The 57,671-nt window shown below is 64.4% G+C and carries 47 protein-coding genes (2 of these 47 only partly in view); 26 read left to right on the plus strand and 21 right to left on the minus strand.

The window, feature by feature from the left end:
- Positions 1-1,812, plus strand: partial view of a TonB-dependent receptor gene (locus GRI59_RS13435; protein WP_160761756.1) — the 3' portion only. Its footprint begins 1,665 nt before the window's first position; 1,812 of the gene's 3,477 nt are visible here — the last part of the coding sequence; the start codon falls outside the window, past its left edge; its stop codon occupies positions 1,810-1,812.
- 164 nt (positions 1,813-1,976) lie between these two features.
- Positions 1,977-3,971 (plus strand): alpha/beta hydrolase family protein, encoded by a 1,995-nt coding sequence (locus GRI59_RS13440; protein WP_160761757.1) that lies wholly within the window; start codon positions 1,977-1,979, stop codon positions 3,969-3,971.
- Between the two features lie 87 nt (positions 3,972-4,058).
- Here GRI59_RS13440 and GRI59_RS13445 read toward each other — a convergent pair whose 3' ends face one another.
- Entirely contained in the window at positions 4,059-4,631 is a 573-nt protein-coding gene (locus GRI59_RS13445) for a hypothetical protein (RefSeq protein ID WP_160761758.1), read from the minus strand.
- A 249-nt stretch (positions 4,632-4,880) separates the two neighbouring features.
- Between GRI59_RS13445 and GRI59_RS13450 the strand changes: the two genes are divergently transcribed.
- Positions 4,881-7,841, plus strand: coding sequence for a TonB-dependent receptor domain-containing protein (locus tag GRI59_RS13450; protein ID WP_160761759.1), 2,961 nt, complete (start codon positions 4,881-4,883; stop codon positions 7,839-7,841).
- Positions 7,842-7,920: 79 nt separating this feature from the next.
- On the opposite strand, the gene GRI59_RS13455 is transcribed toward GRI59_RS13450, so the two are convergent.
- The 6 genes from GRI59_RS13455 to GRI59_RS13480 form a co-directional block, all read right to left on the minus strand.
- Positions 7,921-9,582: a tetratricopeptide repeat protein gene (locus tag GRI59_RS13455; RefSeq protein ID WP_160761760.1), complete on the minus strand. Its 1,662-nt coding sequence runs from the start codon at positions 9,580-9,582 to the stop codon at positions 7,921-7,923.
- A 37-nt stretch (positions 9,583-9,619) separates the two neighbouring features.
- Positions 9,620-10,351, minus strand: a complete 732-nt coding sequence (locus tag GRI59_RS13460) for a 2OG-Fe(II) oxygenase (RefSeq protein WP_160761761.1) — start codon at positions 10,349-10,351, stop codon at positions 9,620-9,622.
- A gap of 30 nt (positions 10,352-10,381) precedes the next feature.
- The gene (locus tag GRI59_RS13465; protein WP_160761762.1) at positions 10,382-10,939 is read right to left on the minus strand and encodes a hypothetical protein; all 558 of its coding nucleotides are present in this window, start codon (positions 10,937-10,939) and stop codon (positions 10,382-10,384) included.
- Positions 10,940-11,020: 81 nt separating this feature from the next.
- Complete coding sequence (locus GRI59_RS13470) at positions 11,021-12,901, minus strand: tetratricopeptide repeat-containing sulfotransferase family protein (RefSeq protein ID WP_160761763.1); 1,881 nt, start codon at positions 12,899-12,901, stop codon at positions 11,021-11,023.
- Between the two features lie 6 nt (positions 12,902-12,907).
- Positions 12,908-14,434, minus strand: a complete 1,527-nt coding sequence (locus GRI59_RS13475; protein ID WP_160761764.1) for a putative 2OG-Fe(II) oxygenase — start codon at positions 14,432-14,434, stop codon at positions 12,908-12,910.
- A 71-nt stretch (positions 14,435-14,505) separates the two neighbouring features.
- Positions 14,506-17,649 carry a TonB-dependent receptor domain-containing protein gene (locus GRI59_RS13480; protein ID WP_160761765.1) on the minus strand — a complete coding sequence of 1,048 codons (3,144 nt, stop codon included), beginning with the start codon at positions 17,647-17,649 and terminating at the stop codon, positions 14,506-14,508.
- Positions 17,650-17,996: 347 nt separating this feature from the next.
- Between GRI59_RS13480 and GRI59_RS13485 the strand changes: the two genes are divergently transcribed.
- The 4 genes from GRI59_RS13485 to GRI59_RS13500 all read left to right on the plus strand — a co-directional run bounded on the left by GRI59_RS13485 (position 17,997) and on the right by GRI59_RS13500 (position 21,506).
- The gene (locus tag GRI59_RS13485; protein ID WP_160761766.1) at positions 17,997-19,166 is read left to right on the plus strand and encodes an acetyl-CoA C-acetyltransferase; all 1,170 of its coding nucleotides are present in this window, start codon (positions 17,997-17,999) and stop codon (positions 19,164-19,166) included.
- A 113-nt stretch (positions 19,167-19,279) separates the two neighbouring features.
- Entirely contained in the window at positions 19,280-20,065 is a 786-nt protein-coding gene (locus GRI59_RS13490) for an SDR family NAD(P)-dependent oxidoreductase (protein ID WP_160761767.1), read from the plus strand.
- A gap of 105 nt (positions 20,066-20,170) precedes the next feature.
- Complete coding sequence (locus tag GRI59_RS13495; RefSeq protein ID WP_160761768.1) at positions 20,171-21,043, plus strand: crotonase/enoyl-CoA hydratase family protein; 873 nt, start codon at positions 20,171-20,173, stop codon at positions 21,041-21,043.
- Complete coding sequence (locus GRI59_RS13500) at positions 21,036-21,506, plus strand: MarR family winged helix-turn-helix transcriptional regulator (protein ID WP_160761769.1); 471 nt, start codon at positions 21,036-21,038, stop codon at positions 21,504-21,506. The genes GRI59_RS13495 and GRI59_RS13500 overlap by 8 nt, the downstream gene beginning before the upstream one ends.
- A gap of 48 nt (positions 21,507-21,554) precedes the next feature.
- On the opposite strand, the gene GRI59_RS13505 is transcribed toward GRI59_RS13500, so the two are convergent.
- From GRI59_RS13505 to GRI59_RS13535, 7 genes are all read right to left on the minus strand, one after another.
- A complete protein-coding gene (locus tag GRI59_RS13505) occupies positions 21,555-22,550 on the minus strand; it encodes a type II secretion system F family protein (RefSeq protein ID WP_160761770.1) in 996 nt (331 codons plus the stop codon).
- A 19-nt stretch (positions 22,551-22,569) separates the two neighbouring features.
- Positions 22,570-23,541 (minus strand): type II secretion system F family protein, encoded by a 972-nt coding sequence (locus GRI59_RS13510; protein ID WP_160761771.1) that lies wholly within the window; start codon positions 23,539-23,541, stop codon positions 22,570-22,572.
- 107 nt (positions 23,542-23,648) lie between these two features.
- Complete coding sequence (locus GRI59_RS13515) at positions 23,649-24,929, minus strand: pilus assembly protein CpaE (protein ID WP_160761772.1); 1,281 nt, start codon at positions 24,927-24,929, stop codon at positions 23,649-23,651.
- Between the two features lie 3 nt (positions 24,930-24,932).
- Positions 24,933-25,613, minus strand: a complete 681-nt coding sequence (locus GRI59_RS13520; protein WP_160761773.1) for a CpaD family pilus assembly protein — start codon at positions 25,611-25,613, stop codon at positions 24,933-24,935.
- 19 nt (positions 25,614-25,632) lie between these two features.
- Entirely contained in the window at positions 25,633-27,219 is a 1,587-nt protein-coding gene (locus GRI59_RS13525; RefSeq protein WP_160761774.1) for a type II and III secretion system protein family protein, read from the minus strand.
- 86 nt (positions 27,220-27,305) lie between these two features.
- On the minus strand, positions 27,306-28,427 hold the full coding sequence (gene cpaB / locus GRI59_RS13530; RefSeq protein ID WP_160761775.1) for a Flp pilus assembly protein CpaB: 1,122 nt from the start codon (positions 28,425-28,427) through the stop codon (positions 27,306-27,308).
- 90 nt (positions 28,428-28,517) lie between these two features.
- A complete protein-coding gene (locus GRI59_RS13535; protein WP_160761776.1) occupies positions 28,518-29,003 on the minus strand; it encodes an A24 family peptidase in 486 nt (161 codons plus the stop codon).
- A 134-nt stretch (positions 29,004-29,137) separates the two neighbouring features.
- Here GRI59_RS13535 and GRI59_RS13540 point away from each other — a divergent pair, with 134 nt between their 5' ends.
- From GRI59_RS13540 to GRI59_RS13550, 3 genes are all read left to right on the plus strand, one after another.
- Complete coding sequence (locus tag GRI59_RS13540) at positions 29,138-30,076, plus strand: alpha/beta hydrolase (RefSeq protein WP_160761777.1); 939 nt, start codon at positions 29,138-29,140, stop codon at positions 30,074-30,076.
- A complete protein-coding gene (locus tag GRI59_RS13545; protein WP_160761778.1) occupies positions 30,073-31,188 on the plus strand; it encodes an NAD(P)/FAD-dependent oxidoreductase in 1,116 nt (371 codons plus the stop codon). Before GRI59_RS13540 ends, GRI59_RS13545 begins: the two co-directional genes overlap by 4 nt.
- 61 nt (positions 31,189-31,249) lie before the next feature.
- The gene (locus GRI59_RS13550) at positions 31,250-31,426 is read left to right on the plus strand and encodes a YegP family protein (protein WP_101791703.1); all 177 of its coding nucleotides are present in this window, start codon (positions 31,250-31,252) and stop codon (positions 31,424-31,426) included.
- 85 nt (positions 31,427-31,511) lie between these two features.
- On the opposite strand, the gene rnhA is transcribed toward GRI59_RS13550, so the two are convergent.
- From rnhA to ispH, 3 genes are read right to left on the minus strand one after another with little or no spacing between them, the layout of a single operon-like run.
- Positions 31,512-31,955, minus strand: coding sequence for a ribonuclease HI (gene rnhA / locus GRI59_RS13555; RefSeq protein ID WP_160761779.1), 444 nt, complete (start codon positions 31,953-31,955; stop codon positions 31,512-31,514).
- 28 nt (positions 31,956-31,983) lie between these two features.
- The gene (locus GRI59_RS13560; RefSeq protein ID WP_160761780.1) at positions 31,984-32,952 is read right to left on the minus strand and encodes a homoserine kinase; all 969 of its coding nucleotides are present in this window, start codon (positions 32,950-32,952) and stop codon (positions 31,984-31,986) included.
- A gap of 15 nt (positions 32,953-32,967) precedes the next feature.
- Entirely contained in the window at positions 32,968-33,957 is a 990-nt protein-coding gene (ispH, locus tag GRI59_RS13565; protein WP_160761781.1) for a 4-hydroxy-3-methylbut-2-enyl diphosphate reductase, read from the minus strand.
- 71 nt (positions 33,958-34,028) lie between these two features.
- On the opposite strand from ispH, the gene GRI59_RS13570 reads away from it, so the two are divergent.
- The 9 genes from GRI59_RS13570 to tatC all read left to right on the plus strand — a co-directional run bounded on the left by GRI59_RS13570 (position 34,029) and on the right by tatC (position 41,565).
- Positions 34,029-34,679: a hypothetical protein gene (locus GRI59_RS13570; RefSeq protein WP_160761782.1), complete on the plus strand. Its 651-nt coding sequence runs from the start codon at positions 34,029-34,031 to the stop codon at positions 34,677-34,679.
- Between the two features lie 202 nt (positions 34,680-34,881).
- Positions 34,882-36,630, plus strand: a complete 1,749-nt coding sequence (argS, locus tag GRI59_RS13575) for an arginine--tRNA ligase (RefSeq protein WP_160761783.1) — start codon at positions 34,882-34,884, stop codon at positions 36,628-36,630.
- 42 nt (positions 36,631-36,672) lie between these two features.
- On the plus strand, positions 36,673-37,353 hold the full coding sequence (locus GRI59_RS13580; protein ID WP_160761784.1) for an SPOR domain-containing protein: 681 nt from the start codon (positions 36,673-36,675) through the stop codon (positions 37,351-37,353).
- A 144-nt stretch (positions 37,354-37,497) separates the two neighbouring features.
- Entirely contained in the window at positions 37,498-38,520 is a 1,023-nt protein-coding gene (nagZ, locus tag GRI59_RS13585) for a beta-N-acetylhexosaminidase (RefSeq protein WP_160761785.1), read from the plus strand.
- On the plus strand, positions 38,517-39,305 hold the full coding sequence (locus tag GRI59_RS13590; RefSeq protein WP_160761786.1) for a segregation and condensation protein A: 789 nt from the start codon (positions 38,517-38,519) through the stop codon (positions 39,303-39,305). Before nagZ ends, GRI59_RS13590 begins: the two co-directional genes overlap by 4 nt.
- Positions 39,302-39,925, plus strand: coding sequence for an SMC-Scp complex subunit ScpB (gene scpB, locus GRI59_RS13595; protein WP_160761787.1), 624 nt, complete (start codon positions 39,302-39,304; stop codon positions 39,923-39,925). Before GRI59_RS13590 ends, scpB begins: the two co-directional genes overlap by 4 nt.
- A 107-nt stretch (positions 39,926-40,032) precedes the next feature.
- A complete protein-coding gene (locus tag GRI59_RS13600) occupies positions 40,033-40,281 on the plus strand; it encodes a twin-arginine translocase TatA/TatE family subunit (RefSeq protein ID WP_160761788.1) in 249 nt (82 codons plus the stop codon).
- 38 nt (positions 40,282-40,319) lie between these two features.
- Entirely contained in the window at positions 40,320-40,766 is a 447-nt protein-coding gene (gene tatB / locus GRI59_RS13605; protein WP_160761789.1) for a Sec-independent protein translocase protein TatB, read from the plus strand.
- Positions 40,759-41,565 carry a twin-arginine translocase subunit TatC gene (gene tatC / locus GRI59_RS13610; RefSeq protein ID WP_160761790.1) on the plus strand — a complete coding sequence of 269 codons (807 nt, stop codon included), beginning with the start codon at positions 40,759-40,761 and terminating at the stop codon, positions 41,563-41,565. The genes tatB and tatC overlap by 8 nt, the downstream gene beginning before the upstream one ends.
- A gap of 147 nt (positions 41,566-41,712) precedes the next feature.
- On the opposite strand, the gene GRI59_RS13615 is transcribed toward tatC, so the two are convergent.
- The gene (locus tag GRI59_RS13615) at positions 41,713-43,368 is read right to left on the minus strand and encodes an amidohydrolase (protein ID WP_160761791.1); all 1,656 of its coding nucleotides are present in this window, start codon (positions 43,366-43,368) and stop codon (positions 41,713-41,715) included.
- A gap of 154 nt (positions 43,369-43,522) precedes the next feature.
- Between GRI59_RS13615 and GRI59_RS13620 the strand changes: the two genes are divergently transcribed.
- The 5 genes from GRI59_RS13620 to GRI59_RS15870 all read left to right on the plus strand — a co-directional run bounded on the left by GRI59_RS13620 (position 43,523) and on the right by GRI59_RS15870 (position 52,357).
- A complete protein-coding gene (locus GRI59_RS13620; RefSeq protein WP_160761792.1) occupies positions 43,523-44,785 on the plus strand; it encodes a threonine ammonia-lyase in 1,263 nt (420 codons plus the stop codon).
- A 208-nt stretch (positions 44,786-44,993) separates the two neighbouring features.
- Positions 44,994-45,839, plus strand: a complete 846-nt coding sequence (locus GRI59_RS13625) for an arginyltransferase (RefSeq protein ID WP_160761793.1) — start codon at positions 44,994-44,996, stop codon at positions 45,837-45,839.
- Positions 45,808-48,189 (plus strand): BamA/TamA family outer membrane protein, encoded by a 2,382-nt coding sequence (locus GRI59_RS13630; RefSeq protein WP_160761794.1) that lies wholly within the window; start codon positions 45,808-45,810, stop codon positions 48,187-48,189. The genes GRI59_RS13625 and GRI59_RS13630 overlap by 32 nt, the downstream gene beginning before the upstream one ends.
- Positions 48,189-51,416, plus strand: a complete 3,228-nt coding sequence (locus GRI59_RS13635; RefSeq protein WP_237440849.1) for a translocation/assembly module TamB domain-containing protein — start codon at positions 48,189-48,191, stop codon at positions 51,414-51,416. Before GRI59_RS13630 ends, GRI59_RS13635 begins: the two co-directional genes overlap by 1 nt.
- Positions 51,413-52,357, plus strand: coding sequence for a translocation/assembly module TamB domain-containing protein (locus GRI59_RS15870; RefSeq protein ID WP_337190279.1), 945 nt, complete (start codon positions 51,413-51,415; stop codon positions 52,355-52,357). The genes GRI59_RS13635 and GRI59_RS15870 overlap by 4 nt, the downstream gene beginning before the upstream one ends.
- Here the strand turns inward: GRI59_RS15870 and GRI59_RS13640 are convergent.
- Entirely contained in the window at positions 52,351-52,992 is a 642-nt protein-coding gene (locus tag GRI59_RS13640) for a lysozyme (RefSeq protein ID WP_160761795.1), read from the minus strand. The genes GRI59_RS15870 and GRI59_RS13640 overlap by 7 nt on opposite strands.
- Before the next feature lie 225 nt (positions 52,993-53,217).
- Here GRI59_RS13640 and GRI59_RS13645 point away from each other — a divergent pair, with 225 nt between their 5' ends.
- Complete coding sequence (locus GRI59_RS13645; protein WP_160761796.1) at positions 53,218-53,424, plus strand: helix-turn-helix domain-containing protein; 207 nt, start codon at positions 53,218-53,220, stop codon at positions 53,422-53,424.
- On the plus strand, positions 53,424-54,077 hold the full coding sequence (locus GRI59_RS13650) for a hypothetical protein (protein ID WP_160761797.1): 654 nt from the start codon (positions 53,424-53,426) through the stop codon (positions 54,075-54,077). The genes GRI59_RS13645 and GRI59_RS13650 overlap by 1 nt, the downstream gene beginning before the upstream one ends.
- A gap of 31 nt (positions 54,078-54,108) precedes the next feature.
- Here GRI59_RS13650 and GRI59_RS13655 read toward each other — a convergent pair whose 3' ends face one another.
- A complete protein-coding gene (locus GRI59_RS13655; RefSeq protein WP_160761798.1) occupies positions 54,109-57,267 on the minus strand; it encodes an autotransporter domain-containing protein in 3,159 nt (1,052 codons plus the stop codon).
- A 124-nt stretch (positions 57,268-57,391) separates the two neighbouring features.
- On the minus strand, positions 57,392-57,671 hold the 3' end of the coding sequence (locus tag GRI59_RS13660; RefSeq protein WP_160761799.1) for a calcium/sodium antiporter. It continues 680 nt past the right edge of the window; 280 of the gene's 960 nt are visible here — the last part of the coding sequence; its start codon lies off the right edge, out of view; the stop codon is at positions 57,392-57,394.

Genomic DNA, 57,671 nt, shown 5'->3' on the forward strand with positions numbered 1-57,671 from the left:
GACAACAACCGTGACGGCATCGCTGACGATTACATCAGCCTCACCGTCAGCCCGATGCTGCTGGCCAGCACGGGCGTTGCGGCTGCCACTCCGTGTAACGCGGCTGGCCTGCGCAACCCGGGCTTCGTCGCTCCCGACCTTCTGCAAGGCTGCGTCCCTGTAAACATGTTCGCGAACTCGCTCTATCCGAGCGGCGGGAACCCGGTTGGCGACTTTGCCACCCAGGCCGAGCGTGATTACCTCTTCTCGGACCGGAGCTTCAACACCGTCTACGAACAGACGCTGATCTCCGGCTATGTCACCGGTGACCTGTTCGAGCTGCCCGCTGGTCCGGTCGGCGTGGTGTTCGGTGCCGAGTGGCGCGAAGATTCGATCACGTCGAACCCGAACTTCGTCGCGAACAACGGTTTGCTCTGGGGCTTCTTCGCTGATGGCGGTGCACTCGGGTCTAAGTGGATCCGCGAAGCCTACGGCGAAATCGATCTTCCGCTGATGGCCGCCAAGCCGCTGGTGGAAGAGCTGACCATCAACCTCTCCGGCCGTATCACGGACGAAGAGTTCTACGGCACCAACGGCACCTTCTCGGCCAAGGGTGGCTGGCGTCCGGTGGCTCCGCTGCTGTTCAAGTTCAGCTACGGCACCTCGTTCCGTGCGCCGAACCTGCGCGAGAACTTCCTGCTCAGCCAGTCGGGCTTCGGCAACATCGCCGACCCCTGCGCCATTCCGACCGCTGCGTTCAGCGCCGCGACCGGATACAACGCTGCGCTCGATCTGCGTGACCCGCGGATCCTTGAGAACTGCCGCCGTGAAGGCCGCGATCCGACCCGTGTCGGTATCGATCCGCTGGGCCTCAACGTCCAGCAGGTGACCAGCACCCAGGTGTTCAGCGGCGGTTCGCTCGACATCGAGCCGGAAACTTCGCGTTCGATCACGACCGGTTTCGCGTTCGAGGAAGATTGGGCGAGCGGTTTCGAATTCGCCTTCAACTTCAACTACTACGATATCAAGCTGAAGCAGTCGATCATCGAGCCGAGCGGCCAGTTCATCGTCGATGACTGCTACTCGCGCCTTGAAGGCGGCCGCAGCCCGTTCTGCGATCGTATTTCGGCGAGCGATCAGGCATCGGCGCGGTTCCTTGTTACCCAGGTCCAGTCAGGCTTCATCAACCTCGACTCTGAATCGGTCCGCGGTATCGATATCAACACCACTTTCCGGTATCCGGTCACGGTGGGTGGCGAGGAGTTCGACCTCCAGCTCAATCTCACCGCCAACCACCTGATCGAACGTTCGACCACGACACGTGATGCTTTGGGCAACCGCTTCACCGACAACTTCGCTGGTCTGTTCGGCTTCCCGAGCTGGATTGGTCGTGCCACCTTCAACGTTGGCTACGACGACTTCCTCTTCACGTGGCAAACCCGTTACATCGGCCGCGTCGAGCAAAGCGAAGCAGGCAGGGATCCGTTCTCGGACGCCTTCGGGTTTGGCCCCAATGGCCAGCCCACCGGCTTCATCGCGAACACTTGCCTCGGCGGCGGTTCGCGTACCAATGGCGTGCCGGATGGCATTGTTGCGGGTGACGGGATCTACTGCCGCAACGTCGGTTTCGCCGAAGAGTGGTTTGAGCACACTGCCTCGATGCGTTGGGACAATGGCAACTTCCGTATCATCGCGGGCGTTACCAACATCTTCAACAACGAGCCGCCGCTGGTCGACAGCGCCGAAGTGTTCGCAATCGCCAACGCCGCGATCGGCAACGGCTACAACCTCAACGGCCGCGAATTCTTCGCCCAGCTGCTGTATCGCTTCTAATCGACGAATGACTTGATTAGCCACGAAAATGCGGCCTCTCGGCACTTGTCGAGAGGCCGCATTTCTCGTTTAATGGCGGGCATTCATCTGGCGCTGCCCCTTGGCGTCCGAAACTTTGCCTAACCCGTTCGGTTCAACAATCTGTCCCCGAGAAAGAACTGATTATGAAACTCGCTAAAGCCACGCTTGCCGCCGCCCTTATCGGCGTTTCCGCTCTTGGTCTTGTCACCGCCATGCCTGCTCCCACGCAGGCGCAAGGCGCGATACCGATTGATGTCTGGGCGCTGCGCGATGTCGTCAATGCCGTACAGATTTCGCCCGATGGCAAGCACCTGCTTGTTCACAAGGTGGAGGGTCGCGAAACCGACTATATCCTCGAAATCTATAGTACAGATGATCTCTCGAAGCCGCTGCGCCGCCTAAACGCCGATCCGATGGAAATCATCGCGGCACAGTGGGTGAGTAATGATGTGATTTTCGGCACTGCGTGGCAGGTCAATCGCAAAACGGTGAAGGGGCCTGAAGAGGACGTCCGGGATTACAAGACCTATTCCTACAGTCTTGAATCCAATAAGTTCACCAGTGTCGATGGCAACTTCGGCATCGTCAGCCTGCTGCCCAAAGAACCGGACCACGTTCTGGTCAGCACCGGCACCACGGTTGGTGACGGCACCGGGGTCGATCCCTTTGCCGCATTCCGCCCACGTTCTTATTACAAGTTCAACCTAAAGACTGGCGCGCGCCAGTTGGTGCTGCGGGGAGGGGGCAAGTTCCCGGTGGTTGATCGCTGGGACAGCGACGGCAACCCTCGCTTCACGCAGGTGCAGGATCGCGATTCCGGAACGGTGGCATCTTACTATCGCTTGCCGGGTGACAGTGAATGGAAGAAATTTCAGGAATTCGATCTCAACGATCCCAAAAACCTCTACCGCATTCTTGGCGGGTTCCAGGGGATTGCTGGCTTTGACCCGGACAACCCGAACATCGGCTACTTGATCGATAATCAAGAGGGCGAAGACAAGGCGGCGCTTTACGAATTCGACTTCACCACCGGCAAGGTCGGCAAAAAGCTGTTCCAAGCTGAAGATGCCGACGTAATGGATATCCAGCTCCACTCGATCCCCGGTAACGACAAGCTGGTGGCCGCCCGCTATTCGGGCAGGACCTTGGAACGCCACTGGTTTGATGAAGAGGAAAAGGCTCTTTACGAGGCGTTGGAAAAGCAGATCCCCAACGCGTACCAGATCAACATTGCAAGTCGGTCGATTGACGGCAAATCGATGATTGTCACCAACCGAGGTCCTCATGATCCCGGTTCGTTCTGGATGGTGAAGGATGGCAAGCTAGCCAAGCTGGGGAGCCGTAATCCGCTCATAAATCCGGACCAATTGGCGGATGTTGAGTATATTCGCTACAAGGCGCGCGATGGCAGGGTGATCCCGGCTTATGTCACCAAACCCAAGGGGACCGGGCCTTTCCCGTTGATCGTTCTGCCGCACGGCGGACCGCAGGTGAACGAAATCATCACCTATGACGAGTGGGGTCAGCTGCTGGCCAATGCCGGTTACATGGTGCTTCAGCCGCAGTACCGGATGTCAGTTGGCTGGGGCCAGGACCACTTCGATGCTGCCTATGGCGAACATGGCGGCAAGATGCAGGACGATAAGGATGACGGGGCACTTTACCTTGTCGAACAGGGCATGGTCGATCCAAACCGGATGGCGATGTTCGGTTGGTCTTACGGCGGCTATGCTGCGCTCGTTGCGGCCAGTCGCGATCCGCAGATCTACCAGTGCGTGATTGCCGGGGCAGCTGTGGCCGACGCTGAAAAACAGTATTTCGGCCGCCGCGATCCCGATCTCAAGGCGCTGGATGAATGGTCAAGGCGGCGCGGCACGATCGGGATCAACCCGATCAACGAAGTCGACAAGGTCAATATTCCGGTGCTGATGGTTCATGGCGAGGATGACCGCCGCGTGCTCTATTATCACCTGGTGGACTACAAGAAGAAGTTCGAGGCGGCCGGAAAAACCGGCGAATTTATTACCCTCGAAGGTGCCGACCACTTCTACAATACGCTGATGTATAGCCACCAGCAGCAGTTTTATACCAAGATGCTCGATTACCTCGCTAACGATTGCGGTCCTGGCGGCTTGTAAGGCAAGCGCGGAATTTAAAACACAGGGGCCCGGGCAGCAATGTCCGGGCCCTTTGCTTTGGCGAGAGCGCGGGACGGATGTCCGCCATCAAATGACGCGCCGGCCCTTGACCCCGATCTGCCCGTTTATGCGGATGAAGTAATAGCCGAGCGAGGCCTGCTTGAAGACCACTTTGTCGCCCGGCATGATCGGGGCGATCTTGCGGGGCGGGCTGTTGATTTCCCACACCGCGCCCTCGGCGGTGGTGAAGCGCCAAGTGCGGGGGCCGGTCTGGCGACCGCTGGCGATCGTCGTCTCGAACAGGTCCGAAAGCTCGGCCTCGTCTTTGGGTTCGGCCTTCAACATGTCGATCTCGGGCAAGGTGAGACCAAAAAGTTGGCGCCGTGTCTTGCGCACTTCCTCACGATCAACGAGCCGGACTTCGCCCGCTTCCACCGCGCCGAGCAGCGCGCCAACCTTATCGTCATAGCAGGCCGCGCGCTCGGGCACGCCCGCGATGCTGCGGCAGCCGCGTAAGCCGTCGAGCATAGCAGCAGCCCCTTGCACAGCGGGAACTTGCGCGACCACAGCCGCACCGCCCGCCAACACAAGGGCGAGTGCTACGCCGCCGCGCACCATGCGGCGCTTCGCACCCGGACGTTTCTCTGACTTGCCGATCATGCGCGAATCTCCTTGGCGGTGAGGTGAAGTTCAAGACACAGCAATGACATGGTCAATCTGCAAACTATTGCAGATAAGACACACTGAGCATCCACAGTAATGTAACGAGACTGTAGCCGATCTGCCACAGTCTGCAAGCAACTGTGGCTCGCCCACAATCGGCCAATTGCAGGCAGGAACGCGATTGTCTTAAGCGCCTATCACTACAACGCGGGCACCTCGTTCGCGTGCAACTAGGGGACCTGCAAAATGCAACGCTTCCATAAGGCATCGCTGCTCGCCGGGACGATCATGGCTGGCGCCGTGTTCGCCACTCCGGCCTACGCCCAGACCGAGACTGTTTCGGGTTCGGCTGAAGAAACGACTGAAACAACCTCCATTCTCGTAACCGGTTCGCGCATTCAGCGCAGCGACCTGAACTCGACGAGCCCGGTTACCGTTGTCTCGTCCGAAGAATTCCGGCTGACGGGCGCGGTCAACGTTGAGCAGGTGCTCAACACCCTGCCGCAGGTCCTCCCTGGCGTTACCGGCTTCTCGAACAACCCGGGCAACGGCGCGGTTACGCTCAACATGCGCAACCTCGGCGCCACCCGCACCCTGGTGCTGGTCAACGGCCGCCGCTGGATGTTCTACGATACCAACCAGATCGTCGACCTCAACACCATCCCGCAGTTCCTGCTGGGCGGCGTGGAACTTTCGACCGGCGGCGGCTCGGCCGTTTACGGGTCGGACGCGATCGCCGGTGTCGTCAACTTCAACCTGCGCGACATCGAAGGGCTTGAAGTGGGCGGCAGCTACTCGCTGACCGGCCGCGGCGATGCGGCGCGCTACCAGTTCAACGCCGCGATCGGCTCGGCGTTTGACGATGGCCGCGGTGCGGTGACCATGTTCGCCAACTACACCCGTCGTGATCCCGTGTTCCAAGATGCGCGCGTCTTCTCCGAACGTGCGGCTGGCGACGGCTGCATCGTGCCCGGCAGTACCGGACGCGGTGACATCGGCACCCCGTTCCCAAGTGGTATCGCTGTGGGTACCTGTATCGCCCGTGGCGGTGAACTTGGCTTCGTGCCGCAGGGCTCGGCGACCACGCCGACCGGCACCTTCAACGCTGGCCCGACGGGTGCCCAGTCGACCTACATCTTCAATCCCACTGGCGGCGGTTCGCGTCTGTTCCAGGATCCGGGCGATCTCTTCAACTTCGCGCCCGACAACTACCTGCAGCTTCCGCAGGAACGTTACCTGATCGGCGCCTATGGCCACTACGAGTTCACCGACGGCATCGAAGCCTATTCGGAACTCTCGTTCGTGCGCAACGACGTCGCGACCGAACTGGCACCGACCCCGGCGGGCGTTTCGGCCCCGCTGTTCGTCAATAGCCCGTTCTTCAACGACCAGACCCGTGCGCTGCTTAACCAGAACCCGGCCGACGCGACCCGCGGTGCGCTCTACCGCAACACTCAGGTGAACTTCCGCTTCCAGGACATTGGTTCGCGTAACTCGGACTTCAACCGTGAAGCCTTCCGCGTGCTCGGCGGTGTTCGCGGCGGGATCACCGACAACATCAACTTCGATGCGTACTATTCGTACTCGCGCACGACCAACACCAATATCCAGCAGGGCAACATCGCGCGCAGCCGTTTCATCAACGCGCTGACAACCGAGTTCGTGCCGGGCAGCACCACCCAGTTGCGCTGCGCAGATGCGGCGGCCCGTGCCGCGGGCTGCGTTCCGCTGAACATCTTCGGGACTGGCCTCGCCGACCCGGCGGCGCTGCGTTACCTAGCGATCCAGGCGACCAACATCACAACCTCCGACATGAAAAATGCGGTGGCCTCGGTGAGCGGGACCCTGTTCAACCTCGGTACGGGTGCCGATGACATCGGTTTCGCGTTCGGCGGCGAATACCGCGCGGTGAGCTCGGAGTTCATCCCCGACACCTTCCTCTCTTCGGGCGACGTGCTCGGCTTCAACGCTGGTCTACCGACCTCGGGCGGCTACAACGTCAAGGAAGTCTTCGGCGAAGTTCGTGTTCCGGTGATCGAAGACGGCTTTGTTAATGCCCTCGAGTTCACGGGTGCCTTCCGTTACTCGGACTACTCGCTCCAGCGCGTCGGCGGGACTTGGACCTATAACGTCGGCGGCGAATTTTCCCCGGTCGAGGGCATCCGCTTCCGCGGCATGTACTCGCGTGCCGTCCGCGCGCCGAACGTGCAGGATCTGTTCGGCGGTGCTTCGACCGGCTTCCCCGGTGCGACCGATCCGTGTTCGGATCGTGGTCCGGTGGCCGAGCGTACAGCTGCTCTGCGGGCGTTCTGCATCCAGTCGGGTGTGCCGGATGCTGCCGTGTTCACCCGCGCTGTGCAGCCCAACGCGCAGATCCAGGCCGACTTCGGCGGCAACCCGGATGTGGGCGAGGAAACGTCGGATACCTACACTGCGGGTGTGGTGATTCAGCCGGGCTTCATCCCCCGTCTGAACATCGCCATCGACTACTTCAACATCAAAGTTGAAGACACGATCAACACCCGTCTGGGCGGTCTAGGCAGCGCGCTGTCGCTGTGCTTCAACACCGTGCGGAACTTGCAGGATCCGGCGTGCTCGGCCTTCGTCGGGAAGCGCAACACCGGCACGGGTGCTCTTGGCCTGAACTCAGGCGGGCTTAATCCGTCGCTCGTGCAGGACAACGTCGGTCGTCTCGCGACCGCGGGTATCGATCTTCAGATCGATTACTCGCTGCCGCTCTTCAACGGCGACCTGTCGGTGATGTTCCTCGCCACCTGGCTTGACGAGTTCCGTAACACCCCGGTGGCCCTGCTGCCGCTGCGCGAGAACATCGTCGAGGGCACCTACGGCCTGCCCGACTACCGTCACAACATGCGTGTGACTTACGAGCAAGGCCCGCTGACGGCTTCGGTGCGCTGGCGCTATGAAGGGGCTACGGAAGACTTCCGTGTGCAGAACACCTTCAGCGGCAATGACCGTATCCCGAACAACGCCCTGCCGCTGCGCTCGATCCCTGCTTGGAACTACTTCGATCTCGCTCTCGGGCTCGACGTGGACGAGCGCATGACGATCAACGCAGGCGTTAACAACCTGCTCGACAAGGCGCCCCCGGTTCTGGGTGCGCAGGCCGAACAGGGCAACACCCTGCCGAGCTTCTTTGATGTTCTCGGCCGCGACTTCTTCGTGGGTGTGAACTTCCGCTTCTGATCCCGGTCAGAACCGAAAAACAAGAAAGGGCGGCGGATCAAACGATCCGCCGCCCTTTTCTTTTTTCCCGTGGGGGTCGTCAGCTGGTGGCGCTGACGTCGAATGCCACGGTCATGCGCGTGCCTTGGGAGATCGGGCGGGTGCCGTGGTAGAGCGTGCTCGGAAACAGCACGAGCGTACCGGGCTGCGGGCGGACCGTGTGCAGGCTGCCCAGACCTTCGGCGAGGCCTGGCGGCGGATTGCCGAGTTCAAGCCAGCCGGGCTGGCCTTCGGCTTCCACTTCGTCCGGCACCAGCCAGTAACTTGCCGAGGATAATAGCCCGCGCGGGTGGATATGGGCCGCGTGGTGGCCTTGACCGTCGAGCAGGATCGACCAGCTACCGACAATCGTCCACGGATCGTCTCTGCGTGCAAGCAGAGGGTGGCGGGGATCGGGCGGCGGCATACCGGCGCGATATTCTGCCATCGCTTCGTGAAGAGCCGCTTCGAGCCGCGCGAGTTCTGGTTCGGCGCGTGCGAAAAGTGCCCCTTTGGTCTGGCTGCCTCGCTTGACCGACTGCCCGATCGGCATGGCCGAATGGCGGTGCAGCTGGGTCAGGAGCGCGGTCAGCGCTTCGCGCTCGCTTTCGTCCAGGGAGAGCGGCAGTTGCCGTACCAGCCCGCGCTGTCCGTGGAGCCATTCGTGCCGTGCGTCGCCGCTGAGCCGCCAGCACAGGTCAATGAGCGCCCACGCGACAACATCGCCGGGCCGGGCGGCGCATACCGTGGCCAGTTCAGCCTCCGCCCGCGCGATCTCACCAAGTCGCAGCCAGTTGCGCCCACGCGCGGTCGACCATTCTGGCGTCGCCATCCCTGCGAAAAGATCGAGCACGCCCTGCGCCTCGTCCGCGGCCCCGGCTTCGCCCAGTGCCACCGCCTGAGCCAGCGCAAGAACGGCGTTATCGGGCCAGATTGCGCGCGCGCGAGCGAGGATTGCGGCGCTCTCTGCTGGCCGGTCGACCCCTTCGAGCGTCTCGGACCATGCAAGCCACACGTCTGGCCCCGCGCCTTGCTGCGCCGCGACTTGCGCGAAGTGGTCAGCGAAGTTCGCTTGCTCTCCCGCCGCCCAACGCAGCTCGGCATGCAGCTTGAGCGCTGCGGTCCAGCCGGGCACATGCGTAATGAGCGTCGTCGTGCACTCCAACGCCTCGTCCAGCCTGCCGGCAACTGCGAGTGCCTGCGCGTAATCAAACAGCAGGCTGGGATCGCCGCGGTTGAGGGTCAAAGCCGTTTCTAGCAGGGTGATCGCACTGGGGTCACTGCGTTCGAGAGCAAGCCGAGCGCGGCTGCGGGCGGTCTTAACTCCGCTCGGGTCGAGCGCCACCGCGCGCGCAATGCTCGCTTCGGCCTCATGGTAACGCATGGCTTGCCGCTCGCTGTCGGCACGCACCCGCCAATAGCCCGGATTATGCGCCGCTGCCATTTCGAGCGGAGCGAGCAGCGCGGCGGCGCGGGCGGGCTGGTCCATTCGGCTGAGTGTGATCGCCGCATTGATCCCCGCCTCGACCAGATCGGGTTCCAGCGAAAGCGCCCGTTCGAACAGCGCCAAAGCACGATCCAGCCGCCCCGCTTTGAAATGAAAATTGCCCGCACTGTTGGCGAGCCGTGCATCGTGAGGAAAGTCCGCCAGTCCGCGTGCGTAAAGGGTCTCCGCCTCGGCGTCGCGGCCCTGCGCGGCGAGCTGGCTCGCTGCCAGTGCCACGCTTTGCGCGCTTCCCGTCATCGTGCGCCTCTCAAGGTCACAGGCTGCGCAGCCACCCCGTCACTGCCATCCGCCCGATCGGAGCGAACGGCGGGACGTAGCTGACAAGGTGCGATTGCGGCACGCGAAACAGGTTCAGCGCATTGAAGCGGGGACGGAAACCCTCGATCACGTCGCCCTCGTCATTCAGAAACAGCAGGTAGCCGCCCCAGTCCGGATGCCAGTCGTCGCGCGCAAGGTTCAGCACGTAGGCGACTTCCCAGCCTTCGGCGACATGACTGTCGTTGTGGCGGCCAAGATAGTGGCCGGGCGCGAACAGGGTTGCCTGACCGTCGGCCTTTACGAGGCCTTCGACGCCGGTGACCTTGCGAACCAGTTGGAGGAAGTCGGGGGTGTTGAGGTGTCCAAGCAAAATCTCGTGCGCGCCGCCCGGATCCCAGCCTTCGCGGATCGCCTCAAGGATCGGATAATGCGCGAAGCGGAAGCCATATTCGCCGCGGGCCGAATGCTGTTCGGCGTTCTCCATGGCGTGCCGGAGGGCCTGCTGGCCTTCGGGTGTGCGGCTGCGGGCGCCGCGCATGCTGGCGGGCTTTTCGGTCCCTGCGCCAATCGCGATGCCCCAATCCGTACCCCGTGCCAGCACCATCTGGAGTTCGCTGGCGCTTTCGGGCGTTAGCACATCGCGCAGCTGAACCCGTCCCGTCGCTGCGAAGCGAGCGGCGTAGGCTGGTATGTCGAGCGCCGGATTGAGTTCGAAAAGGGTCTTCATGTTTTCCTGACTAAATCGTCACGTCCGGGCTTACCGCACGCGCCGTCCCTTGACGCCCTTCTGGCCATCGATCCGCAGGAAATAGGCGCTGAACGCGCCGCTCTTGATCTCAAGCGACCTGCCGACTTTGGGCCGCATCAGGCTGGCGGGCATCTCATCGAGCTGCCATTCCGCGCCTTCCGCAGTCGTGATAACGAAGCGGCCGTTGACATTGCGAACCGCTGCAATGGTGGTGTTGAGCGTGGCGAATTCTTCGGCCTGCTCCGGGTCTTCTTTGTCGCTCTTGCCGCCGAAGATGCCGAGATCGGGCAGGGTGAAGCCAAACAGCTTGCGCCGCGCCTCACGCACTTCCTCACGGTCCACGACCCGGACTTCGCCGTCGCTGCTGGCGGCAACCATGGCTGACACTGCGGTGTCATAGCAGGCGAGGCGCTGGGCGGGGTCGGACTTGGACTGGCACTCGCGCAGCGCGGTGACATAGCTGCTCTCGTCCGGGGCGACCTTGTCTTCAGCGGCGAGCGGCGCGCTGGCACCTGCGGCAATCGCAAGCGCCGTGCAGGCAACGGCGGCAGCACGGATACGGGTCATGGTGGTCTCTCCCAGCAAGGGCCATTCAGGCCCTGTCACTCGCGGCCCTGATTACCCCTGCAAGCGGCCCAAAGCAAACCGTCAAACCTCGTAGCCCATCCGTTCCGCCCACGGAGCGAGGATCGGCATCACGGGCGCGAGTTGATCGGCATAGCGCAGCCAGCGCCCACTCGCGCGGGTGTAGAGCTTCTCGCCAATCTGGGCGTAGCTGGCGGTCTTCACTCGGCCGCGTTCCTTCGCGGTTTCCTCATGGGCCAGCAGGCGATCGTTCCAGTCGAGACCCAGCCAAGACACCAGCGGCTGCAACTCGCCGCGGGAATCTTCGACCAGCCGCTCGTAACGCACCGCGTGGGCGTTGATCGGGAACAGGTCGTTCGCGCGGTGCCAGGCGCGGAACACCGCGTCATATGTGCGCGCGGCTTCCTCAAGATCGGTGAAGCTGCGCATCGCGAAATTGAGCGTGAAATTGGCCATGAAGCAGCTCAGCACCACGTCAGCCGGGTGACGCTCGGCGAGGATGAAGCGGGCGTTCGGGAAAATCCGGTGGACCTGCACGGCGCGCGCCATATTGAGCGGGTGCTTGTCGACCAGCCAGCGCTGGCCATCCCATCCGTGGCTCACAGCACTGGCGAAATAAGCCTCGCGGAGCTGCCCGCATTGCTGGGGGTTGAGCGCGGCGAGATCGAAGTCTCCCAGCATCCGCAGGATTTCCGCCATCATCGGGCGTTCTTCCAGCACGTGCAGTTCAGGCAGGCCCATCAACATCGTGTCGAGCAGCGTCGTGCCCGAACGGGGGAAGCCGACCAGGATCACCGGATCGCGCCGCGCCGGATCACTCGCAAGCGGCGGAACCCAGCGCGCGGCCCACTCCGGTGTCCACCGGACCAGATCAGCCTCGACACTTTCCCGGTACGTCGGCCCATGGCGCGGCGGCGCTTCGGCAATGGCGGCGGCGTTCATAGTCTTGAAAGCGGCAAAAGCACGGGGGCCATCGCCGAGCCGCTCGGCGATATTGCCAATCAACGCCGCGCGCCGCATCGGGTGGATCGTTGTGGGGATCGCCTCTGCGTGCCTTGCCGCATCCTCGAACCGCCCCTCGCGCTGGGCGAGCCATGCGTGCAGGAACGCGATCTCAGGCGGGCAGCTTGCGGTGTCGAGGGAAGCGAGGAACGCTGCCAGCGCTTCTGTGCGGTTGGTCGCTTCGTAGAGCCGACCGAGTTCGAGCTGTGCTTCGCCAAAGTCGGGCCAGCGCTGGACTGCTGCTTCCAGCACGGTAATGGCATCGTCGAGCAGTTCGTTATGCGCCAGCGCCATGCCAAGCTCGGTCTGTGCGATACGACTGTCCGGCGCTACCTCTACCGCATCGCGCGCCACCTTGAGGCGCGGTTGGCCCAGATCGGCCTGCCGCAGCACATCGGCGAGGTTGAGATACATTCCCACCTCGTCCGGCTGATAGGTGATCGCGTGTTCGAAGGCGTTGATCGCCTGATCGAAATGGCCGGCAGCAGCGTGGATATTGCCGAGATTGTTCCAGCTGGCCGCATCCGAAGGTTCACCTTGAAGCACGCGGCCATAGGCCTGCACGGCCAGCGCCATCTCACCGCGCTGCTGATGCACCCAGGCTTCGATCCGGGCGAGGGCGGGCAGGTCTGAACCCTGCGCCAGCATCAGCGCCTCGTCCTCACGGCCCGCCGCCAGCAGTGCGCGTGCCAGATCGCCGCGGATCTCGATATCATCGGGACGCAGCCGTGCGAGGGCTTCGAGATGCGTCACCGCGCGCGGTGCATCACCCAATTCAAGCGCGGCGAGGCCAGCAATCGCGAGGAAGGGCGCACCCGCCTCGGTTGCCGCAGCATGGCCCTCTGCCAATGCCAGCGCGCCAGCGGCATCACCAGCTTGGCGCAGGCGGATCGCCTCGGTCAGAGCCGGGGGGAGCGCCGCGGTGGGGGTGGCCTGATACATGTCGCGTCAATCCTGTCGGGGTCGGGCAATATCGAAGGCGACCGTCAGCCGCTCGCCTTGGGGGAAGGGGCGCGTACCATGCCACATGGTGGATGGGAACAGCACCAGACGCCCCGGTTTGGGTTCAATCAATTGGAGCTGCGCGAGGCCCGGCACCAGATCGCGTGCCTCGCCGAGCGAGAGCCATCCCGCATGATCATCCGCCCCCCCATGCCGACCAGCGCCCATCGTTTCGGGCAGCGCGAGGTACAGGGCCGAACTGAACCATCCCTGCGGGTGGACGTGATCGGTGTGAAACCCGGCGTTCTCCAGTCTGACCGACCACGATCCGGCAACCCGGACCGGAGCGCGATTGGCGAGCAGGGTAGGGTGCCCGGCATTAGGTGGGGGAAGTTGGGCGATATGCTGCGCGACGATGGCAAGTAGCCGCGCCTTGAGATCACGGATTGGCGGCTCGGTACGCAGTAGCAGGTTGCCGTCGGTCTGCGTACCGCCGCGGACCGATTGGTCGAGCGGGGCGGCCTTGGCATGATGCAACCCGCGCAAATGGGCAGCCAGCGCGGCGAGTTCTTCGGGCGTAAGGCCGATGTCATAGACCCCGACCAGTCGCGGATCGCCTTCGAGCCAATGCGCACGGGGATCGTCTGTCATGCGCCATGCCAGCGACAGATAGGGCCACAGCGCCAAGGCTCCGGGTTGGCTGACGCGGGGTTCGAGCAACGCAGCAGCGCGCTCTGGTTGGTTCCGGCGGATCAGGTGGCGGGCATACATCCACGCCTCGTTCGGGTCAGCGGGCGGCCCAGCGGCTGCGAAATGCGGATCGGCCGCGTCCAGCTCGCCGCTTTCCGAAGCGATATGTCCGGTGATCAGGCTGAGCCAGCGTTGCGACCGCAGCACCGCCTTCGCCTGTGACGCTGCGGCGCTGGCGCGCGGAAGATCGCGGGCTTGCAAGGCGAGTGAAATGGCGAGGTGGTGCAGTTCGGCTGCGCGCGGATGGTGCGCTAGCGCCGCGCCAACGCTGGCAAGCGGGTCTTCGCCCATCTGTCCGCGCAAACCGGCAAGGCTGCGATGCCCGTCGAGCCAAAGTGGATTAGCGGACAGGATGCTGGTCAGGAGCGCGATGCCCTCCTCTGCACGGCCCTCGGCGAGCAGTGCGGCGGCCTGGCCCAGCAGGATTCCCCCGTCCCGCGGCGCGAGCGGAGCGGCGGCGGCGAACAGGTCATCGGCGGGCAGTCCGGCTTCTAGCGCGGTGCGCGCGCGGGAATGAGCGATCAAGCCATCGCGGGGGGCGAGGGCAGCGGCGGCGCGGAAGGCTTCGTAAGCGGTGAGGCTCTCTCCGCAGGCGCGAGCGGTGAGGCCGAGCAATTGCTGGGACTGCGCATTGTCCGGGTGGCGCGCGGCGAGCCTACGCGCGTGGGGCAGCAGCAATTCGGGAAAATCAGCGTTGATGAGGGCAAGGCCCGCACCCAGCGCGGCAGCAGGGTCAGCCAGCGGAAATTGCGCAATCCGGGCGAGGGCTTCGGCGTGCTGCAAGGTGACTGGTTCCCTGAAACGAAAATGGCGGGCCTTTCGGCCCGCCATCTCGTGTCTAACGGTTCGGACGCTTAGAAATCAAGCGTCACGCCCGCGAACAGGTAGCGACCAAGCGCATCGTAAGTCTGCGCGAAGACGTTGCCGTTACACGGACCCGCCGGGCAAGCCTGCGAACCGGTCGTCGGCGGCGCCTTGTCGAGCACGTTGTTGGCGCCGAGGACGAAGTTGAAGTTGTCCCCTGCGTCGAACGTGAAGGTCAGGTCGAAGTAGTTGACGGCATCAAAGCCGGCAGCACCCGGACGGGCAACACCGCCCGGCGACGGGCCGGTACCACCGGTGTTGCTCAGGTTAGTGTTGGTCGACACGGAGTCGAGACCGACGCCGTCGAAGTAACGCCAGCGCACCGAAGCCCCAATTCCGTTACGGAAGTTGAAGCCCACGCGAGCCTGGTGGCGCCATTCGGGGTTCGGCGAACCGCAAACGTTGCCGTACAAACCGACGCAATCGAAGGTCTGATCCAGACCCGGGATGGTAACTCCGGTGTCGGTAACCAGCTTATCAAGGTAGGTGCCGAGGAAGTTGAAGGTCAAGGTGCCGAGATCACCGATTTCGGTGTTGTAGTTCACCTGACCATCAATACCCGAGGTCTTGAAGCCACCGATGTTCTGCGTCACGTTGGTGGTGAAGCCACCAGCCGAACGCCACAGCGAACCGGTGGGGTCACGGTTGATGAGGCCGCAGAAGAACGGATCCGCCGTTGCGGTACAGGCCGCAAGGATGGTGTCCGAACCGATCCCGCCAATCGCCTGCGCAATGTCGATGTTGAAGTAATCGACGCTGGCGGTGAAGCCGGGCAGGAAGGTCGGGGTGATCACCACACCAGCGGTGTAGGTATCGGCGATTTCGGGCTGCAGGTTGGCATTGCCGCCGACAAAACCGTTATACTGGTCAGCCGGGTTCGGAGCGACGAACTGGCCGACGCTCAGGCCCTGGGCAAGACAGCCGGTGTTGGCAGCAGTCAGGACGAAGCCCGCACAGGGGTCCGACGAACCGTCAAGCGCGACGAGGTTCGGCGCGAACAGATCCTGCACCGTCGGTGCACGCACCGCACGGTTGAAACCACCGCGGATGCGGAAGTCACGGATCGGAGCGAACTCACCTTCGATCTTGAAGGTGTCGGTGTTCACGCCGGTGCTGTAGTCCGAATAACGGTAGCCGCCGGTGACGGTGAAGTCATAGACCCAGCTGTCCTGCGCGATCGGGATACGGACTTCGGTGAAGAATTCCTTCACGTTGAAGCTGCCGCTGACCGGAAGGGTCGCCGCGCCCTGACCAGCAAGGTCGCCGGTGCTGAAGGCGGAGTCCGAGTTGAACTCAAGGCTTTCCTTGCGGTATTCGACACCGAACACCACGTCGACGCCTTGGTCGGCCCAGGGGGTCTTGAGGCCATATTCACCGAGCGAACCCGACAGGAACGCGTTGGCGACCTGCTGGCTCACGACGCCGCGCGAGAAGCCCGGAGTTGCGAGGTAGGCAGTTGCCGCAGCCGACGGGGTCACAGTGCCCGGCGAGAAGATGTCCCACGGCACGCAGTTCGGGTCCGTACCGTCGAGCGTCGAACGGCAAACCGGTGTACCGCCGGGGCCGGCGACGACATCGATGGCGCGGCCAAGACGGGTGACCGAGAAGTCGTTCAGGTAGGTCTGGGCGTAGTTGTTACGACCATACTGGTAGAACGCATCATACGACCAAGCCGGCGACAGATCACCCTTCACACCGATGACGGCGCGATAGCTGACATGCTGGAGATCGTCCTGACGGCCGCCACCTTCAACGTTACGACGCAGGATCTGAGCGAAACCACGGTTGTAGCTGGTGCCGTCGATCTGATTGACGAAGTTGAACGGAGTGGTCGGCAGCAGCGGCTCGCCAAGGCCACGCGCCACGCGGGCGGCGTTTTCAGCGGCAACGTTGCCGGTCACGATGAAGGCGTTACTCGGCAGCGGGCTGACGAGCAGGTTGGCGTTGTTGCACAGGGCAGCGCGCTGACCGGCACCCAGCAGCGGGTTGTCGCAGTTGATCGACAGGGTGTTGCCGAAGTTACCCGACGGAGCGATCTGGGCAACCGTACGGTCGTCCATGAACATGAACTCCATGTACGGCTTGATCGCGCTCGAGATTTCGTAATCGGCGAACAGGCCGGCAGTGTAACGTTCGTCCGGGCGCTGGAAGTAGTTCAGCGGACCGAAGTTGAACGGCGTGGTGCCGCCGAGCAGCGTACGGTTCGGGCCGAACTGCGCGAGGGTCGAGGTGAAGTCGGCGCCGAAGCCTTCGTTGTAGAACACGGTGCCGGTGGCCGAGGTGGCCGAGCCGCCGCAGTTGTACTGGCGACCAAGGGTCGTAGTGGCAGCGGCAGTGTTCGCCGAGAGCGAACAAGCCGAGTAATCGCGGCGAGCCTGCAGCACCGGATCGATCTTGCGGTAGCCGAGATAGGCAGTGACGCGGCCACGGCCATCGTCAAAGCTGCTGCCGAAGGCGAGGGTGCCATCAAAGGTGCCGCCATCGGTGACCATGCCGGTCGGGTAGCCGAAGCGACGCGCGTCATTGGCGCCGCGAACGTCGGCCGAGGCGCGGTTGTTGTGGTTGAAGGTACCGTAGTTGAGGTTGACCTTGAACCCTTCGAAGTCGGTATCGAGGACAAAGTTCACAACGCCCGCGACCGCGTCCGCACCATACACCGACGAAGCACCGCCGGTCAGCACGTCGACGCGCTCGATCAGAGCGGCCGGAATCATGTTGATGTCGGGCGACGAAGTCGACGGCGTGCCCGGCGCCATGCGGCGACCGTTAACGAGGACCAGCGTACGCTCGGAACCGAGGCCGCGCAGATCGAGGGTCGCCGTGCCGGTCGAACCGTTCGAGACGTTACCGCCCTGGCCCGCGAAAACCTGCGGCAGCGAGTTGATGAGATCTTCCACGCGGGTCGTACCGGTGAGGGCGAATTCCTCGGCGGTCACGACGGTTACGGGGCTGGCCGATTCCAGGTTCGGCGAACGCAGACGGGTGCCGGTGACGACAATGCCCTGACCCGGCTCTTCAGCCTCTGCGGTGCTATCGGTGGTAACGTCGGCATCCTGCGCGTAGGCAGGAGCGGCGACAGTCAGGGCGATGACGGCAGTTGCCGCACCAGCCTTGAGAAGCGCGTGCTTCTTCATGGTGGTCTTCCTCCTCTAGGTTTGACCAAGTCAATTTACACTTCAAACGTCAAGGGCGCGCGACAAAACCGAGCCGGTGCCCTCTCCGACCTGCCGAATGCTCCTTGCCTTTGCGCAGTGCAAACGCAATTCGCCCGGACCTGCCCGCTTGCGCACCGCGTGTTACGCATCTGCAACAGTTGGAAGTTACCCGATCGCACAGGAGAGCCCGGCATTCTGTCACTTTTGCCCGCTTGATTTGCGCATGGGCCTCCAATAGGCGCATTCCCACAAGCGAGTGGCGAAGCGAAACTGATTAAGCGCCGCACGCTCGGCCCCTTCGCGGGGGCCTGCCCAAGGAGAGAGACATGACCACAGCCTATATTGTCGAAGCCGTCCGCACCGCCGGTGGGCGCCGCGGCGGGCGTTTGGCCGGGGTGCACCCGGTTGACCTGCTGGCGAAATCATTGGACGCGATCGTCGAGCGCAGCGGGATTGATCCGGCCGCGATCGATGACGTCGTGACCGGATGCGTGTCCCAGGCGGGTGAGCAGGCGATGCAGGTTGGCCGCATGGGCGTGCTCGCCTCGAAGCTGCTCCCGCAATCGACTCCGGCGGTGACGATTGATCGCCAGTGCGGTTCGAGCCAGCAGGCGATCCAGTTCGCCGCGCAGGCGGTGATGAGCGGAACACAGGACGTTGTCATCGCCAGCGGCGTCGAAAGCATGACCCGCGTGCCGATGGGCTCCAACGTGACGCTGCACATGAAGGAAGGCCTGTTTGCCAAGGCCGCCGGGCTTGAGGAAAAGTTCCCCGGCATCAACTTCAGCCAGTTCGTCGGCGCCGAGATGATCGTCAAGAAGCACGGCTTTACCAAGGACGATCTCGACCGTTTTGCCTATAGCAGCCACCAGAAGGCCATCGCCGCGACCAAGGCTGGCGCGTTCGAGCGTGAGATCGTCGTCATCGAGATCGAGACTGCCGAAGGCACCCAGTTTCACGCCATCGACGAAGGTATCCGCTTCGATGCGACGCTGGAAGGCATTGCGGGGGTCAAGCTGATCAGCCCTGATGGCGCGCTGACGGCGGCCTCGGCAAGCCAGATCTGCGACGGTTCCTCGGCTGTGCTGGTGGTGTCCGAAGCGGCGCTCAAGGCCCACGGCCTGACCCCGCTCGCTCGCATCCACAACCTGACCGTGACTGCGGGTGATCCGGTGATCATGCTGGAAGAGCCGCTGTTTGCGACTGACCGTGCGTTGCAGCGTGCAGGCCTGACCATCGACGACATCGACCTTTACGAAGTCAACGAAGCCTTCGCGTCTGTCCCGCTGGCATGGCTCAAGCACACCGGCGCCGATCCGGCCAAGCTCAACGTCAACGGCGGCGCGATTGCGCTGGGCCACCCTCTGGGTGCGAGCGGCACCAAGCTAATGGCGACGCTTGTTCACGCCCTGCGCGCGCAGGGCAAGAAGTACGGCCTTCAGACCATGTGCGAAGGCGGCGGTGTCGCCAACGTCACGATCATCGAGGCGCTTTAGAATTTATCTGTCACCCCGGCGCAGGCCGGGGCCCGGGGCCGCAAGCGCCCACCTATTCGCTCGAGATCCCGGCCTTCGCCGGGACAACGAAATTTGATTGAGAGGACGATACAATGGAAGTTTCAGCCAACACCCCCGCCGTCGTCACCGGCGGTGCCTCGGGCCTCGGTGCCGCCACGGCGCGTGCGCTGGCGGCCAAGGGCGCCAAGGTCGCGATCTTCGACATGAACGAGGAAAAGGGCGAAGCGCTCGCCGCGGAAATCGGCGGCGTGTTCTGCAAGGTCAATGTGACCAGCGATGAAGATGTCGATGCCGGTTTCACCAAGGCGCGCGCGGCCCACGGGCAGGAGCGTATCTTGGTGAACTGCGCGGGGATCGGCAACGCGATCAAGACTGCCAGCCGTTCCAAGGAAGATGGCTCGATCAAGCACTTCCCGATTTCGGCGTTCGATTTCGTGATCCAGGTCAACCTGATCGGCACCTTCCGCTGCATCGCCAAGTCGGCGGCCGGGATGATGAGCCTCGACCCGATGGATGAATTCGGTGAGCGCGGTGCGATCGTCAATACCGCGTCGGTTGCGGGTGAAGACGGCCAGATCGGTCAGGCGGCGTACTCGGCGTCGAAGGCCGGTGTGATCGGCATGACCCTGCCCATCGCCCGCGATCTCATGAACGAAGGCATCCGCGTCAACACCATTCTGCCGGGTATCTTCGACACCCCGCTGCTCGCCGCCGCGCCGCAGAACGTGCGCGATGCGCTGGCTGCCAGCGTGCCGTTCCCCAAGCGCCTGGGGATGCCGGTGGAATATGCCAAGCTCGCCATGACCATGATCGAAACCGGTTACTTCAACGGCGAAGACGTGCGTCTGGATGGCGCGATCCGCATGGCGCCGCGTTAAGCGTCAGCCCGTCATTACGACACAAGGAAAGCCCTCGCTTTTGCGGGGGTTTTCTTTTGTCCGCAGCGTGGCATCAAAGGAAGCACATAAGGAGAGGGATTTCGCATGACCGAGTACACCCAGATCATCGTCACCAAGGCCGATGGCATCGCCACCATTACCCTCAACCGGCCGGAAAAGATGAATGCCTACACCCGCACCATGGGTGAGGAGATCATCGCGGCGATGGACGATATCGACGCCGATGATGCGGTGCGGGCGGTGATCTTCACCGGCAGCGGCGAACGGGCATTCTGTGCGGGCGCTGACCTCACGCCTGAAGGCGGTGGGCAGGTGTTTTCCGATCCCACGCAGGTCGACGACCTGTCCGATGCCCGCGTGCGTGACGGTGGGGGGCTGCTGACGCTCAGGCTGTTTGAATCGAAAAAGCCGCTCATCTCCGCCTGCAACGGCGTTGCCGTGGGCGTGGGCGCGACGATGCAGCTGGCGATGGACATCCGCCTTGCCAGCAGCACCGCGCGTTATGGCTTCGTGTTCGCTCGGCGGGGGATCGTGCCCGAGGCCGCGTCGAGCTGGTTCTTGCCGCGCCTTGTCGGCATCGCGCAGGCGCTGGAATGGTGCTACACTGGCCGCATCTTCGATGCCGAGGAAGCCAAGACGGGTGGGCTGGTGCGCTCCATCCATGCACCCGCCGATCTGCTGCCCGCCGCCCATGCGCTCGCCCGCGAGATTGCGGACAACACCTCGGCGATTTCGGTCGCCATGACGCGGGCGATGATGTGGCGACTGTCCAGCGCCGATCACCCGATGGAAGCGCACAAGATCGACAGCCGCGCGATCTATCGCCTCAGCCGCGCCGGCGACGCGAAGGAGGGGATCGCCAGCTTCCTCGAAAAGCGCAGCCCCAGCTATCCCGGCAAGGTCAGCGCCGACATGCCAGATTTCTACCCCTGGTGGGACGCGCGCCCTTATGAGTGAGGCGGCTGGCGATCTGGCCGGGTTCCTGCCTTACCAGCTTTCGGTCGCTTCCAACGCGGTCAGCAGCCTGATTGCCGAGCGGTATCGCAAGCGGTTCGGGCTGAAGATCCCCGAATGGCGGGTGATGGCGGTGCTGGGCGATGCGGGCCAGATGACCCAGCGCGCACTGACCGCCGCGACCGTGATGGACAAGGTCGCGGTCAACCGCGCGGTCAAGGTGCTGGAAGAGCGCGGGCTGATCGCGCGGGTCCCCAATCCCGAGGATGGCCGTTCGCACCTCCTGGCGCTGACGGGTGAGGGCCGGGCGATCCATGCCGAAGTCATGCCGCTCGCCCGCGCGACCGAGCGTGAGCTGCTGGCCGATCTGGCGCCCGGCGATGAGGAGGCGCTGCGACGTCTGCTTGCGAGCCTGCGGGCCCGCGCCATGCGACTTGCGCGCTATACGGATGAAGGGCCGGAGTAGGGATAATCCCACTCCGGCCCTTCGGGGGTTGGCTCGGTTGTCTCGTTGCTATTTGATCAGGTTGTCCGAGATCGAACAGGCTGCTGGACCAAGAATAACCACGAACAGCGTCGGCAGAATGAACACGATCAGCGGCACGGTCATGATCGCAGGCAGACGCGCGGCCTTTTCCTCGGCGCGCATCATGCGCTCGTTGCGGAATTCGGCCGAGAGCACACGCAGCGCGGACGCGAGCGGGGTGCCGTAGCGTTCGGTCTGGATCATGGTCGTCACCACGCCTTTCACCGCTTCCAGATTGACGCGGTAGGCGAAGTTGTTGAACGCCATCTTGCGTTCGTTGAGGAAGCTCAATTCGATCGCGGTCAGGGCGAATTCGTCGCCCAGTTCCGGATAGGCGCGACCCAGTTCCTTGGCGACGCGGTTGAAGGCGGCGTCCACGGTCAGACCGGCTTCGGCGCAGATCACCAGCAAGTCGAGCGCGTCCGGCAGGCCCTTCTGGATTTCCTTGGTGCGCTTGCTCGCCTTGTTCTTGAGGTAGATCTCCGGTCCTTTGTAGGACAGGAACACGGCGCCGCCGAACACGGCGAGGCGCTTTATCGGACCCCAGTCGGGCCAGAAGTCGATCCAATAGATCAACAAGCCCAAGATGATGCCCACCACCACCGGAAGGATCGCGCGGGCGCCGATGATCAGCACCGCGAGTTCTTTGTTGCGGTAGCCAGCGTGCGCCATCTTCTGCTGGATTACCTTGATCTGGCTTTCCTGAAGCACGTTTAGGCGGCCAAGGCTGTCCTTGACGCGGTCAGTCGTGTCGGTGCGGCGTACCAGACTTGTGCGCTTCTTCGACGCCGAGGTGACGATCCCGGCCTTCAGCTGTTCACGCCGCGCCTCAAGCGCTTTGACGCGCTTGGCCATCGGATCACGGATCGTGACCGCAGCATAGATCGCCAGCATCACGGCAAAGGCGGCCAGGCCAGCCAGCAGCGTGCCGACGAGGACGACGTCGAAGCCAAGCAGGGTCGGGCCGGTGGGTTGGTTGATCATGATGTTTTGCCCCCCGCCATCAGATTTCGAAATTGACCATCTTGGCCATCAGCAGCACGCCCACGCCCATCCACACGCCGGCACCTAGGCCGGTGACGATCAGGCGATCGTCGGTAAAGAAGTTACCCATGTATTCCGGGTTGATCGCGGTGATCGCACCGAACACGAGGAACGGCAGCGAACCGACGATGTAGGCCGAGGCCTTGGATTCCGAGCTCATCGCCCGGATCTTGAGCTTCATCTGCGCGCGCTGGCGCAGCACGTTGGCGAGGTTCGACAGGGTTTCGGCAAGGTTGCCCCCCGTTTCGCGCTGAATCGCCAGAGTGATGGTGAAGAAGTTGAACTCGGCGATGCCCAGCTTGTCGGCGGTATCCTGGAGGGCGTCCTCCATGGTCTTGCCGACCTTGATGCGGTCGATCACGGTCTTGAACTCTTGACCAACCGGGCCGGGCACTTCGGTCGAGACGATGCCGAGCGTCTCGGTCACCGGCAAGCCAGAGCGCAGGCCGCGCACCAGGAGTTCAATTCCGTCTGGGAATTTGGTGATAAAGGCATTGGTGCGCTTGTTGATGAGGTAGCCGACCACCATGTGCGGCAGGCCCGCGCCAACCACCAAGCCGACCCCGAGCGACAGCAGCGGCGCGCGGCTGAGCACGAATATCACCACCGCGATCCCGACCGCCAGGCCGAGCGACATGTAGCCATATTGCGATACAGTCCAGTTCTTGCCCGTGCGGTTCAAGCGCATGGCCAGCGCTTCGGTACGCGAGCCCGAGCCTGCGACGCGATAGGTCTTGGGCTTGCGGGCAGCGACAGCGCGCTTGAACTGCGCATCAACCTTGGCATCGACGCTTTCCGAATGGCGGTAGCGTAGCGCCTGCATCCGACGCTTCTGCGCCTTGGCCGCGCCCGAACCGGCGATCACCGCGTAGGCCAAGACCAGCACGGAGAAGATCACCAGCGTGATGAGCAGGGTTTGGATAATGGCCATGTCTAAGCTTCCTGCCTGGTTCCGCCGGGCTGCGGCGGCGCAAATCCTGTATCACTGCGTCGGCTGCGGGACGTCTGAGCGCCCCGCGCCGTGTGCGCAGATATCGGTCAGTCGGCCTTCGTGAGGTCGACCTTGGGCTTCTTGGCGAGCATTGCCTTGAAATCGAAGTTGCCGAGCAGCGACTTCTTTTCTCCGCCCGTCGCAAGGGTGTCTTCCGTGCTCACGCCCATCACGCGCTCGGCGATTTGCCGGATCGCGGCGGTCGCCTTGCTTGAACGGTTGGCATCGACGAACACCTGACCCAGCTTGGCCGCGTTCGAGGCCGCCTTGATGTCGTAAGGCACCACGAAGTCGACCTTGCGTTCGATCGAAGCCTCGAAATCGGCTTTGCTGATCTCGGCGAGGGCGGGCTGCACCTTGTTGGCGACGATCATCGGATGCGCATGGCTCGCGTTGGCCTTGAGCCACGAGAGAATGCGGATCGTGTCGCGCGCCGAGGCCAGCGTCAGCTCGCAGGTCAGCACCACCAGATTCACATCAGCCAAAAGCTGCGGGAAGTTGATGAGCATGTTGCGCGGCAGATCGATCACGGTCATTTCGAACGCTTGGCGGAATTCATCCTCCAGTTGCACGAATGCCGAACCATCGGTCATCAGCGGCTGGTTGATCGGCGCTTCGGCCGACAGGATCGACAGGTTATCACCGGCGCGCACCATCGCCCGTTCGATGAACAGCGGGTCGATCCGGCTCGGGTTTTCGATCGCGTCGGTCAGGCCCCGGCCCGGCTCTAGATCCAACGCCAGCGCGCCGGTGCCGAAGTGGACGTCGAGGTCGAGCAGGGCGGTCGCCGCCTTGTGCTGTTCGGCGAACAGCCACGCCAGCGAAGTCGCCAGCGTCGAAGCACCCACGCCGCCGCGCGTCCCGACCACGGCGGTCGAGATGTGACGCTTGGCCGCATCGGCATCGCCCGCCTTGGGCGACATGAACACCGCAAGCGCCTGATTGAGCGCATCATGCACCTGCTGCGCCGACAATGGCTTGAGTAGGTAATCGTGGATCCCGCTCGAAAGCAGATCACGATAAAGGCGCACATCGTTGACCTGGCCGATGGCGATCACCACCGTGCCCGGCTCGCACACTTCGGCGAGCGCGTTGATGTCGTTAAGCGGGTCGCCGCTTTCCGACAGGTCAACCAGCAGGATCGCAGGAGAAGCGCTGACCGAAAGCGATTGCACCGCGTTGCGCAGGCCGCCCTTGTTGCACTTTTCCGGCTGCCAACCGAGTTCGATCACAACGGGACGGATCACATCCAGCGCATTATCATCGCAGATATAGGCCGCGAAAGGATCACGATTGCCGGGCAAGCCCGATTTCCAGGGAGCATTCATGGCTTAGTTACCTCCTCCGCCGCCGCTAGCAGCCGTGCCTGCTTCCATCAGGCCCCCCTTGCCGGTCGGTTCCATTTCACGATAGGTCGAGATCGCCTTGTTCGAGGTGGCGATCACGGTTTCCACGTCACCCTTCTTGCCTTCGAGCAGATCCTGCGGATCGGCGACCATGGCAGCCAGGTTGCTGTTGACGGCGCAGCCGTAGTTGGGGCTGAGACCGTTGGAGTAGTTCATGTCCGACTTGGCCGACCAGTCCGGGCAACCCGGCACAGCCGCCGAGGTACGGGTGATGACCACACGGGCCTGACCCGGTTGAACATAGCCTGCCGTGACGGGCGCGGTTTCGCTGAGCATCAGACCATAGCGTGCCGCCAGATCGCGGATCGCATTGGTGACAGCCGGGTTCTGGCTCGGGTTCTCAATCGCGATGCGATCCCCGTAGCGCAGATCCATCGTTTCGAACCAGCCATTGAGGCGCTGCTGTTCCGAGATCGGCAGGCCAGCCGTGGTGGTGGTGACGTCGAGCGTCATGTTGGTGCGTTCCACCACCGGCACCTTGGTGCTGTAGAGCGCGGTGTTGGCGGGCATCCCACCGCAGCCGGCAAGGCCGAGGCCCAGCGTCAGCGCGAGAGCGAGCTTGGCCACAGGAAGCTGGGGGAGCGTGGTGTGTCGTGCAATCGGCATCGTGGTCACCTTTCTCACGTTAGAGGCTGAAGCCCGGGGTTGCGGAGTTGGCTTCGCGTTCCTCGCGGCGGTTCTTCTTGTCGGCGCGGCGCGGCTTTTCCGGCTGCGTCGGGACGATTGCGGCCGGATCGGCTGCGCTCACCTTGGGCTGCGGTGCATCCTGGCCAGCGGCAACCGGGCCGGGGCGCTGTTCGCCCGAGACACCCGCGTTGTTCTGGTAACCGAGGAACTGCTCAAGCTCGTTGGCGGAACGAAAACCATCGGTCGGCAGCTTGATGTCCGAGGCGTTGACCGGATTGACCAGATAGGGGGTGACGATGATCACCAGCTCGGTCTCGCCCTTGCGGAACTGGCGGCTGCGGAACAGGTTGCCGAGGATCGGCACGTCGCCCAGACCCGGCGCCTTTTCGAGCTGGTTCTGCGAGTTTGCGCTCATCAGGCCCGCGATCATGAAGCTCTGGCCCGAACCCAGTTCGACCGTGGTTTCGGTCCGGCGGGTGGTGATGGCCGGAACCTGGAAGCCGTTGAGCGTGATCGCACCCTGGGTCGAGAGTTCTGAGACTTCCGGACGCACGCGCATCGAGATGCGGCCGCTCGACAGCACGGTCGGGGTGTAGGCGAGACTCACACCAAACTGGCGGAACTGCACCGTCACCTGGCCGAGGCCCTGTGCGATCGGGATCGGGAATTCACCCCCCGCAAGGAAGGTCGCGGTTTCGCCCGACAGCGCCGTGAGGTTGGGCTCGGTGATGGTGGTCACCAGACCCAGCCGCTCCGACAAGTCGAGCGCGCCGAGCATGTTGAGCCCGAACAGCTTGCCAAGGCCGGCGAGCGAGGTGCCGCCCTGCGTGTCGATCGACGGTCCGATCAGATCGGTGCCATCCGGTAGCTTGATCGAGGTCTGCGCCGCACCGTTGCCGACACCGAGCGGACCGCCATAGTTGAATTCCCCTCCGCCGATCGCCCGGCCGGTGCCTACGCCGAACCGGAACCCGCTGGTCGCATCGGCCACTTGCAGGTTGCCGCCGATCTCGCGGACGAGGCTGCGGCTGACTTCCGCAAACTTGACGTGCAGATTGACCTGCAACGGGGTCGCGGTCTTCAGGCGGCTGATGACATTGGCCTCTTTACCGAGGAAAGCAGTGACGAGGCGTTCGGCCTCGGCAGCATCTTCCGGGGCGGCCACTGTGCCGGTGAGCAGCACAGTGTTGGCACCCATGGTCGACACGCTGACCTTGGCGTCGGGCATCGCCATCGCAAGCATCTGGTCGATGCTGCCGATGTTCGAGCCGACCCGGATGTTGGCCGAAAAGATCACGTCGCCGCGCTCGTTGCTGGCGTAGATGGTGGTTTCACCGCCCGCCTTGCCGAACACGTAGAGCTGACGCTGCGACTTCACCTGGACATCGGCGACCGCATCATTGGCGACAAACACGTCGGCCATGTTGCCCGGTACCGTCACCAGTTCGCCCTTGCCGATCGACAGGACGATTTCCTGCGCCGGGCTGACGACCTGCTGCGCGGTGGCAGTGGCCGCCGGCATCGCTGCCATCGGCACTGCGGCAATCGCAGCCACCAGCAGCTTGATCTTGAAATTGCGTGTCATGGGTTGCCCCCCTTCGGGTTTGCCACGGGTTGCCTGGAAAGCAGGCAAGCGATGGGTCATGGTCTTCAACATGGTCCTGATGCCTCTCAGTTGATCACGGTCGCACCGGCGGCGGGCAGACTTTGCCCGGCGCGGCGCACACCGCTCGACTGGCTGGAGAGGATCGCGGTGCCGTTGGCCTTGGCGCTCACGGTGGTTTCTTCGGTTTCCTTGCCGCGGGTCACGCGGACGCTGGGGCCGCGATAGACCGGTGCTGCGTTGCCATCCGCGCCACCCGAACGGGCCGGAGCCGGAGCAGCGGCGGGCGCTGCCTGCTGGCCTTGCGGTTGGTTCTTGGGCGGCACGGTCGAACGCTGGAAGCGCGAGACATCGCCGCCGGTGACAAAGGTCGTGCCCTTGTCGAGCGGACGACCCATTGCGGCCTTGAGCATCTTTTCTTCCTGCTCAGGTGTCGCATTGGCCGGCAGCTGGACATCGCCAGAGGCGACAGCGCGCTCAAGTTCGGCCGGGCTATCGGCGAGCGAGCGCAGTACCAGGCTGATCGTGCCGATGGTCTGGGCGACCGCAACCTTTTCCGCGATCTTCGGCGTTACTTCGAGCGTGACGGTGCGGAATTCGCTCACCACGGTCTTGCCGTTCTCGTCGGTGGTCTTTTCAACCGTCTGGTCGGTCGCCAGCACGCGCAGATTGCGCAGCACGGTTTCCGCGGTGTTGAGGGTACATTCGGTGCAATCGCCCGAGACCTGCTGGGTCAGCACGAGGTCAACCCGGTCGCCGGCAAAGACGAAGCCTGCCACCCCGGTCGTCGCCGACACCGGAACGGTGACAGCGCGCATGCCCGGCCCGAGCGCCGCAGCCAGGAAGCCGCGATCGCCCGGCGCAACGAGCGAGCCCTGCGTGACCGGCTCACCGGCGGTGATCGGATAGCGGACCACGGTGCCCAGCAGCTTGTTCATGTCGGCTTCGCCATCGATGAAGTAAGCATCCTGCACCAATTCCTTGGGCCAGGGCTGGAAGCCCAGAGCGTCGGCGGTGATGATGGTGCCCGCAGTCAGCGCCCGCTTGGCAACCAGCACGCGCGGCCCGGTGGGCACGGCGGCTTCGGCATTGGGGGCAGCGCCTCCGGTGAACATGCTGCGTGCAGCAATCGCCGTCCCGATCGCGATGATCAGCGCTCCGAGCAGCAGAACCAGTTTCTTCCTATCCATGGCTCAAATAGCCCCCTCGTAAATGCCCTAGGTTTGGTTAGCGGGCGGGTATGGTTGCGATACGTAAGTCTTGACTGGTTAAAATCGGGTTCACGCGGCCTGGGCTGCGATTGCGCCGCCCGGCAGGTAATTGACCGCCAGCACCCACAGCCCGCCAAAAGCGATGGCCACGCCATAGGGAATCTTGAGCTTGTCGCGTTCGCGGCGGATGGTGTGCCAGCCGACCATCACGATCGTCAGCGCGCCGCCTGCCAGTGCCATCACCAGCAACAATTGCAGGAAGGCTTGCGGGCTGACCCACAGCGCCAGCACCGTGAGCAGCTTCACATCGCCGCCGCCCATCATCCGCAGCGCGAACATACCGGCAAACACGGCAAAGGCGGCCAGGGCCACACCCAGCTGGATCGCGACATCGGGCCACAGCGACAGGCCGCTCGACCACCAGAACACCGGAGCGCCGAGCGCGATGGCGGCGTTCAGCCAATTGTCGATCTGGCGGCGCTTCATGTCTGTGAACGCGGCAAAGACCAGCGCAATTGCCAAGGCGATCAGCAGACCGTAGGAAATGGAATTCATCGACTTCGTGCCCCCGGCGCGAGCCCTCGCGAGATGCGGGGGCCGTCCTTCATTGGGACACTGCTACAGGCTATGACTTACCAAATAGTAACCACGACAAACGGCCTGCGACCTTACCTTGCAGGAGCGTTGGCATGACAGACCGCCGAGCGATTCCGCCCTACGCGCAGGAAAGCACGTGGGCAGCGGCAGATGGTCATGTGGTGCGCCGGATCGACTGGCCGGGCGGATCTGTGCCGCGCGGCTCGATCCTGTTTCTTCCCGGGCGCGCCGATTTCTACGAAAAATATCTCGAGACGCTGGACGAATGGCACCGCGCCGGGTGGCGGGTGACCGCATCGGATTGGCGTGGGCAGGCGGCATCGGGACGGCTCGGCAAAGATGCGGTCACGGGGCATATCGAGGATTTCGGCGTCTGGGTCGACGATCTGGCACACCTGTGGGAGCGCTGGGTCACCGAAACGCCGGGGCCGCATGTGCTCGCTGCCCATTCGATGGGCGGCCATATCGTGCTGCGCGCGCTGGCCGCTGGAAGGGTCAAGCCGGATGCCGTGGTGCTGAGCGCGCCGATGACCGGCATGAACGGCCCGCCGCTGCCGCTTCCCATGCTCCACCGGGTGGCGCAGACCATGTGCCGGATCGGCGATCCGCTGCGCCAAGCGTGGAAATGGAGCGAAAAGCCGGGCGAGCTTCCCGCCGCCCGCTCGCATCTGCTTACCCATGATCCGGTGCGGTACGCCGATGAGCAATGGTGGCGTGACCACCGCCCGCAGCTGGTCATGGGACCAGCGAGCTGGCGCTGGGTCGAGCGGGCCTATGCCTCTTGGCGGGTGCTGGACGCTCCCGGTGCGCTGGAAGCGGTGGACGTGCCGGTGCTTATCATCTCCACCGCGTCCGACAAGCTTGTCAGCCACTCCGCCAATCTCAAGGCTGGCAAGCGGCTGCCCAAGGGCGAGATGATGGCCTTGGGCGCCGAGGCTCACCACGAAGTGCTGCGCGAAGAAGACGCGGTGCGGGATCCCATTATGGCGAGAATCGCCGACTTCCTCGACCGAACAGCGCCACCGGCATGATCTACGATATCGCCATTATCGGGGCAGGCATGGCAGGCGCGAGCCTTGCTGCGGAACTTGCGCCACACGCCAGCGTGCTGGTGCTCGAAGCGGAGGATGCGCCGGGGTATCACGCCACGGGGCGCTCGGCCGCGTTCTGGGAGGAATGCTACGGCGGTCCTGGCGTGGTGCCGCTGACGCTGGCCTCGGGCACTTATCTTGGCGAGCACGGTTTCCTGACCTCGCGCGGAGCGCTTTATGTCGGGCGCGGGGAAGACCGGGCGAAGATGGATGACCATGTCGCGACCTTCGCTGGAACCGGCGTCACCATTGAGCGGCTCAGCCCCGCCGAACTGGCGGACAAGGTGCCGCATATCCGCCCGTACTGGACCGAAGCACTGCACCAGCCGGCCTGCGCCGATATCGACGTGGCGGGGCTGCATCAGCATTATCTCGGCACGTGTCGGCGGCTGGGCGTGGAGATTGCCTGCCGGGCGCAGGTCGGAGGCCTTGTGCGTGAGGGCGGGGTTTGGACGATCACCTCTGAGCGTGGGGAGACGTGGCGCGCCGCCACGATCGTCAATGCTGCCGGGGCATGGGCGGACACTATTGCGCGTCTCGCTGGCGTGCGAGCTATCGGTATCGCTCCTTTCCGCCGCACCGTCGCGGTCCTGCGCGTTGCGCCGCAAGCGCCCCCCGATCTGCCGTTGGTGCTCGACATCAATGGCGGCTTCTATTTCAAGCCGGACGCCGGGCGCCTGTGGCTCAGCCCGCATGACGAAATCCCAAGCGAACCCTGCGACGCCGCGCCTGAGGAACTCGACGTGGCCATCGCCATCGACCGCTTCCAGCAGGTCACCGACTGGCGGATCGAAGCGGTCGAGCGGCGCTGGGCGGGTCTGCGCAGCTTCGCGCCTGACCGGCTGCCGGTCTACGGCTTCGACGCCAATGCCGAGGGTTTTTTCTGGTTCGCAGGCCAAGGCGGTTTCGGCATCCAGACTGCGCCGGCCGCCGCGCGGCTTGGGGCGCAGTTGCTGCTGGGTCATGGGGCCGACGCCATGACCGCGGCAATCGATCCGGCCATGTATGCCCCGGCGCGATTGCAAGCGCGGGCCGAGGCCTTAACCGTCTAGCCAAGCCGCCGACCTTCTGGCATTTCCCTAATCTCGATTAACCAAAAGGGAGAGAAAGCCGATGGCGCACACATTTGAAATCTACAAGGATAACGCAGGCGAGTTCCGGGTGCGGTTCAAGTACAACTCGGAAGTGATGTTCTCGACGCAGGGCTATTCGAGCAAGGCGAGCGCGCAGAACGCGATCGACTCGATCAAGAAGAACGGCCCCGGCGCCGAGGTTGAAGACAACAGCTGATTTGCACAGCGTGCTTCGACAGGCTCATCACGAGCGAGGGAATTGAACAGCCTCCGCTCATCCTGAGCTTGTCGAAGGATGCCCTCTAACCCCCCGCAGCAACCCGCGCTGCCTCTGCACTCGCCAGCGCATCGACTCGGTCATTTTCGGGGTGGCCGTTGTGGCCCTTTACCCAGTGCCAGGTCACCTTGTGCGGGCGGGCGGCTTCGATCAGATCGTGCCACAGATCGGCATTGCGCACCGGTTTCTTGCTGGCATTGACCCAGCCATTGCGCTGCCAGCCGTGGATCCACTTGTTCATCCCGTCGAGCACATATTTGCTGTCGGAATAGAGATCGACCCGGCACGGCTCGATCAGCGCATTCAGCCCTTTGATCGCCGCCATCAGTTCCATGCGGTTGTTGGTTGTGTCCGCCTCTCCGCCAGAGAGTTCCTTTTCGTGCGCGCCCATCCGCAGCAGAACGCCCCAGCCGCCGGGGCCGGGATTGCCCTTGCAGGCGCCGTCGGTGAAGATTTCGACATGTTTCATGCCAGTCCCCTATGGCGGCTAAGGGCGATCACGCAAGCAGGCCGTCGCCCGCTTGGTCGTAGAACTGCCAGCGGCGCGCGAATTGCATCGGGTCCTTGCGGGTCACGAGCGCGTCGTCCGGGGTGTCGAGCCAGTCTTCGGCGCGGCTGGCGACGAACCTGAGGCACGCCCCCTTGGCGACGTCAGCAAACAGCGCGCGTTCGGCCGCTTCGAGCGGGCGGACGCTCTGATAGCCTTGCACCAGCGCCGCGCCGCAATCGGGGCGGTAGGCGTTGGCCGCATCGAAGCACCACGCGGCATGGGTGACCGCGAGATCGAGCACCATTGGCCCGGTGCAGGCGAAGTAGAAATCGATCAGTCCCGTCACCCGGTCGCCCAGCATCAGCACATTGTCGGGGAACAAGTCAGTATGGGTCTGCGACTGCGGCAGGGCAGTCAAGTCGAGCGCGGCGGCGGTGCGGGCGTGATCGAGCATCGCGGGCAGGGCAGGGTTGATGGTCGCCAGCCGCTCCGTCCCGCAAGCCTCCAGAATCGCGGCGGTTGCGGCAAAGTCCATCGCATTGGCGCGGGAGCGGGGGAAATCCTCAGCCGCCAGATGCAGCCGCGCCAGCACCTCGCCCACGGCGCGCGCCTGCGCAGGCGTGGGTCGTGTGGGGGAGACGCCGGGCAGAAATTCGATCAGCGCGGCAGCCTTACCCTCGACCATGCGGAACGACGCACCGTCACGGTCATGCATGGTGCGCGGCACCGGGCAGGCCTTGCCCGCCAGATGATCGAGCAGATCGAGGAAGTAGGGCAGATCGGCATAATCGATCCGCCGTTCGTACAGCGTCAGTATGAAGCGGGTGCCGCCACCATTGCGTCCAGTCGTCTCCACCAGCCAGTTGGAATTGGACACGCCCTCGGCAATTCCCTTGGCCGAGACCAGCTCGCCCACGTCATATTGCGCGATCAGCTGGGCGAGATCCTCCGCCCCGAGATGGGTATAGACCGCCAAGTGTGCCCCCGAAGCCTATTCGGTCAGCTGGCGCGGCAGCTTGAACACCATCTTCTCTTCGGCTGCGGTGATGGTCTTCTCGCTGATCGGGCGATAGGCCGCCAGCGCATCTACCACTTCGCGCACCAGAATTTCAGGCGCCGAAGCCCCGGCGGTGAGGCCCAGCGTCTTCACGCCTTCAAGCCAGCTGAAATCGATCTCGGTCGCGCGCTGGATCAGCTTGGCAGGCGTGCCCAGTCGTTCGGCCACTTCGACCAAGCGCAGTGCGTTGGACGAATTGGGCGAACCGATCACCAGCACCAGCTCGCAATCCTGTGCCAACTCCTTGACGGCGGCCTGCCGGTTCGAGGTGGCGTAGCAGATATCCTCCGCCCTCGGCCCCGAGATGTTGGGGTAACGCCATTCGAGAGCCTGAATCACTTCGCGCGTGTCGTCCACCGAGAGGGTGGTCTGGGTGAGGTAGGCCAGTTCCTCATCGGCATCGAACGGCAGCTTGTCGACATCTTCGATCGTCTCGACGAGCGTCATTTGCCCCGGTTCGACCTGACCCATCGTGCCGATCACTTCGGGGTGGCCTTCATGGCCGATGAAAATGATGTGCCGACCCTTCTCGATCTGGCGTTCAGCCTGACGGTGGATCTTGCTGACCAGCGGGCAGGTGGCATCGACATAGAGCAGCTTGCGGCGCCTGGCCTCGGCCGGGATCGCCTTGGGTACGCCGTGGGCGCTGAACACAACCGGCGCATCGTCGGGCACTTCGTCCAGTTCCTTGACGAAGATCGCACCCTTGGCCTTCAATTGCTCCACGACATACTTGTTGTGGACGATTTCGTGCCGGACAAAGACCGGCGAGCCATAGCGTTCGAGCGCCTTCTCGACGATCTCGATCGCTCGGTCGACCCCGGCGCAGAACCCGCGTGGAGCGGCGATCAGCAGGTTGAGGGGCGGGCGCTCGGCAGTGGTGTCTGCGGTGGCGGCATCGGATGCTTGAAAGGGCGCGTTCATATCGCTCCCTCTAGCGCTTTCATCACGTCCTCGCTAGGGCGCACGGGATCGTAAATTCAAGGACGGCTTTGATGATGCTTCGCGCACGCGCCTTTTTTGCCCTTTCCGCCGTGGCGGCGCTCGCGGCCTGTTCGAACGAGGGCGAGCTGGTGGTCGATCAGGGCGTCGGTATCGCCAGCGTGCTGACCCTTTGCCCGTCGGTCGGCATTCCCGACTACACGGGCGATGTCACCACCTTCCGCAACGCGGCGGATACGACCACGGCCAGTCTGGATGTGAGCGCGGCGATGACCAATCTGCGCGCCATCTGCAACGACACCGGTGAACAGGTCTATTCCGAGGCGACCTTCACTGTGAACGCGCGTCGCAGCGATACCCGCGGCGCGCGCACCGTCGAACTGCCCTATTTTGTCACCGTCCTGCGCGGCGGCAGCGCGGTTGTGACCAAGCGGATCGGCACAGTGACCCTTGCCTTCGCCGATGGGCAGGACCGCGCCACCGCGAGCGGCAAGGCCGGTAGCTACATCAACCGCGCCGATGCCGCGCTGCCCGAGGATATCCGCGAAAAGATCACCCGACGACGCCGCGCCGGCGACACCGAAGCGGCGCTTGATCCGTTGGCTGACCCAGAAGTGAAGGCCGCCATCGCCCGCACGCGCTTTGAAATGCTGGTCGGCTTCCAGCTGACCGAGGCGCAGCTGGCGTATAACGTGACGCGCTGATTTTGTTGCGAAGGCGCCTCCGCGCCTTCGTCCTCGGTGCTGATCCTTCGCTGCGCTACGGGCACCTGCGGGCGCGCGGTCGCGCTTGCGACGCCTGTGGCGTCGACCGGGGATTTCATTCTATCGTCTTCCCGGGCTTGACCCGGGACCCCGCTTCCTTCTTTGCACGCGCGATATTCCGCGCACATCGCACGAGACAACCATGACCCAACCCAAGACCCTTTATGCAGCCTATGCGGCGCTGATCGAAACCGTGCTGACCGATCTGGTCGCCGATGGCGTGCTGCCTGCGGGTACCTCCTTCGCCAACGTTACGCTCGAACCGCCGCGCGATGTGTCGCATGGCGATCTGGCGACCAACGCCGCGATGGTGCTGGCCAAGGGAGCGGGCATGAACCCGCGTGCGCTGGCCGAGGCGATCACGGCCAAGCTCACCGCGCATCCCACCATCACCAGCGCCGACATCGCCGGGCCAGGCTTCATAAACCTCAGGCTCGCGCCGCAAGCGTGGCTCGATGAATTGCAGGCGATCGTGCAACTCGGCGATGATTACGGCCGCTCGACGATGGGCGAGGGCCGCAAGGTCAATGTCGAATACGTCTCGGCCAACCCGACCGGCCCGATGCACATGGGCCATTGCCGCGGCGCGGTGGTGGGTGATGCGCTGGGGTCGCTGCTCGAATTCGCCGGGCATGAAGTGATCCGCGAATACTACGTCAATGATGCTGGCGCGCAGGTCGATGTGCTCGCCCGCTCGGTGCATATGCGGTATTGTGAGGCGCTCGGTCAGACGATCACCATCCCCGAGGGGCTCTATCCGGGCGACTACCTCGTTCCGGTCGGCCAGCAACTCGCAGCCGAGTTCGGCGATCAATATGCCGCCGCGCCTGAAGGCGAATGGCTAATCCTGTTCCGCACCCGCGCGGTCGCGGCGATGATGGACATGATCCGCGAAGATTTGGCGACGCTCGGCATCAAGCACGACCTGTTCTCCTCCGAGGCCGAATTGCAGGCCTCAGGCAAGGTCGATGCCTCCGAAGCGTGGCTGCGCGCACATGACCTCGTCTATGACGGTGTGCTCGAAGCCCCCAAGGGCAAGGCCCCGCCGGAAGACTGGGAGCCGGTGCAACTCCCGCTGTTCCGCTCGACCAAGTTCGGCGACGATCAGGATCGCCCGATCAAGAAGTCGAACGGCGCGTGGACCTATTTTGGCGCTGATCTCGCTTACCACTTCCAGAAGGCGCAGACCGCCGATGCCCTCGTCGACATTTGGGGCGCGGATCATGCCGGTACGGTCAAGCGGATCAAGGCCGCCGTCGCCGCGCTGACCAGCGCTGACGGCGCGCCGCCCAAGCCGTTCGAGGTCAAGCTCGTCCAGATGGTGCAGCTGCTCAAGGGCGGCCAGCCGTTCAAGATGTCGAAGCGCTCGGGCAATTTCGTCACCCTCGCCGATGTGGTCGAGATGGTCGGCAAAGACGTGGTGCGTTTCACCATGCTCACCCGCAAGCCCGATGCGCAGATGGATTTCGACTTCGACAAGGTGGTCGAAGCCTCGAAGGACAATCCGGTGTTCTATGTGCAATATGCCCATGCCCGGATCCGTTCGACGTTACGCAAGGCAGCTGACGCCGGGCTATCACCGTCTGACGCAGATATCGCGCGGCTCGGCGCTGAGGAAATGGCGCTGATCGCCCGTGCTGCGCAGTTCCCACGCGAGATCGAGGCCGCTGCCCGCGCCCGTGAACCGCACCGGATTGCCTTCTATCTCTATGATCTGGCAGCTGATCTCCATTCCTACTGGAACCTGGGTAACGACCGGCCGGAAAAGCGCTTCATCGTGGAACAGGATCCAGAGCTTACCGCGGCAAGGCTTTTCCTTGGCAGCGCAATCGGGCAAGTGATCAAGGGCGGGCTCGCCGTGTTAGGCGTCGAGGCTGTCGAGAGTATGTGACCGGGAGTTTTTGGCTCTTCGGGGGGGAAGCGAAAGATCGCCATGATCGAGGCTGAGTACGAAGAACTGAACGACGAGGGCGGCGAGCTGGACCTTGCCAACACGGACAGCTTGCCGTGGCTCGAATCCGATGAGGACGAGACAGAGGCCGGCGGGCTCGATCCGGGGCAGATCATGCTGTTCGGCGCCGCGCTGGTGCTGCTGCTCGGCGCGGTGGTCGGCGGGGTGTGGTTCATCTCGAACCGGGCCGCGGGCGGCGATGTGGTGGCCGATGGCAGCGTGATCCCCGCGCCCGAAGGCCCGGTCAAGCAGCGCCCCGATGATCCGGGCGGCAAGGAATTTGCAGGCACAGGCAATGTCGCCCCCGTGGTGGGCGAAGGCGGCTCGCGTCCGGCGGTGGTGGCCGATGGCCCCGCTCCGACACCGAGCGCGGTGCCCAAGCCGAGCGTCTCGACCGTTCCCATGGCGGTTCCGGCAGCAGGTGATATCCCCGGTGTCGGCGTGCAGCTCGCCGCCTACGGCACCCGCGCCCGTGCCGAACAGGGTTGGAGCGACGTCACTCGCCGCACCGATGCGCTGACCGGCGTGAAATACCGGATCGTCGAAGGCAAGGTCGATATCGGCACGGTCTACCGCTTGCAGGCCGTGGCCGGCAGCCGCGCCGAAGCGGACCGGCTGTGCGCGGCGCTGAAAGCTGACGGGGTCGATTGCCAGGTCAAATGAACGCCCGCGCTGGTGGCGGCGCGGTTGCGGGTTCATTGCACGGCCATTGCTCAGGCATTGCGGGTGTGTTGCGCGGCTTTTCCCCGTTATTGACCCCCTCTTGCCCTTGCTAGACCCTCGCTAGCCTGCGATTTTGCACGCCTTATGATTCCGGCAATCTTCGGCCTCAGCGGCCCGCATCTGACAGCGGACGAACGCGCTTTCTTCCGCGATGCGGACCCGGCGGGCTACATCCTGTTCGGGCGCAATTGCGTTGATCCTGAGCAGTTGCGCGCGCTCACGGACGAACTGCGCAGCATTCACGGGAGAGACCGCCTGCTGGTCTCAATCGATCAGGAAGGTGGCCGCGTCGCGCGCCTCAGGCCGCCGCTGTGGGCGGGCTATCCTGCGGGACAAGCCTTTGAGAAATTGTACGAAATTGCGCCTGCCAGCGCGATCGAAGCAGCCCGCGCCAATGCCACTGCCATGGGCCTCGAACTGTCGGCGATGGGCATCACGGTCGACTACCACCCCCCGCTCGACCTGCGGGTGCCCGGCGCCCACGATGTGATCGGTGACCGGGCGTTTGGCGCAGATCCGATGCAGGTGGCAGCGCTGGGCAGGGCGGTGCTTGAAGGGCTCGCGGCAGGCGGCGTAACCGGGTGCATCAAGCATATGCCCGGCCACGGCCGCACCGATGTCGACACCCACAAGGCGCTCCCGACCGTGACGGCGTCGGTGGAGGAACTGGAAGATGACCTCATCCCGTTTCGCACGCTGAATCATGCGCTTATCGGCATGACCGGACATCTCGTCTTCACGGCTTGGGACGCAGAGAATCCGGCAACCCTCTCCGAAACGGTGATCCGCGACGTGATCCGGGGATCGATCGGGTTCGACGGACTGCTGCTGACCGACGATATCGACATGGAAGCATTGGGTGGCAGCATTCCGCAGCGCGCTTCCCGCGCCCACGCGGCGGGGTGCGATATCATCCTCAATTGTTGGGCGAAAATGGACGATATGCAGGGCATCTGCGAGGTGCTTCCCGCCATGTCCGAGGCCACCGCCGCGCGGCTCGACCGAGCCCTGGCAGGCACTCACATTGCTTCGAGCATCGCGCCTGAAGCTGCTGATTTGCTGGCCAAACGCGATACGCTGCTGGCGCTCACCGGAACTCCGGCATGAGCGCTGACGAACCCTTCATGTTCCCGCCCGACGCTGGCAGGCCCGATGCCGACGCGCTCTATCTGGAGCTGGATGGCTGGGAAGGCCCGCTCGATCTGCTTCTTGATCTCGCACGGCGGCAGAAGGTCGACCTGCTCCAGATTTCAATCCTCGCGCTGGTCGATCAATACCTGACCTATATCGAGCGCGCGGGCGCGATGAAGTTGGAGCTGGCTGCCGATTACCTCGTGATGGCGGCATGGCTCGCCTACCTCAAATCCGCGATGCTGCTGCCCAAGGCCGAGCAGGAAGATCCATCGCCTGAAGAACTCGCCCTGCGCCTGCAACGGCGGCTGCAACGGCTCGGCGCGATGCGTGAGGCGGCGGCGCGGTTGATGGGGCGGGACCGGATCGGGCGCGATGTGTTTTTGCGCGGCGCCCCCGAGGGCCTGCGCACTGATCGCAAGACCGTGTGGCGCAGCGATATCTTCTCGCTGATCCAGGCCTATGGGCAGGTGAAGGCCCGCACTGCACCGCGCATCTATCACGTCGCCAATCGCCCGGTGATGACGCTCGACAGCGCCTTGGAGCGCGTTTCGGCGATGCTGGGCGTGACGCTGGAATGGATGGAAATCCGCGACTTCCTGCCACCTCACGCTTCGCCGGAACTGAAGCGTTCGGCGCTTGCCTCCAGCTTCGTTGCCGCGCTGGAACTCGCCAAGCGGGGGCGGGCCGAGATCGAGCAGGAGGGCGCATTTACTCCCTTGCGCATCCGCCGCCTGAAAGAAGGCGCAGCCGCCGCATGAGCGACGAGCCCGGCACCCTCGAACGCGCCGTGGAGGCCACGCTGTTCGCTTCGGAGGAACCGTTGAGCGTTGATGCGCTCGCCGCCCATCTTGGCGGCATTGCGTCCGGCGATGTGCAGGACGCGCTGGCAACGCTCGAAGCGCGCTACCGCCTGCGCGGCGTGCATCTGGTTGAGCGCGGCAAGCGCTGGCATTTTGAAACCGCGCCCGATCTTGCCCACCTGCTCCGGCGTGAGAAGGAACAGGTGCGCCGCCTCAGCCGCGCGGCGACCGAGGTGCTGGCGATCATCGCCTATCACGAGCCTGTCAGCCGCGCGGAAATCGAATCGATCCGCGGGGTACAGACCAGCGCTGGCACGCTTGATGTTTTGATGGAGGCGGGGTGGATCAAGCTCGCCGGTCGCCGCGAAGTGCCGGGCCGTCCGGTGATTTACGCGACCACGCCCGACTTTCTCGACCATTTCGGCCTCGCCAGCCGCCGCGATCTGCCGGGGATCGACGAATTGCGCGCGGCCGGGCTGCTCGATCCGGTCGACGAAGCAATGGAGGCCGCCATGCGCTTCGATCCTGACGATGCCGACGAAAGCGATGCGGCAGACGACGAGAATCTGGCGGACTGACTCGCAATTGCCGAAGGCTTGCCCTAAATGGGCCTCTAGCGAACGCCGGACAGCTATCCGGCCATGCGGCACCCACGCACCCCCGCCGCAGTTCAGGAGTTGAGACCATGGGTTTTTCGTCGATTTGGCACTGGGTCATTGTCCTGCTGATCGTGCTGATCCTGTTCGGACGTGGCCGCATCGCCGAAATGATGGGCGATTTCGGCAAGGGCATTTCCAGCTTCAAGAAGGGCCTCAACGAGACCGAGGACACCGCCGCCAAGGCGGTCCGGATCGAACCGCCTGCCGCAGCGCCTGCCCCGACCGAAGCCCCGGCTCCCGCCCCGGCTGACAAGACCGACACCACTGGCGCCTGATTTCTCCCTTCTGAGGAGGCGGCGCAGCCGCATCTGACATGTTCGATATCGGCGTTGGAGAGCTGCTGGTCATTCTGATCGTCGCGGTCGTGGTGATCGGGCCGAAAGACCTGCCGCTTGCCATGCGCACGGCGGGGCGCTGGATCGGCAAGATGCGCCGGATCTCCGCCCATTTCCGCTCCGGCATCGACACCATGGTGCGCGAGGCCGAGCTGGAGGACATGGAAAAGAAGTGGAAGGCGCAGAATGAGGAAATCATGCGCCGTTCCGCCGCGTTGACCGAAGCCGAAGCTGGCGCACCGGTGATGACCGGCCCGCCGCCGGTGGAGACGCTGCCGGTCAAAGCGCCGTCGCTCGAAAAGGCGCCAGCCGAGACAGCACCGGCCGATATGCCCGCCGCTGAACCGGCCCCCGAAACTGCCGCGCAGCCGCTGGCGCAGATGCCCACGACCGAACCCGCCGCGAAGGGCAGCGCCGATGTTTAAGGTCGAGGATCTCGACGAAACCCGCGCGCCGCTGCTCGACCACCTGATCGAGCTGCGCACCCGCGTGATCCGCGCGCTTCTGGCGCTGGCGGTAGGGTTTGCGATCTGCCTCTATTTCGCGGACGAGATTCTCGGCATTCTGGTCTGGCCGCTGAAGCAGGCCTTTCCGGCGGGTGAGGGTCAGTTGATCTTCACCAAGCTGCCCGAAGTGTTCTTTGTCGAGCTGAAGGTCGCGCTGTTCGCGGGCTTCATGGTCAGCTTCCCGATCATCGCCAACCAGCTCTGGGCCTTCGTTGCGCCGGGCCTGTATGCGCGCGAGAAGAAGGCGTTTCTGCCGTTTCTGTTTGCCACCCCGGTGCTGTTCGCAGCGGGCGCTTCGCTCGCCTATTTCGTGGTGATGCCGACCGCCTTCACCTTCTTCCTCGGGTTCGGGGGGACGGCTGGCGGGCTAGACGTGCAGGCGTTGCCCAGCGCGGGCGACTATCTCAACCTCGTGATGCAGTTCATCCTCGCCTTCGGGCTGACCTTCCTGCTGCCAGTGCTGCTGTTGCTGCTCCACCGCGCCGGGATCATCACCCGCGCGCAGATGGTGGCCGCGCGGCGTTATGTGATCGTCGGTATCTTCATCATCGCCGCAGTGGTGACGCCGCCCGATCCGGGCTCGCAGATCATCCTGGCGATTCCGCTATGGCTGCTGTTCGAAGCCTCGCTGCTGCTGATGCGCTTCCAGGAGAAAGCCGTCGCAGCGGACAAGGCCGCGCGTGAGGCGGAACTGGCAGCGCAGCAAGCGGCGGAGTAGCGTCCTTGTTTGTGAGCCACCCTCGGTGGCGCAGACCGCCCGCCCCGCCTCCCCGCCCGGCCACCATAACATAGTGGTACTATTGGTGGCCGGGCGGGGAGGCGGGGCGGGAGGTCTGCATCGCGCGTCAGCGCGGCAAAGATACAGTTACTCCGCCTCGCGCACTTTCACGCCGCCGATCCACACTTGAAGCACTTTGGTTTCGCGCAAGGCCTCGGGCGAGGCGAATAGCGGGTCGCGGTCGACCAGCAGGAAGTCCGCCCGCTCTCCGGGGAGGAGGCGCCCGAACCGGCCTTCCGCAAACCCGGCAAAGGCGGCGTCCGAGGTGTACCCGGCCAATGCCTGTTCGCGGTTCACGGTTTCCTCGGGGAACCACCCGCCAAAGGGCTGACCACTGGCATCCACGCGGCTGATCGCGGCGGCCATCCCTGCGAAGGGATCAGCCGGCTCAACCGGCGCGTCCGACCCGAAGGCGAGCCTGCCGCCAACTGTGACCACGGAGCGCCACGGATAGGCACCATCCAGCCGGTCCGGCCCCAGCCGCGCTTCGGCCATCAGCCGGTCCGAAGTCTGGTGCAGCGGCTGCATCGAGGCGATCACCCCATGCTTGCCCAGTCGCCCAAGATCGACTGGGTCGATGATCTGCGCGTGTTCAATCCGCCAGCGCCGGTCTCCGGTGTAGCTTTCCGACAGCTCCTCGACCGCGGCGAGCACCTCGGCGTTGGCGGCATCGCCGATCGCGTGAACGGCGGTCTGGAAATTGTCCATTGCCGCGCGGCTCATCAGGTTGCGCAGCTGTGCAGGCGTCAGCAGTGGCAGGCCCTTGGCGCCCGGATCGTCGTGATAGGGCGCCTTCAGGCTCGCCCCGCGCGATCCCAGCGCGCCGTCGAGATAGAGCTTGATCCCGCCCATGCGCAGCTTGTCGTCATAAAGCCACACGGTCGGCTCCGGCCCGGCAACGGTCTCCAGCGTCTCGAACGAATTGGCATAGGACATGATGCGGATTTGCAAGCGGCCTGCATCGCCCGCGCGGCGATAGGTCGTCCAGTCGGGCATCTTGGTGCCCATGTCGGCGACTGCCGTGACCCCGTAGCCGAGCAGCACTTCCTGCGCCTTGGCAAAGGCAAGATCGCGGTCTTCGGGGCGGGGCGGGGGGACGACCTTGCCGACCAGCTGCACCGCATAGTCCACAAACACGCCTGCCGGTGCGCCCTTGGCATCGCGGATGATTTTGCCGCCTTCCGGGTCCGGCGTCTTGGCGGTCACACCCGCCGTGGTGATGGCGAGAGTGTTGCCCCAGTTGGCGTGATTATCCGCGCGTTCGAGCCACACCGGGCGGTCTGAAACCACAGCGTCGAGTTCCGCCGCCGTGGGGAAGCGGCCCAAACCCCACTTCTCCTGATTCCACCCGCGCCCGATGATCCAAGGGCGGCCAGGATTGGCTTCGGCAAAGGCCTTGATCTTGGCGAGTGCGTCTTCGAGCGAGGTTGTGTTCGACAGATCGAGCGTCAGCGCGGCAAAGCCGATGTCCATCACGTGGACGTGGGCGTCGATCATGCCGGGGATCATCACACGCCCCTCGCCATCAAGGCGGTAATCGACCTGCGGGCGCTTGTCGCTGCGGGTCAGCACCTGCGTGATCTTGCCATCCTCGTCGAACACCAGGCCGTTGAAGCGCTTGACCTTGCCCGCTGCGTCGATGGTCACCCCATCGACATTGTCGACCAGCGTATCGGCCCAGGCGGGCGCGGCCAGCGCGAGAGCGGATACGGCGGCAAGAGCGGCGGAAACGGTGCGGAGCATGGCGGTCCTTGAACTTTCAGGAAAACACGTAAGGCAGCGGTGCCTATCGCTTTGCCGCGCGCTTGCCAACGGGGCTTGCCAAGATGGGGCGCATACGAAATCGGCGCAGGCCCGATTGCCCTTACGGCTCCAAGCCTCTAATCGCCCGGTCGCTATGTCGACACAAACAGCCTCTGCCAGCCCCAAGGGTGCCGCCGCTTCGCCGGCCGACCTGACCCTCGATCACGTGCGCGCCGCTGCGGCCCGCATTCGCGGCGCGGTGGTCGAAACGCCGATGATGCGCTCGATCACGCTGTCGGAGATTACCGGCGCGGATATCTGGCTGAAGTTCGAAAACCTCCAGTTCACCGCCGCTTACAAGGAACGCGGGGCGCTCAACGCGCTGCTGCTGCTGACCGAAGAACAGCGGTCGCGCGGCGTGATTGCGGCGTCGGCAGGGAACCACTCGCAGGGCCTCAGCTATCATGGCACCCGGCTCGGCGTGCCCGTCACCATCGTCATGCCGAAGCCCACACCGACGGTGAAGGTGATGCAGACCGAAAGCGTCGGCGGCAAAGTGCTGCTCGAAGGCGAGACCTTCGACGAAGCCTATGCCCATGCGCGCAATCTGGAGGTCGAGCTGGGCCTGACCTTCGTCCACCCATTCGACGATCCCGACGTGGCCGCCGGTGCTGGCACGGTCGCGCTCGAAATGCTGGCAGTGAAGCCCGATCTCGATTGCATCGTCACGCCAATCGGCGGGGGCGGGCTGATTTCGGGGATGGCAACGGTCGCCAAGGCATTGAACCCCAATATTGAGGTCGTTGGCGTGCAGGCGGCGCTGTTCCCCAGCATGTTCGACCGGATCAAGGGCGCGAACTTGCCGTGCGGCGGGGATACGCTGGCCGAAGGTATCGCGGTCAAGGTGCCGGGCGATTTCACGGCGAAAGTGATCGCCGAAAAGGTCGACGACATTCTGCTGGTCGATGAACCCGCGCTGGAAAAGGCTGTGGCGCTGCTGCTCCAAATCGAAAAGACCGTGGTCGAAGGCGCGGGCGCCGCGGGCCTCGCGGCGGTTCTCGGCAGCCCGAAGCGGTTCAAGGGCAAGAGCATCGGTCTGGCACTCTGCGGCGGCAATATCGACACGCGCCTGCTCGCCAATGTTTTGCTCCGCGATCTGGCGCGGCAAGGGCGTCTGGCACGGCTGCGGATCACTTTGCAGGATCGCCCCGGCGCGCTGTTCAAGGTGATGCGCCTGTTTGACGAGCACAACGTCAACATCATCGAAATCTATCACCAGCGCATCTTCACGACGCTGCCGGCCAAGGGCTTGATCACCGATATCGAATGCGAAGCGCGCGATGCCGAGCAGGTCGAACGGCTGGTCGAAGGCCTGCGCGCCAAGGGCTACACGGTCCAGCTCGTCGAACTGGGCTAGAAATCCGGGCCAAAAGGGAGGGGCGGGCCTCGCGATCGTCCCGCTTTGCACCAACATGGACGCGCTTTTGCGGCGGGTTTCGGGTGTGCCTGCATAATTCGCGATATTTTCATGGTTAAAGGACTTTTACCGGAGCACGGGTGCGGGCATAAGATTTTCTTAACGATTTCGATCCCGCGATTCAGCGCAAGAAGGACTGGCCCCACACGTGACGGCACCAATCCGCTTTCCCCGGTTCTTCGTGACCAGCCCCGCGCCGTGTCCCTATCTTCCGGGCCGCAGCGAGCGCAAGGTGTTCACCGAGCTGAAGGGGCCGCACGCCGATCAGCTCAATGAAGCGCTCGGGCGGATTGGGTTCCGGCGCAGCCAGACGGTTGCCTATCGCCCGTCCTGCCTCGACTGCCAAGCCTGCGTCTCGGTGCGCGTGCTGGCGACCAAGTTTCAGCCCTCGGCCACTCAGAAGCGCGATTTGAAGCGCAATTCCGATCTCATCGTCACCGAATGCCGCCCGTGGGCGACCGACGAGCAATTCGAATTGCTGGCCCGCTATCTCGGCCACCGTCACCCCGATGGCGGGATGTCGGCGATGGACGAGCTCGATTATGCCGACATGATCGAACACACTCCGGTCTCGACCGTGGTGACTGAATATCGCGAGCCGCTGCCCAACGGGAAACCCGGACGGCTGGTGGGTGCCTGCCTGACCGACCGGCAGGGCGACGGGCTGTCGATGATCTATTCCTTCTACGAGCCCGATTACCCGGCGCGCGCAGGCCTGGGCAATTTTATTATCCTCGATCATATTCGCCGGGCCGCGGCTGAGGCATTGCCTTACGTGTATCTCGGATATTGGGTCGAAGGCAGTCCGCGCATGCAATACAAGGTTCGCTACCGCCCCCTTGAACGCCTGACGCGCGAGGGCTGGCTGCTCATGGAGCCGGGGGAGCAGCACCGGCTGATCACGGCTGCCACAGCGCCGCGACAAGCGCAGGACGAAAGTCCATCGGGCGTTCGGGGCAAGGATGGCCAACCTGTCAAGTTCTCGGCCAGTTGAAGCCCAGCGGCTTCTCAAACTCGGTCTCGCCATTGTTGCCGGATTGGGTCAGGGAACACTGGCGCTAGGCGCCTGTCCGGCGGCTGCGCAGCAGGCGGCGCCCGATGACGAATTGCGTCCGCTGCCCGCTCAGCCACCCGAAGGCGAGGCGGAAGACACGCCTGCAACCGCGCCGCTTTCGATCCTTGATCCTGCGCCTCAACCCGAACCTGTACCGCAATCGCTCGACGATCTGATCCCTGCTGACGCTGTCACCAACCCCGACGTCTGGGCCGCCGCCGGGGTGGCTGATCCCTCGCCGGTGGTGATGCCCGATAGCGCCTTCGCAGAAGCCGACAGCCCCCTTTCAGATGACGTCTTGGCCGAGTTTCTGCCTCCGCCAGACCCGGCGTTGCAGCCCGCCGTTGATGGCATTTTTGCCGATTTCGCGCTGGAGGAGCCGCAACCGCTCACCCCCGATCCCGAGCTTGAGGCGCTGGCGTCGATCGCTGCGCCGGTGCTGGGTGAATTGCCGGAACTGGCCGAAACCAAGATCGGCAACACGCTTGTGCTGGCTTTGCCGATGGCCGCCAATGCCTTCCCCGAGAAAGACGCGTTTATCGAACGCTTCAAGGACCTGTCTACCCTTCGCGAATTCGACGATGGAGAGGAATCGCGCCCGCAAGTCGCCGCCCGCGCCCGCGCTGACGAGGAACTGCTGGGCGATATCCTGCGCACCTATGGCTATTACGACGGTGAAATCGTCCGCCAGCTTTCGGGCGGTCGGCGCGCGGGCAACAACTCCGACGAAGCCGAACGGGCCGCCGAAAACGCCGCGCGTGAACCGAGCGTCCGCTTCGATATCCTGCCCGGCGCGCGTTACAGCTTCGGCCGGATCGATCTGGGCGCGCTGCCTGCCTTGCCTGAACCTGACGTCACCCGGCTGACCGCCGCCTTCGGGATCAAGCCGGGCGACCCGCTCTATGCCGACCGCATTATCGAGCGGGAACTCGAACTGCGCGTTGCGCTCGGCGAAAGCGGCTATCCCTTTGCCGAAGTGGCCGAGCCTGAATTGCTGATCGACCACGCCCGCACCGAAGGCGATCTGTCGCTGCTGGTTCAGTCGGGCGGCAAATTCGTGTTCGGCAAAGTCGTCAGCGGCGATCCCGGCTTCCTTTCGGGCCGACACCTGTCGCGCATCGCCCGCTTCGATGAAGGCAACGTGTTCCAGCAAAGCCTTGAGACCGATTTGCGCCGTGCGATCATCGCCACCGGCCTCGTCTCCAGCGTGACCGTCACCCCGCGCGAAACCCGCGCGCCGAAGGATGGGCAGCCGGGGGAAGTCGCGCTCGACGTCGCCTTCGAACGCGCACCCGTACGCACCATCGCGGGTGCGATCGGTTACGGGACCGAGGACGGCTTCAAGCTCGAAGGCCGGTGGGAACATCGCAACCTGTTCCCGCCCGAAGGCGCGCTGCGGCTGCGCGGCATCCTCGGCACGCGTGAGGCGCTGGCGAGCGTCGGCATCCGCCGCAACAATTTCCGCGGGCGCGATCAGGTGCTGACCGTTGACGTCTTCGGCAGCGACATCACCACGCAGGCGGTGGATTCGCGCGGCTTCGGAACGCGGGCCACGTTCGAGAAGGTGTCCAACATCCTGTTCCAGAAACCGCTCAGCTGGCAGATCGGCGGGGAACTGCTCTACACCGACGAACGTAACCGTACGGTGCGCGATGCGCCCGGCATCCCCCTGCCGCGCCGCGCCTTCCTAATCGGCGGGCTGTTCGGCAGCGTGACGCTGGATGGCAGCGACGATCTGCTCGACCCGTCGAGCGGCTACCGCGCCACGCTGTTCCTCGCGCCCGAAGCGTCACGTTCGGAAGGCAGTCAGTCCTTCTATCTGCGCTCGCAGGCCGATGCGAGTTACTACAAGTCGATCGGATCAACGGTACTCGCCACCCGAGTGCGGGCCGCGACGATTGTCGGCGCATCCTTTGATGATATTGCGCCCTCGCGCCGGCTCTATGCGGGCGGCGGCGGGTCGGTGCGCGGTTACGGCTTCCAGGGCGTCGGCCCGCGCAATGATCGCGGCGAATCGACCGGCGGTGCGTCGCTGCTCGAATTCTCGCTCGAAGCGCGGATCGAAACGCCGCTGTTAGATGGCGCGGTCGAAGTGGTGCCATTCTTCGATGCGGGAGCTGTAGGGCTGGGCAGCACGCCAGACTTCCGCTTCATTCGCTACGGTGCGGGCGTCGGCCTGCGCTACAAGACCACCTTCGGCCCGATCCGCGTCGACGTGGCGACCCCGATCAACCCGACCGAGTTCGATAGCCCGGTGGTGGTCTATGTCAGTCTGGGTCAGGCGTTCTGATGGCCGACACCGCAATCCCGCCAGACACCGCTCCTCCCTCGCAGCGGCCCCGCGCACGGCGTTGGGGCAAGCGGCTCGGCTGGGCGCTGGCGATTATCCTCGCGCCGTTCCTCCTCACCGCACTGTTTTTCTCCACCCCGATCGGAAAGCGCTTCATCGCTGACCAGATCGCGTCTGTAGCCCCGGCCTCGGGCCTGCGCTTCACGGTTGGGCGGATCGAGGGCGATCTCTACGGGCAGGCGGTGCTGCGCACTGTGGTGGTGAGCGATACCAAGGGCGCGTTTCTGACGATCCCGGTGGTGCGGCTCAACTGGCGGCCCTTGAACTGGCTGTGGACCGGGCTCGATATCCGCGAACTCACCGCGCAGCGTGGGCGGCTGACGCGCCTGCCAGAACTGCTGCCGGGCGATCCCGATGCGCCGCTGTTGCCCGATTTCGATATCCGGGTGGACAAGCTGGTGGTCGAGGATTTGGTGATCGCCAAAGGCGTCGCCACGCCGCAGGACGAGCGTGCCAATCTCACCGCACAGATCGACATTCGCCAAGGCCGCGCGCTGATCGACGCCAAGGCGCGGCTGGGGGCGCAGGATCGTATCACGCTGTTGCTCGATGCCGAGCCTGATGGAGACCGCTTCGAACTCGCCGGAGACGCCCGCGCACCTGCGGGCGGCGTGCTGGCCGGGCTGGCCGGGCTGGAGACGGGCTATGTGAGCCGGATCGTCGGCGATGGCACGTGGAAACGCTGGCGCGGTGCGGCAGCGGTGCGGCGCAGCGGCGCGGAGGGTGGACCGCCGCTCGCCGCTTTCCGCATCAGCAATGACGCAGGCACCTACGGCGTGCTCGGGCAATTGCGCGCGGGGCTGGGGGACGAGACTTTCACCGGCCGCGCGCTGGGCGAGACCCTGTCGCTGGCCGCCCGGTTCCAGCTCGAAAACAGCGTGATTGAGGGCCGCGCGGCCGCCGTCTCCCCGGCGCTCGATCTGCGGGCGGCGGGCGTCGTCAACCTCGCCGACAATGTGGTCGACGGCGCGCGGGTGCGCCTCGCCTTGCGCGATCCCGACCTGTTGGGTGAGACCGTGCGGATCGAGGGCGGACGGTTTGCCGCGAACCTGGTGGGCGCCTTCGATGACCTTGCGATCAAGCACGAGATTGCAGTGGCAAAACTCACCGCCTCCGGCGTCATCGCCACCGGGTTGGCGCAGGACGGCGCTGCGCGGTTTGATGGGACAGTGCTCAGCGTGCCGCTGGCGCTCACCGCCGAGCGGGTGACGACCGGCAATGCCTTTGCCGATCCCCGCCTTGTGAAGGGCCGCGCCAATGGCATGTTGACCTATGACACCGCCGCCCAGAAGCTCGCGATTGACCGCACCCAGATCGTCTTCCCAGGGCTTGAGGCGACTCTCGCCCTGCGCGGCGATATTGGCGCGGGGGCATATGCCATCGCCGGCCCGGCCTCTGCCAGCCGCCTCGCCATCGAAGGCGCGGGCGATGTCACCGCCAATGCCAAGATCCTTGCCAAGTTCGGACCCTCCATCCCGTGGAGCCTGCGCGCCAATCTGGCCGGCGTGCTGAGCCGGATCGGCAATGCCACCATCGTTAACCTTGCGGGTGAGCAGGTGCGCTTCAAGGGTGAGCTGGGCATGGGCGCGGGCCAGCCGATCGTCCTGCGCAACACTGTGATCACCTCACCCCGCCTCAATGCCAAGCTGGACAGCAGGGTTGTGACCGGCGGCGGCGTGACCCGCACCGTGCTCGCCGGTAGCGGGCGGCAGGCGGAGTATGGCCCCTTCACCTTCGACGCTGAAATCGCCGGGGACGGCCCACGCGCGGTGCTGGTGCTGGCCGATCCCTATCCCGCCGCTGGCCTGAAGGACGTCCGCATCGCGCTTGCCCCAAGCGAGCAGGGCTTCGGTCTGGACGTCGCAGGCGGATCGCTGCTTGGCCCGTTCGAAGGCGCGCTGCAATTGATCCTGCCCGCCAATGCTCCGACCCGCGTCATGATTGACCGGTTGGAGGTCTATCGCACCACCGTCACCGGCGAAGTGGTGCTGGCCGATGCGGGGCCTTCGGGCGATCTGCGCCTTGCGGGCGGCGGCGTGAACGGCACGGTCGCCTTCCGCCCGCAGCTGGGCGATGCAATCGGTTTCGCCGTCGATCTCGCCGCTCGCAATGCGCGCTTCGGCGGGGAAACCCCGATCAGCATCACCCGCGCCGATATTGCCGCGACCGGGCGTTATGACGACGGTAACACCAGTGTGGACGCCGATATTTCTGCTTCCGGGCTCGAATATGGCGGGTTGAGCCTCGCCAATCTCACCGCCAAGGCCGCCATCACCAATGGGCGCGGCAAGGTGACGGGCACGGTTGCCGGACGCCGGGCGGACCGCTTTGCGCTCAATTTCGACGCGGACGTTGCGCCGAACCAAATCGCGGCGGCTGCGCGCGGGCAATATGGCAACGCACAGATCACCATGCCGCGCCGCGCGGTGCTGACCGCGCTGGATGGCGGCGGGTGGAGTCTTGCTCCTTCGCAAGTCGGTTTCGCCGGCGGCTTTGCCATTGCACAAGGCACCTTCGGCGCTGGTGCGACCGAACTGCAAGTCAAGCTCGCCCGGATGCCGCTGCGGCTGCTTGATCTGGTGGGGGCCGATCTGGGCCTTGGCGGACGCCTGACCGGGGTGATCGATTACCGTCAAGAGGGCCGCGCCCCGCCGACCGCCACTGCGCGCGGGCGGATCGATCGCTTCAGCCGCGCCGGGCTGGTTTTGTCCTCCAAACCGATCAACGTGCTCGGTGTGGTCGACTTGTCGGCCGAGCGGATGACGGCGGCCGCGCGGCTGTTCGAGGGTGACGCACGGCGCGGCGATGTCGCGCTGCGGATCGATGGCTTGGCGCAGGATGGTGCGGTGACCGACCGGCTGATGCGCGGACGGCTCGGCGCGCGGCTGGCGTTTGACGGCGCGGCGGAGACCTTGTGGCGCCTCGCCGCAATCGAGGCGTTCGATCTCTCCGGCCCGTTGCGCATCGCCGCGCGGGCGACCGGCACGCTCGCCGATCCGCGTATCACCGGCACGCTCGCCAGCGATGACCTGACAGTCGAGAGCGCGCTCACCGGCACGCGGGTCACCAATGTCAGCGCACGCGGACGCTTTGCCGGATCGCGGCTGGAACTGGTCCGCTTTGCCGGAGCGACGGCGGGCCGCGCCTCGATCTGCGCGCGGCGGTGAAGGATGCGCGCCTGCTTGATGCCAATGGGCTTGAGGCGACGATCACCGGACCCTTGCGGATTGTCTCCAACGGGCTGGGCGGGACGATTGCCGGGCGCGTCAACATCAACCGCGCCCGCTGGGCGCTGGGCATCGCGGCCGAGGATGTCGCCCTGCCGCGCATCGCCACGCGCGAGATCAACGACGAGGACGGCCGCGCCCGCACGCAGGTTTCGGGCCGCGAGGCGTCGTGGCGCTACCTTGTCAACGCCAGTGCGCCCAACCGGGTCGCGGTCGAAGGCCTGGGGCTGGAGAGCGAGTGGGGCATCGACATCGCGCTGCGCGGCACGGTCGATGATCCGCGCATCGGCGGCACTGCCAAGCTGGTGCGCGGCGATTACACCTTTGCTGGCACCCGCTTCGAACTCACCCGCGGCCGCATCCTGTTCGACGTAGGTGAGCCGATCAACCCGCGGCTCGATGTGCTGGCTGAGACCGCGAAGAACGGCACCAATGTCGACATCGCGATCACCGGCAATGCCCAGTCGCCCAGTATCGCCTTCTCCAGCGATCCCGCGCTGCCGGAGGAGGAGATCCTCTCGCGGCTGCTGTTCGGCGGCTCGGTGACCTCTCTTTCAGCGACGGACGCGGTGCAGTTGGCGGCAGCACTGGCGGCCTTGCAAGGCGGGGGCGGCGGGCTCGATCCGATCGGCAGCTTGCGCCGGTCGATTGGGCTCGACCAGCTGCGGATCATCAGCGCTGATCCACTGATCGGACGCGGGACTGGCATTGCCATTGGCAAGAACATCACCCGCGACATCTACGTCGAGCTGGTGACCGACGGGCGCGGTTACAGCGCCACGCAGGTCGAGTATCGCATCACCAGCTGGCTCGCGCTGCTGGGCACGGTCTCGACCATCGGGCGCGATTCGGTGCTGGTACAGGTCAGCCGGGACTACTGACGGTAGAGTTCGGCCTCTGCCGCGCGGCGGCGCACCAAGCCTTTGAGCACCCTCCCTCCCGCTCGGTTCCAGCGAGCGAATTCCCGCGCGGCGCCCTGATGATCGCCAGCGATGTGCTTCTGCGTCAGCGTAGCGCGGGCAATCGCGCCGGTGTTGTAGTGGAAGCTGACCAGCGCATCGAACTGCACCTGCGACGTGGGGGCGGTGCCAATCGCAGCGGCGACCTCTGCGGCGTAGCGCTTGAGGTCGTGCTCCAGCCGCGCGTCACACTGGCTTTGCGTCCAGCACGTGCCGGGGCCGATGGACCCGCCGCCAAAGCCGTCCCGCCCGGTCGCGCCCCAACCGATGGTCCATGGCGCGCCGCCGGTGCCGGGATCGGGATAGGCTTCGATCATGCCATCCGCTCGCCGCCGGGCGCAGCCTTCGAACCGCTTGATCAGCGCGATCCCCGCAGGCCCGATGAAGCGGGTTGGCGGCGTGTTGGAGACACATGAGACACTGTCCAGAAACAGAAAATCCGGTGCCTCGGGCGGGGTTGCCACGGCAGCGGCGGGCGGCGCGGTGTCCGCCGTGCGGGACGGGCCCAGCAGAAGGCGAAGGAAGGCGAGCAGCGGGGAGGGGGCTTGGTGCAGCATGGCAGGATACCTCGACGGTTGAACCAAAAAGCGAGGCACAGGCATTGAGCACAATCGGGCTGAGTAGGAAAACGGCAAAACCGGGTACGGACCGCAGCGCTTGTAAAGAGCTCTTGACTGACAAGAACTCTTGTCTGTAAAGAGCTCTTGTCAGGGTCAGGGCGAGTCGCAACCCATCGCACGAAACCGCCAAAGCCCCTCAACAACTCGCCGGTCAGGACCAACGTGGAAAATCGTCTGAAGCATTACCGCGAAGCGCAAGGCTGGAGCCAGGGCGAGCTTGCCCGCCGGCTCGGCGTTTCGCGGCAGACGATCAACGCGGTTGAGACCGACAAATATGATCCCTCACTGCCACTGGCGCTGCGCATGGCGCGGCTGTTCGCGGTGGGGGTGCCGGAGCTGTTCATCGATCACTGGGAGCCTGAAGCGTGATGACCGATAACCAAACGTCCTCCACCCCCCGCTGGGTGCGCAAGCTGCTGATCCCGGCCTTGATCGGCGGCGTCGCGGGCTTTGCCGCGAGCGCGGGGATGATGGAATTCATCGACAGCTCGGCAGTCGGCGGGTTGGGCCTGTCGGCCACGGTCGCGGCGCTGGTGGGCATAGTCTATGTCGTGATCGGGTTCGGCGTCGCCTTCGGCAGCGCCAGTCCGCAGGTCGGCGCGAAGTTTCTCAATGTCGAGGATGCCGATGAGCTGCGCGAACAGAAAAAGGTGCTCGGCCTGTCCGGGGTGGCAATGCTCGTTTGGGGCGTGGCGCTGGTCGCACTTGCACTGGCGGCGCCCGATGGGCCGGTGCCGCAAGCGGTTGCCCTTGCCGTTGGGCTGGCCGGGCTGGGGATCGGGACAGGGCTGTCGATCCAGGTCTACCGCGCTTCGGACGAGCTGATGCTGGCGGTCAATCTCGAAGGCGGAGCCCTCAGCTATGGGCTGGTCTTCGCGGTGGTGGGCGGCTGGGCGATGCTGGCGCACCTCGGCTATACCGCTGCCCCCGCGCCGCTCGATCTGCTGAGCCTGTTCTATGTGCTGGTGCTGGTGGCGAGCTTCATTGCCATCGGCCGGCGCGGGATGCTGACCATCCGCTGACCTCGCGCGGTTTTTGTTTCTGCCCCACAGATCAGAAGCGGTAGGTCGCCGTGCCGCGGTACACCTGCGCATCGGCATTGTCGCGGCCGATGGTGGTGTCAGCCCCGACCGTCAGTTGGAGCGGGCCGTTGCCCACCGTCGCGCTGACCCCGACTTCTCCCCAGGTATGGTCAGCCGTGTCCAGCACGAAACCCGCATTCGGTCCGATGCCTGAGGCGAAGTTGGCCGCCAGCAGTTGCGGGCCATCCTCGAACTCCCACACCAGCTGGGCGTTGGCGTTGATCGCGACACCCTTGCCAAGCTTTTCGTAATCGAAGCCGAAGCGCGCCTGCTTGCTCTCGAACTTTTCGCGCGCCACTGCGAGGCCAAGGGTCCCGCCGGTCTCTCGCACGGTGCCAAGGCTGACGCTGGCAATCCGGCCCTCGATGCCCGGCGACAATGTGCCGATGCTGCTCGTGAGGTCATAGGAGATGCCGAGCGCGCCCGAGACCAGCAGATCGTCCGAGGAGGACTCGAGCGTCTGCGTTGCGCCCAGGAACTGCACGGTGCGCCGGGTGTCGAAGCCCATGCTGCCCATGCTGAACTGGCCGTCAATCACCGGCCCGCCTTCGAAGGCATGGCGCAGGTAGAGCGAGGCGGCGTAGGTCTCACTGTCCAAGCGCTGACCGAGCGGAACGTTGGCTTCGAGCGCGTGGTAGGAGCCTGACAGGCCGACCATCGTGTTGTCGCCGGGGTAGAACTCGATCCCACCCGCGATGAAGTAGCCGGAGAGATCGGCCTGCTGGTTGAAGCCGGGCAGGCTGTCGGCATTCGCGGTGACGTAGCCGCCTGAAAGGAACACGCCGACATTTTCCGGCAGGCTCGTCTCGGTCATTTCGGTGGCTTCGCCGCCGTCCTGCATCGCCATCAGCGCGCCGCCGAGCGGTTGGCCCACTGGGGCAAGGCTCATCTGCGCCAGATCAAGCGGACGCCCGGTGACAGCGACCTTGCCGCCAGCCCGTGACTTGTCTGCTTCCCGCAGACGCGCGGCGTTGACATTCTGGAGCAGGTTGACCGACTGGGCCGAGAGCGAGCGCACCGCTTGCTCGTTTACCGGCGCGAGGCCCGTGAAGGTGCTGCGGATCGTATCGACCGAGGCGAAGTCGAGGTCATAAAGGCTCTCCAGCGATGCGTTCGAGCGGTTCTGGTCGAGCAGCTGCGCGTAGCCGGCCTGTGTCGGATCATTGCTGTCGATCACCGTATTGTAGCTCGCCGTGCTGAACTCCATCAGCACCGCATTGGGCTGATAGATGAAGCGCTGGCTGATGATCGCCGAGATCGAACGGGGGGTGAAGGTGCCGGTCACGCCGCCGGTGCCAGTGACGATGGTGTAGCGCTCGCCATTGCCGTTGACCCGTCCGATCACAGGGGAGCTGGTGTTCACGACCCCGCCCACATTGGCCATGCCGGTGACAGCGAGCCGGTCGGATACGGCGCTGGTGCCGAGGTCGACATTGAACTGCGCGCCCGACGACATCACCAGATTGCCGTCAATCGTCAGCGTGCCGATGGTGCCCATCGTACCGGGCGAGAGCACACCCGTCACGCTGGTCAGGAACGGCGCGGTGACCGTGGCGGTGCCTTCGACCATCCCCGCAAACAGTGTGTAATCGCCGACCGAGGAGATGCCGCCATTGACGTTCACGCGCCCGCCGAACTGGTTGATGTCGATCAGCGAGGTGAGATTGCCCGCCGCAGTGACCGTCAGCCCGGCATTGCCGCGCACGGTCAGCTGGTCGATGGTAACGTCGCTGCTGAGTGTGGTGTTGCCTTCCTGGCTGAGGGTGACGTCGTAGTAGCGCGGATCAACACGCAAGGTTGGGGTGGTCACGGCGTCGATATTGGTCGGTACGAAGCCGCTCGCACCCGGCAGGCCATTGGCCAGCGTGGGGGCGGGCAGGGTGCCTGTGGTCGCAAAGGATTCGCCGGTCGCAAGATCGGTGCAGAAGTCGTCGGGATTGCCAAACGCACGGCAGATCGCGCCGAAATCGCCGTCGGTTCCGTCAGGGCCGAGTTGCGGCGAGGTGGGGAGGCCATTCACCACCTGGCCCTGCGGATTGATCACGCGGTACATCGGGTCGAGCTGCGTGACCCAATGGTTGCCGTCTTCCCAGTTCCCGTTGCCCGCCTTGGCGGCGACATAGCGGTAGGGGTTATTTGCGGTGATATATTGCCAGTAGAGCGACAGCGGCTGGAAGAAGCTCGGGGTGCCGAGCGAGCTGAACGGCTGGCTAGCGCCGAAGAAGCGCGAACCGCCTGACAATACGCCGATCACCAGATCTTCGTTGGACAGGGTGTTGTTGGCCGCATCAAGGATCAGCGGGCCGCCCGAATCCCCACCCGCAGTGATGCCTTCGTTGGGAAGGGCATCGTCACGATAGACGTTGAAGTCGCGCTCGAAGTCACGGTCCTGCGAATCGAAGTCGATCTGGTAAAGGTTCTGCGGGAAGGTCGGCGGATTGGGGCCGATGATGACGTTGTCGCGATCATCGAGCGAGAAGAAGCCGCCCAACATGTTCTCGGCCGCGCGGCGGCGCCAGTCGATACCGAGCACGGCGCCCTGCACAGCGTTACCGGTGGCGCCGTAGCCGACGATGTTCACGTGATAGCCGGTGCCGCGCGCCGGATCGCTGATCGTGGGCGCGGGCAGGGTGCTGAACAGCAGCGCCCAGGTCGGTATGCCGGCCGCCGGCGTGTCGAGGCTGGCGAGCGCGATGTCGGCCTCGATGAAACCAAGGCCGAAGGCGTCCTGAGTCGAACGCGGATTCCAGACGATGCGGTTGACGTTGAACACCGCCAGATCGGGATTGCTGGCGAAGTTATTGGCAAACCAGTTCTGGAAGCCCGGCAGCGCGTTGACGTTGAACGACCATGCGGCCGGGACACCGTCGACATTATACTGCTCATCGGGGATGTCATTCACGCAGTGCGCCGCGAACAGCACGGTGCGCGGGTTGATCAGCGAGCCTGTGCACACGAAGCCGTCAGCGCGGAAAAACATGCCGACCCCGCGGTAATCGTCCGCGTTGTCAACGATATCGGCGGGGGTCTTGTCTTCGTTCGGCACAACGGCCAACGCGGGGGCGGTGGCTGCCATCATCGCGAAGGCGGCACAGGCCGTGTCTGTCAGCAGTCGGCGGTTGAGGGGCATCGGAAAGCGCAAGCGGGTGTTTCCTCAAAGCGGCAGGCCGAACCGCCGAATGCACCTTCGTTATCGCAATAAGATATTATTACAATTGCATTTTCGTCTGACGGCAGGGCGTTGCGCCAATGCCTCAACGGGTCGCAAGGAACAGCGTATAGGCGACATAGAGCACCACCAGCACGCCGCCCTCGATCCGCGTAAGCCGCCAGCCACTGCGCAATTGTGCGAGGAGCAGCAGCGTCACTCCAAGCATTACCCAGATATCGAAACTGGCGATCTCGGCTGGCACTTCGATCGGCTTGATGACGGCGGTGATCCCGAGGATCCCGAGGACATTGTAGATGTTTGAGCCGACGATATTGCCGAGTGCGACGTCCTCGTGCTTGCGCAGGACGGCGATCACGCAGGCA

Origin of the sequence: Erythrobacter ramosus (genome assembly GCF_009828055.1) — a bacterium.
In the GTDB taxonomy this organism is placed as follows: domain Bacteria; phylum Pseudomonadota; class Alphaproteobacteria; order Sphingomonadales; family Sphingomonadaceae; genus Erythrobacter; species Erythrobacter ramosus.

Excerpts from the sequence above, each read along its gene's own strand:
- GRI59_RS13440 (WP_160761757.1), top strand. The coding sequence starts at position 1,977 with ATGAAACTCGCTAAAGCCACGCTTGCCGCCGCCCTTATCGGCGTTTCC.
- GRI59_RS13445 (WP_160761758.1), bottom strand. The coding sequence starts at position 4,631 with ATGATCGGCAAGTCAGAGAAACGTCCGGGTGCGAAGCGCCGCATGGTG.
- GRI59_RS13450 (WP_160761759.1), top strand. The coding sequence starts at position 4,881 with ATGCAACGCTTCCATAAGGCATCGCTGCTCGCCGGGACGATCATGGCT.
- GRI59_RS13460 (WP_160761761.1), bottom strand. The coding sequence starts at position 10,351 with ATGAAGACCCTTTTCGAACTCAATCCGGCGCTCGACATACCAGCCTAC.
- GRI59_RS13465 (WP_160761762.1), bottom strand. The coding sequence starts at position 10,939 with ATGACCCGTATCCGTGCTGCCGCCGTTGCCTGCACGGCGCTTGCGATT.
- GRI59_RS13470 (WP_160761763.1), bottom strand. The coding sequence starts at position 12,901 with ATGTATCAGGCCACCCCCACCGCGGCGCTCCCCCCGGCTCTGACCGAG.
- GRI59_RS13480 (WP_160761765.1), bottom strand. The coding sequence starts at position 17,649 with ATGAAGAAGCACGCGCTTCTCAAGGCTGGTGCGGCAACTGCCGTCATC.
- GRI59_RS13485 (WP_160761766.1), top strand. The coding sequence starts at position 17,997 with ATGACCACAGCCTATATTGTCGAAGCCGTCCGCACCGCCGGTGGGCGC.
- GRI59_RS13490 (WP_160761767.1), top strand. The coding sequence starts at position 19,280 with ATGGAAGTTTCAGCCAACACCCCCGCCGTCGTCACCGGCGGTGCCTCG.
- GRI59_RS13495 (WP_160761768.1), top strand. The coding sequence starts at position 20,171 with ATGACCGAGTACACCCAGATCATCGTCACCAAGGCCGATGGCATCGCC.
- GRI59_RS13500 (WP_160761769.1), top strand. The coding sequence starts at position 21,036 with ATGAGTGAGGCGGCTGGCGATCTGGCCGGGTTCCTGCCTTACCAGCTT.
- GRI59_RS13505 (WP_160761770.1), bottom strand. The coding sequence starts at position 22,550 with ATGATCAACCAACCCACCGGCCCGACCCTGCTTGGCTTCGACGTCGTC.
- GRI59_RS13510 (WP_160761771.1), bottom strand. The coding sequence starts at position 23,541 with ATGGCCATTATCCAAACCCTGCTCATCACGCTGGTGATCTTCTCCGTG.
- GRI59_RS13515 (WP_160761772.1), bottom strand. The coding sequence starts at position 24,929 with ATGAATGCTCCCTGGAAATCGGGCTTGCCCGGCAATCGTGATCCTTTC.
- GRI59_RS13520 (WP_160761773.1), bottom strand. The coding sequence starts at position 25,613 with ATGCCGATTGCACGACACACCACGCTCCCCCAGCTTCCTGTGGCCAAG.
- GRI59_RS13525 (WP_160761774.1), bottom strand. The coding sequence starts at position 27,219 with ATGACACGCAATTTCAAGATCAAGCTGCTGGTGGCTGCGATTGCCGCA.
- cpaB (WP_160761775.1), bottom strand. The coding sequence starts at position 28,427 with ATGGATAGGAAGAAACTGGTTCTGCTGCTCGGAGCGCTGATCATCGCG.
- GRI59_RS13535 (WP_160761776.1), bottom strand. The coding sequence starts at position 29,003 with ATGAATTCCATTTCCTACGGTCTGCTGATCGCCTTGGCAATTGCGCTG.
- GRI59_RS13540 (WP_160761777.1), top strand. The coding sequence starts at position 29,138 with ATGACAGACCGCCGAGCGATTCCGCCCTACGCGCAGGAAAGCACGTGG.
- GRI59_RS13545 (WP_160761778.1), top strand. The coding sequence starts at position 30,073 with ATGATCTACGATATCGCCATTATCGGGGCAGGCATGGCAGGCGCGAGC.
- GRI59_RS13550 (WP_101791703.1), top strand. The coding sequence starts at position 31,250 with ATGGCGCACACATTTGAAATCTACAAGGATAACGCAGGCGAGTTCCGG.
- rnhA (WP_160761779.1), bottom strand. The coding sequence starts at position 31,955 with ATGAAACATGTCGAAATCTTCACCGACGGCGCCTGCAAGGGCAATCCC.
- ispH (WP_160761781.1), bottom strand. The coding sequence starts at position 33,957 with ATGAACGCGCCCTTTCAAGCATCCGATGCCGCCACCGCAGACACCACT.
- GRI59_RS13570 (WP_160761782.1), top strand. The coding sequence starts at position 34,029 with ATGATGCTTCGCGCACGCGCCTTTTTTGCCCTTTCCGCCGTGGCGGCG.
- argS (WP_160761783.1), top strand. The coding sequence starts at position 34,882 with ATGACCCAACCCAAGACCCTTTATGCAGCCTATGCGGCGCTGATCGAA.
- GRI59_RS13580 (WP_160761784.1), top strand. The coding sequence starts at position 36,673 with ATGATCGAGGCTGAGTACGAAGAACTGAACGACGAGGGCGGCGAGCTG.
- nagZ (WP_160761785.1), top strand. The coding sequence starts at position 37,498 with ATGATTCCGGCAATCTTCGGCCTCAGCGGCCCGCATCTGACAGCGGAC.
- GRI59_RS13590 (WP_160761786.1), top strand. The coding sequence starts at position 38,517 with ATGAGCGCTGACGAACCCTTCATGTTCCCGCCCGACGCTGGCAGGCCC.
- scpB (WP_160761787.1), top strand. The coding sequence starts at position 39,302 with ATGAGCGACGAGCCCGGCACCCTCGAACGCGCCGTGGAGGCCACGCTG.
- GRI59_RS13600 (WP_160761788.1), top strand. The coding sequence starts at position 40,033 with ATGGGTTTTTCGTCGATTTGGCACTGGGTCATTGTCCTGCTGATCGTG.
- tatB (WP_160761789.1), top strand. The coding sequence starts at position 40,320 with ATGTTCGATATCGGCGTTGGAGAGCTGCTGGTCATTCTGATCGTCGCG.
- tatC (WP_160761790.1), top strand. The coding sequence starts at position 40,759 with ATGTTTAAGGTCGAGGATCTCGACGAAACCCGCGCGCCGCTGCTCGAC.
- GRI59_RS13615 (WP_160761791.1), bottom strand. The coding sequence starts at position 43,368 with ATGCTCCGCACCGTTTCCGCCGCTCTTGCCGCCGTATCCGCTCTCGCG.
- GRI59_RS13620 (WP_160761792.1), top strand. The coding sequence starts at position 43,523 with ATGTCGACACAAACAGCCTCTGCCAGCCCCAAGGGTGCCGCCGCTTCG.
- GRI59_RS13630 (WP_160761794.1), top strand. The coding sequence starts at position 45,808 with ATGGCCAACCTGTCAAGTTCTCGGCCAGTTGAAGCCCAGCGGCTTCTC.
- GRI59_RS13635 (WP_237440849.1), top strand. The coding sequence starts at position 48,189 with ATGGCCGACACCGCAATCCCGCCAGACACCGCTCCTCCCTCGCAGCGG.
- GRI59_RS13640 (WP_160761795.1), bottom strand. The coding sequence starts at position 52,992 with ATGCTGCACCAAGCCCCCTCCCCGCTGCTCGCCTTCCTTCGCCTTCTG.
- GRI59_RS13650 (WP_160761797.1), top strand. The coding sequence starts at position 53,424 with ATGACCGATAACCAAACGTCCTCCACCCCCCGCTGGGTGCGCAAGCTG.
- GRI59_RS13655 (WP_160761798.1), bottom strand. The coding sequence starts at position 57,267 with ATGCCCCTCAACCGCCGACTGCTGACAGACACGGCCTGTGCCGCCTTC.